The sequence below is a fragment of the Phormidium tenue FACHB-1050 genome (genome assembly GCF_014696925.1).
Classification (GTDB): Bacteria; Cyanobacteriota; Cyanobacteriia; order Pseudanabaenales; family Pseudanabaenaceae; genus Pseudanabaena.
Window position 1 is genome coordinate 1 of record NZ_JACJQY010000043.1, and the last position, 47,586, is coordinate 47,586.

Genomic DNA, 47,586 nt, shown 5'->3' on the forward strand with positions numbered 1-47,586 from the left:
TCAGATTAAGCTTACTGATCGACAAAATCTAATTTTGCAGTTTCTCGGGGCCTCTTCTCGTAAATATTATTTTTTGTCTTAAATAACCTGCTGAATGTAGGATATATCATCAGCTTATGGCTACGCGATCGCCATTTTAGTAACGTAAACCAGAAAGAACAAGGTTTTACACTGATTGAGTTATTGGTGGTAATCATTATTATTGGTTTGCTTGCCGCGATCGCGCTCCCCTCATTTTTAAGTCAAGCTGACAAGGCAAGATTTGCTGAGGCAAAAGCATATATTGGTACTATGAGCCGCTTACAGCAAGCATATTACCTAGAAAGAAGGACATTTACCAGTAATATTGGTGACTTGGGGCTAGGGGTAGATACTGCTTCCTCTTCCTATACTTACAGCGCTTTGGCGGGTAGTGTGGATGGAAACTTTACGCCACAGCAACCCAAGCAGCTAATTACAAATGTGGCTGTGCCTAACTCTCCTTACCTCAAGTCACTTGTTGGTGTGGTAGGTATTCCGGGAATAGTGCGGATCGACACTATTTTTTGCCTTGGGAATACACCAAATATTAGTCCTATCCCTCCTGGGGCTTTAAATCCCATAGCTCAGACAATGGTTTGTCCTACAGGGTTTTCTTTACAGTAATAGCGAGTTGGCTTTAACAGATGTTATGCAGCCAAAAATATTTTTAGTCAGAGTGATAGCATCCTGTTTTTTTATGGGTAAGTTACTTTCACAACAACCCAACAAGTTAACTTTCTTGACATACACGGGAATAAAGAATTATGAAATCTGAATTCAAGACCAAGCTCATCCAACACATGCTCAACAAGAAGAATGGCGAAAAGGGTTTCACCCTGATCGAACTTCTCGTTGTTATCATCATCATCGGTATTCTTGCTGCGATTGCGCTTCCTTCTTTCCTTAACCAAGCGGCAAAAGCTCGTCAGTCTGAAGCTAAGACCTACGTGGGTTCTGCAAACCGTGCTCAACAAGCCTATTACTTAGAAAAGCAACGCTTTGCTCCTACCCTTGAAACCTTGTCAATCGGCGTTGCTGCACAGACAGAAAACTACGACTACGCAACAACAGGTGCAACTAGAGGTACAACTGGCACAAATGCTTATGCTTACAGTTCTTCCGTTCCTCGTGAACCAAGTATCAAAACCTATGCAGGTGCTGTAAATCTAGCAACCCCTGCTGGTTCTGGCGAAGCAACCACCTTGGCTGCTCTTTGCGAAGCTAAGTTACCTCCTGTCAATCAGGGTATTTCATCTGATGCTAGTGCAACTGTGGCTGGTGCTATTACCAATGCATTCACATTGGCTACCAACTTGGCTCCAGTATGTTTAAACCAAACTGTCAATAGTGGCTTTGTTCCTGTTAACTAGTTTTTAGACTGGTTTACACTAAATATATTGAGATGGGTAGTTGATTTATATCTTCTACCCATCTTTATTCTATGTATATAACAATTTTCAAGTAAGCGCAGTAAGGGATCAAGTTATGAACTTTAAGTTAAATAAGCAACTGCAAGACTTAGCATACTCACACTTTGAAAAACAGGAATATGAGGATGCACAAATAATTTTTCAGGAAATTATTAATTCTGGTAATGGTAGTAGTTCCGATTATTGTTATTTAGGCTTATGTTTGTTTCTGATAGGAGAAATTGCAGAAGCAGAAATAAATTGGCTTAAAGCATTAGGTAAAAGTGTTATCGATAGTCTTGATAGTTACGATGAGCAATTTATCAACTTTTTAGATGCAGAAGCCGAAAAACAAAAAGATCTGAAAAGATACGATATTTCTCTTCCAATTCGTAATGTTTTGCGTGCTCTCAATCCCCATGATTTTTACAACTTAATTTCCATTGTCAATCTATTCATAAAAAAAGAAGCTTATGTTTCTAGTTATCTAATTGACTTGAATATTGTTAATCTTTTAGAAACTGGGGAATTTACGGCTCTTGACGAAGGCTTTTTTATAGATTTTTTTGAAAGAATATTGATTTTTACAGGCTGTGATGAAGCCACCTTAAATTTTATAGAAAAGCTTTGTAATTATCATAGTCAATATCTGAAAATAATTACAGAAAAACTCACCCTGATTAGTGTTTATCTAAACAATCAAGATAAAAAAGATCAGGCTGTGCGAATTATTGAAATGGGGTTAAGACTAGAACCAAACAACAAATCATTTTTGAGAAATCTGATCGATTTTTGTTTAACTACAGACACCCCAAGAGCTATTCAAACTGCCAAAGCACTGTATGAAATATCTAAAGATAGTCATGTGATCGATAGGGTTATTGCCTGTGAATGTATGACTAGAACTCTGATTGTTAACTGTTTATACTGGCAAGAGTCTAAAGAATTCTATCAGGAATATATAGAAAACTTAAAGGAACTTATAAATTGTGATTATGCAGATTTAATCAAATATGATGAAGTCAGCTATCTAATTACTACAGGATTTTACTATCCTTACTTCAGCGATCAGCCGCGTGCAAGGCAGCTTTTGATGAAAGAGGTTCGCCAAATAGCGAATCAGAAAATTTATCAGGATTATCAAGACAAAAGCCTAGAGTACAAAAAAAGATTGACCTTGAGAAAGACTCTCGGCAAACTTGATCGTCCTCTAAGAATCGGATATCTCTCTAGCTGCATGAGAAGACATTCAGTTGGATATCTAGCAAGATGGCTGGTGCAAAATCATAATCATGATGATTATGAAATCTATGGATATATGGGGGATGCGAAGGAAGATCCCCTAAGGAAATGGTATATAAGTCAATTTCATAAATCCTACACAGACCCAATACCTAATCACCCATCTTTTGCTACTCAAGTTCTAAAAGATGGAATTGATATTTTGATAGATTTGGATAGCGTTACTTCTGGATGTGCTGCCATTATCTCTGTACTTAAGCCTGCTCCTGTTCAGGTGACATGGTTAGGTTGGGATTCATTGAGTCAAAATGCTATCGATTATTTTATTGCCGATCCCTATGTTTTGCCTGAGGATGCAAACGAATATTATCCAGAAAAGATTTGGCGATTACCCCAGACCTATATTGCTATTGATGGGTTTGAGTCGGCTACCCCCACCGTTCGACGAGATACATTGGATATTCCCGATGATGCAGTCATCTATTTCAGCGCTCAAGCTAGTATGAAGCGCCATCCCGATACAATTCGGTTGCAAATGCAAGTGGTTAAGTCAGTTCCTAATGCTTATTTAGTGCTTAAAAGCTTTGGTGATCAGGATTCTCTTAAGGAGTTTTTTTACAAGATCGCAGAAGCAGAGGGAGTTAGTACAGATCGTTTACGCTTTCTGCCAATTACTAATAGCGAAGCCGAACATAGGGCGAATTTAATCATTGCCGATGTGATTCTCGATACCTATCCCTACAATGGTGCAACCCATACCCTTGAAACACTGTGGATGGGTATACCAATGGTGACGCGAGTTGGAGAGCAGTTTTCGGCGCGAAATAGCTATTCGATGATGATCAATGCAGGTATTACCGAAGGTATCGCATGGACAGATGCGGAATATGTGGAATGGGGAATTAGGCTTGGAATTGACCATGATTTGCGTAATCAAGTAATTCTCAAATTGCGGCAGGGTAGGCAAACAGCCCCGCTTTGGAACTCACGCCAATTTACCCGTGATATGGAAGCTGCCTATGGGCAGATGTGGCAAATTTGGCTAGATACTGAAGATCCTGAAATTGAGATTGATCCTGTTGCCGATCGTGAATTGTTCATAGCTGAAGCAGAGTTACGGAACCAAGACGCGATTCGTTTAGCGCAAAAAGGTAAAATGGAATCCGCGATCGCCTGTTGGCAAGCCGCAATTTCCTTGCATCCTGAATACATTGATGCCTATTACAACATGGGTATCGCTCAAGTGGAAGCGGGAAATCTCGAAGATGCGATCGCATCTTTCCAAAGTACGATTGAACTAGATCCTAGCCATGCCAATGCTCTTTATAATTTGGGCTTAGTGCTCTCTAGGCAAGATAAATTAGATGAGGCGATCGCTGCCTATGATAGAGCTTTTGAGCTTAATTCTGAAGACATTGATATTCCCTTAGCTTTGGGTAGTGCTTTCTTTAAGCAAGGCGAATGGGAATGGGCTATTAATGCTTATCAATCTGCTCTAGAAATTAATCCTGAATCTGCAATTGCTCTAGGGGGATTAGGTGCAACATTAACAGAATTTGGAGAAATAGAAGAAGCGATCAATTGTTTGCAATCTGCAATAGCTATTGATCCTAATGATGCTCAAGTTTATTGCAACTTAGGTCATGCCTTTGCAAGAGTAAATCAAACTGAAGATTCTACCTTCTGCTACCAAAAAGCTTTGCAGTTAAATCCTGCTTCTGGTCATGCTTATTGGAACTTCAATAATGACATTCTTACTAATGCCGATAGTAATCTGTATTTTGATTTTGTCCTCAAAAGACAAATAGCTGATCAATTTTTAGAAACTTGTTATAAAACCGACAAAATCCGTTCTCTCGTCAATTTCTGTAGTAACTATGCCCATTCAGGTTTAGGAGATATAGCCAAGCTAAAACTTACGGATCTAGAGAGTACAGTTTTGGAGAGTCCTCATCTGTCGGATATCGAGATCCAAGTTCTCTATACCAATTTTCTATTTATTCTTTCTAGCCTGAGAGATGAACGTCAACTCAACTTCAATATCTATAGACTTGTTGGTGGTTTATATCGAGATAGAATCATTCAGCCTAAAATAACCTCGGAGAATTATGATCGTTTCTCTAGCGAAGTTAAACAAACTTTAAAAATTGGTTTCATTTCTCCGCACTTTGCTCGTCATCCTGTTGGCTGGTGCAGTCTTGATGTTATTCGTGAACTATCAAAAATTACGCCGCATATTTATCTATATGCAACAAGCAATATTAAACCCGATGAGAAAACTAGAAAATTTGAAAATATTGCCGAAAAATACTATTGGTATGATAGTCCTGAATTAAAAAATAAAGTTAATAGTTTTGATAGTCGTTTACATCAATTGCTTTCTGATATAGGACAAGATCAATTAGATGTAGTTATTGATCTAGATTCGGCTACAATTCCGATCAATACTCATATTCTATGCCGTGACTTGGCATCTGTTCGCTTATCGTGGTTAGGATTTGATGCACCTTTTGTATCACAACATAACTATTGGCTAGGAGATCGCTTTACTCATCCCGAAGGTGTTGATGAATATTATTTAGAAAAGATATTGCGTTTGCCCGATGCTCATATGGCAGTATCAGGGCTTGAGTCTATAGAGCTTGATCGAGACAGTGAAAGAGAGAAACTTGGTATAGCATCCGATCAAGTTGCCTATCTCTATGCGGCTCCAGCACGTAAATTTAATCGTGATAGCGCTAGAGCCTGTATTAGCATTTTGCAGCAAGTTCCTAATTCAGTATTGTTACATAAAGGTAATGGCGATCACGAGGTGATTAGGAATATCTATAACGAAATCTGTGATGAGATTGGTATAACTGGCGAACGAGTTATCTTTTTGCCTAGCTATAAGACCGAAGAAGAACATCGAGGTATCTATACGATCTCGGATGTTTTCCTAGATTCCTACCCCTACAATGGAGGCAGTCACAATCTCGAAGTCCTGTGGTTCAATTTACCAGTAGTAACGCTAGTAGGCGAACAGTCCTTTGCTAGGATGGGTTATTCCTTCTTGCAGGCGTTAGGTATTGACGAAGGAATTGCTCATAATTGGGAAGAATATGTTACATGGGCTGTTAGGTATGGTCTAGAGCCAGACTTCAGAAATTCGATTAAGCAAAAACTGATTGATTCAAAAAATCCTACTAATCTTGCACCGTTGTGGAATCCGCAGAAGTTGGCACAGGATATGTATAATTTATTGCAAAGTTTATTTTAAGGAGTTTAAAAAATCGTGAAATTACATATAGGCGGAACAGAATCTCATCCAGAATGGAAAATCTTTAATATTGAAGAAAGTTCTGAAGTTGACTTCGTTGGTGATGCTTCAGATTTAAGTCAATTTGACGATGAATCTATTGATACTATTTATGCCAGCCATATTCTAGAACATTTTCACCACTCCCTAAATGGTGAACTTATTTTTACCCTTGCCGAGTGGCATCGGGTTCTGAAGCAAAGTGGGCAACTAATGATTAGTGTCCCAGATATCAAAACTTTAAGTTGGCTTTATACTCGCCCTAATCTAGATGTTCAAACACGCTTCCATATCATGGCAATGATGTATGGAGGACAAACTAATAAGTATGATGTCCATAAAGTTGGTTTTGATTTTGATATTCTTTGTCTTTATTTAAAAGAAGTAGGCTTTAGTGAATGCCAGAGAGTAGATTCTTTTAATCTGTTTAATGATTGCAGCACTATCCAGTTAATGGGAGCTTTAATAAGCCTTAATGCGATCGCGACCAAGTAACCACAATTTAGTAAAATGTTTGCAAAACTATTTGTCTATCATCAAATATCCCAAGCTCTCTAAATCGCGAATAGTATTTTGCACCAACGGTAACACCTCGGCTACACCTTGCGATCGCAAAGTGATCGGATTGACGGGTCTGATTTTTGCATAATATTCGCTCAAAGTGGCAATAGTTTGCGGAGAGTCGAGTAAAGGCAATAGGCAAGCCGCCATTGAGCTATCAACGGTCACAACTGGCTTGACCAAAGATAAATGTTGAGTCAAATTAACTGTACGACATTGCATCACACAACCTTGCAAATCTGCGCTAAATCGTTGAGTCTGTAACTGTGGATGTAGATACACTCTTGCTGAATACCAGTCATCTTCATTCCAATCTTCAAAGGATGTCATCTGAGGTGATTGGCTAAAATGACCACACCAAAAATCTAATAGACGATGGATTGGATTAATTAGCTCATACATCCGCAACTGATCTTCAATGCTAGTATCGGGTAAACTCATTTCCCAAACTAGGGGCAAGTTATCCGACTCTTTAAAAAGCTCTCTGAGATTCCAGTCTCGCCAGTTAACCATACTGACAAACTCTAGTTCAGCCGTTCCTAGGAATGAAAATAAATCTGCGATCGCAAATCCCTTATCTCCTTGTAATAACTGATTCGTTAAGATCTTCTCCTTGCCAGCTTCTCCTAAAAAACTAGCATCCCAAGTTTGTACTTTGAGATTAACGTTATCTTTCAGGGCTTGCATCGTTTCAATTACTGTCTCTATTTCTAGATCTCCAATGTCCCCATCCATCACCCCCATTAATGTAAACATTTGCTGCGCTCGGTAGAAGCTCAGTCTCTGTAAAGCACTATGTAAATTTGCGCGAATAATACCATCAGGTTTTAGAACAGATTTCATTGCTGCTAGAGCGATCGCAGGATCAGGCATCAGATATAAAGTCTCATCGCAGTTGATGTAGTCAAACTGATAGCCCAGATCACTCAGATCCTCAATTGATAAGCAATGGAATTCAGCATTATCAAAGCCATGATATTTCAGCCTCTGTTCGGCTAGTTTTACTGACTCTGACGATATATCCACACCAATAATTTTTGCATTAGGATTGGCTTCAGCCAAAATCAAAGACTTATATCCAGAGCCGCATCCCGCGTCTAAGATCAATCTATCTGTTGTGTCAATGACTTGGCGATCACGCCGATAGAAAGCAGTAACTAAATTATGGATATATAGCTGATAAGCGTTATCCTTGGGCGACTGTTCCAAAGGTATACGCGGATAGGGGCTACTATCAAACTGTTGCCGAATTTTTTCTAGTATTGACGACTGATCGGGATTCACTCAAATTCTGCCTAAATTGAAGTTTGTCTATTGTAGACCTAATCAAATTCTAAAAACTATCACCTGACCGACAATTTAATAAGAAATACAAAGGTTTATTTCCCCGCCGAAGGCGGGGAAATAAACCTTTGTATTTAGCTTAGTTGAAAGGTGCTGCTTTGACTTCTCATGGGTCATCTATAAAGAGAAGAGGTGCAAAGTGCCTCTTCTCTTTATAGGTTTATTGTTGCAATTGTAGTTTGTAATAAAGCGATCGCTTGGGCTCCCGAAATATGAGCAACTGGCAAACTATCGACCCCCATCGCCACACAAAGTAAGCCCAAATAGAGAATCGAATATTTGAAAACAGAACGGGCGACAGTACGATCGCTCGGTTCCTTTAATAACTGAGTTGCCTTGTAAATAAATGCACCGCCTAGTCCAACAGCTGACACTGCATAGACTAGTCCCATGACATTGCAAGGATAAACCAGTAATAACGATACAGGAATTATTAATAGGGTATAGAGCAAGATCTGATTGGCTGTTACCTCTGCACCCTTGACGACAGGTAACATCGGTACGCCCACTTTGGCATATTCATCACGAATCATTAGTGCTAAAGCCCAAAAGTGTGGAGGAGTCCACACAAAAATAATTGCAAATAAAACCCATGCTGCCCAGCTTAGTTCACCAGTGACCGCCGCCCAACCAACTAAAGGCGGGATCGCTCCTGCTGCACCACCAATGACGATATTTTGAGTGCTAGAACGCTTTAGCCAAATCGTATAAACTCCAACATAGGTGGCGATCCCCGACATGGCTAGACAGGCGGCGAGGAGATTGGCATAAACGGACAGCAAAGTGAAGGAAATTATCGCTAAGGCGATCGCAAAAATTAGTGCATGAAGAGGCTGAATTCGCCCCGATGGAATTGGTCGCCAACTAGTCCGTTCCATTTTGGCATCGATATCGCGATCGTATAAACAGTTAATTGCATTCGCCGATGCGGCGGCGATCGCCCCTCCTAAAACCGTAATGAACATCAAAAAAGCATCTACCTGTCCTTCAGAAGCTATCCACATTGCTCCTGCGGTAGTGATTAATAGCAGGACAATAATGCGTGGCTTAGTTAATTCTGTATAATCCTGAATCACATTGCGCCAGTTACGAGTTGCTTGCGTTGTCTGATTCGCTTCAACAAATATACTTTCTGGGATCGCTGTTTCTTGCATTACGCTTAACTCCTAAAATATTTCGCAGTTATTACAGTTAGCGAATCGCAGGTTGCACTTGATTCTGTTCTTGAGTTGTAGATTGCTCTTGTCTGGTGGCTTTAAATGCTAACACAGCAAAGCAAACGAGGGTTCCTAGCAGTGCTGAACCTGTAGCTTGATGAGCAATGGTGAGTGGTTCGACCTGTAGATGTAGTTTATAAGTGGCATAGCCGATCGCCACTTGAGCAATTACTAATAAACCAGCGATCGTTGCCACAAGTCTTAACACAGAGGCAATCGCTTTTGATAGCCAGACTGACACCACTAAAACGACACTAGCAAGGGTAGCGGGGATCACGCCAAGCAAGTGTGCATTCAAAACAATACACATATCTTGTGTGGCAAAGCATTGATGTAACGCCCATTGAGAAGCAACTAATGCACCGAGAATACTTTGCAAATAAACTAAAATTGCTGCCGACAAGCCAAGCCAAGCAAGTTTAGTTGGCGAACGAAACCCGTCAACTAAATTTGCTTGATTAGTTAAAGCTGTAGCGATCGCTAGCAAGCTAGAGAAAAATAATAATCCAGTGCCTAAATGGGCAGTGACAATATCAAATCGCAGTAATTGTGTTACCGTCAGCCCACCCAAAATCCCCTGAAAAACTACTAGAGATAATGATCCTGAAGTTGCCCAAGGCAACCATTTTGGCAAAGATTTACGGAAATACCAGCTTGCCCCAAATAAAACAATTGTGGCAAATCCCACAGTGGAGGCAACGAGACGATGAAACCATTCTAAAAACACTTGGAGGTTCATCTGCTCAGCAGGTAATACCGATCCATAGCATAGTGGCCAGTCGGGACAAGCCAAGCCTGCATTCATCACACGAGTAGCACTACCGATCGCCATCACCATCCAAGTGGCGATCGCTATTCCAAAGGCGATGCGACGAATTAAAACAATTGGCTCTATCCATCGGTTTGTGGCTTCAGACTTACTATTGGTAGAGTTTTCAGCCATTGGCGGTGATTGTTTTTTTGGTTTGTAAGAAGATAAAGAGTCAGTCATGCAAGTTTATGAGGTTCAGGCTTTCTTTGTGAATCTTTATAAAACTCAACAGAAGTATTAGTAACAGTTAGAGATTATCTTAAGAGCAGTTCTAGATTTGGTAAGGGGATTTAACAATTTCTTCGCGTTAGGTATTTACACTGATATTCAAAAAGCATAGCTTTGCAATACTTTTTGAATATCAGTGTTATAGGAGTTATGCCCAAACCTGTGGCACACGCTGCGCGTGCACCACAGGTTTGGGGGCTTTGTAATTTATTGCACAGGTACTATAGGGTTGTGCGATCGCCTATGTCATCGATCCGTTTCTGCAAACGGCTTTTGAACCGATCGCGCATACCTTCTTTCATACGGGCTGGGCGATTTTTTTGTAAGATGTCATGGAGTTGCGATCGCTGCTGTGGGGTCAAGATTTCACGCATAGCTAACATCCGCTCAAAATGTTGCTTTTGCAATTCTTGTTGAAGATTTAATACTTGATCATGTTTGGAACGAATCGTATCGCTGCTGGCTGAACCAGCCAGTAAATCTCGTAGCTCTTTATTAGCCTGACGTGATTGCTGTGCAAGCTCACGGATACGAACAAGATCGCGCTCACGAATGGTTTTAAGTTTTTGTAACTGCTCAGTCGATAAATTTAATTGCTTTAGCATCCTACCTGAAGGCATATTCACATTTTCATCACGATCTGGACGATTTGGAGCTTGGGCTAAGATGTCGGGTTCTAATTCTGGTTTGTTTTCAGTGCTAGGTTGAGGATTTATCTGTGACTGAGTTTGAGATTGCGCGGGAGCTTGTGACTTTAAATTAGCGTTACTAGCCCAAATAGCACCACTAGTAGCAATTACGGCTACAGCGATCGCACCATATTGAAAGACTTTTGACTTAAACATAATATTTCTCGATATTTAATGGACAAACTAAGAATTTAGGGTGAGGGTTATTCATACTCAAGGGGAGACAACTCCATCAAAAGCTGTGTGTCCGATGTGGTTGTTGCTGTATTTGCAGCTTGTAAAACGGTGATATCGGTAGCACTCCAACTATTAATCAATGACTGCTCGATCGCCACTTGATCATCTTCACTAATTAGTTTGCCTTGGCTGATATTGGGGATATTGGCAACCTGATACTGTGAACGATTAGTTGCCCAATTAAATGCTAAACCTGTGGCGATCGCTGCGGGAATTAACAAAGTCCAAGGTAACCAACGTCGTAGATGGGCTTTAGAGGATTTTGGCAATCGCTGTGGGTATTTACTGATTTCGGCAAATAGCTGCTGCTCAAAATTTGGTGCGGGTGGTGGGGCGATCGGCTTGTTTTGCTTGAGAAAAGATACCAAGGAGTCATGGGAACTTTCGCTAGAATCTTCCCCAAAATTTTCTGGAAATCCTTGAGAATATTTGTTTTTCATAACTCGACTCCTTGCGCTTCTAAAAACTTTTTGATGGCACTACGGGCATGAAACAATCGCGATTTCACTGTGCCAACAGGAATAGATAAAATTTCGGCGATATCTTTTTGGGGCAACTCCTCAAGATCATGCAGAACTAGGACAGCCCGATGATCTTCACTTAGCTTGGCTAAACCACGTTGCATCAGGTCTTGATAATGCATTTGGGTTAGGCTCGGTTGTCCATCACTTTCACGGGCGATCGCATCATCAGCGAGATTTTCCAGTTGGTCATCTTCGACAGAGATATTACGTGATCGCATTTTGGCTAATGCTTTGCGGCGATCGCTAGCCACATTGAAAGCAATACGGTAGAGCCATGTCGAAAACTGCGCGGACTGCCGAAATTTGGCTAGCCCTTTCCATGCTCGCAAAAACACATCTTGCACCAAATCATCAAGACCATCGGAACCACATAGCTGATAGAGCGTTGAGCGCACCTTGTGATGATGACGTTGATACAGTTTTTTAAAACCATGGGGATCACCCTGCAAGCAAGCTTGCACAATCGCGAGATCGGGATCATTATGAGGTGATTCTCTGATGTCTATATTTACCGCTCTGAACATCTATGGCGAACATCCATATGAGCATCTATACTTATCTAGGCAATATTGGCAGATTTACATCACTTTGCGCTCAAACCAGAACCGAGAATTTTTGTAGAAGTGTTGCTTCGCAACACTTTTACAAAAATTTCAATGGCTCGTTTGATCGGAAATTGCTGTAACTTATTTCTAAGCTATTAGTTTTGACTGCCCATACCTTAAATAGGTTCAACTCATGTCTGTGGTTAGTTCTGTATTAATTCCTATTATTAAACTATGGTTGCGATCGCAGGTCGAGCATATCGAAACCGTCGAAATTGCGATCGCTGGCAAAAGTCGTCAGATCTTAAGCGGGGATATTCCTAAAGCAAATGTAATCGGCACAGGGGCAAAGTATCAGGGCTTGGCTGTAACCAATATTGACCTATGCGCCGAAGCCATCCACCTCAATATTTCTGAAATCCTTAAAGGCGAAGCATTACGATTACTTGATCCTATTCGCGTGACGATGGATGTCGAGCTTTCAGCCGCAGATTTGCAAAGTTGTCTCAAGTCTCCAATTTTCTTAGAGGCGATCGCTTCGGATGATCCTCCTACAATCCATACAGATGAAGAGATTCGAGATCTACTAGAAACACTAGTTCATAAATTAGGCGATGAGTTTACACTCCATGAACTAGCGATCGCTGAAGGTGGCGCAAAATGTCGTGGTGAATTTGCGATCGCCGCTACCTAAGTCAAAAAGTGAGTGGCGGCGCAAAGCGCCGCCACTCACTTTTTGGGTTTTATGTCCTCAGCAAAACTTGCTTTGCTATATATCAAAATCATCAAGACGTGCTAAGCAAACCTTTATGATTGATCTAATTACTCCGTCATGCCAATAAATGTCCCTTGTCAATTTTTATAATAAATTTCAGCAGTTTGTCTTAATCGCACTTATCAACTTGGTTTATTTGGCGATCGCTACTCAACCTGCATGGGCAACAAACTTTGCAGTTAGAGTTTTTGATGGTGACAACATAACTCTTGTAGATCGCGGCATCAAAACTAAAGTACATCTCGCCTGTATTGATGCGCCTGAGTTACTCCAATCTGAAGGAGAACATGCTCGTAAAGTGCTGCAAAATATCCTTGACGATGAAGAAATTTTTGTCAAAGTTTTTAAAAAAGATAAATTTGGGCGTTACAATGGCGAAGTTTTAGCGGGCGGACAAAATGCTAACCAAGTAATGGTTTCTTTAGGACTTGCCCATTACGATCGCCTGCAAGAAAAAGATTGCCAAGGATATGAAGAGATCGAGGCAAAAGCACAAAGCGATCGGCTAGGGGTCTGGGCAAATGGCACTGATGTGATGCTACCTAGTCAATTTCGGCGCGAAAATAAGCTGCTAGGTGTTGGCTATTAATAAAAAAGGAGCGCAATGCGCTCCTTTTTTATTAACTATCGCGACGGCGAAAACGACCTCTACGCTTAGCATTTTCAGCTTTACGCTTACGTTTCTCGCCTGCGGTCTCGTGATACTGACAGCGACGAATATCTGCTAGTAAGCCAGCTTTCTGGATTTTTTTCTTAAATCGACGTAGAGCCGATTCAATCCCTTCATTTTCACCAACGATTATTTGAGTCATGCTTATTTTGGTAGCAAAGTATTGTTCTTAATTATGCTTTATTTTGGCGCATTTTAATTTAGGCGACGGATATCTAGCTTAGCAAATTTATAATCGATTTGTAAAGCTTATTTTTTAAAAGTGAGCTATAGACTTCATCTATAGCTGCCACCAGTCTGAGGAAACAAACCCAAGAAGCGAGTAGCGGCGCTACTCGCTTTTTGGATTTTGATTTGTCCTAATACAAAGAGCTACAGCTATAAAGTCTCTCGCATCAATACTTTAGACTTTAGACAAATTTTTTAACGAGGTTATACCAATTCGCAAAAGTGTGGTCACACTTTTGTGAATTGGTATAACCAAACCCAGTAAGGGTTTTAAAAACACAAAATGGCTACGCCGTTTCGTGTTTTGGCATTATTAAGCTTTTGGATGGTGATCCTTCTGAAAATTGCATAATTTTATCAGCCGTAAGCCTAGAATCTCTAAGGGGCTAGCCTCTGAATTTGCCACGATTGATCTTCTTGTGGTGTATACAGGAAGCGATCGTGTAGGCGATTAGTGCATCCCTGCCAAAATTCAAAGCTGGTGGGAACAACCCGATATCCTCCCCAAAAATCAGGTAATGGAATCTCTCCATCCAAAAACTTTTGCTTAATCTGTTCAAATTGCATCAGTAGAAGCTGACGTGAAGAAATTACGGAGCTTTGTTGAGAACTCCACGCTCCTAACTGACTCCCCCTAGGACGCGAGGTGAAATACTGTAATGATTCTGTTGTGGAAACCTTTTCGGCAGTGCCTGTAATATGGACTTGTCGCTGAAGCGGCAACCAAGTAAATAAGATCGATACATTAGGATTCACGCCAATTTGCTGCGCCTTACGACTTTCATAATTGGTGAAGAATACTAATCCATTACTATCAAAATATTTGAGCAATACTGTTCTCATAAATGGTTGACCTTGCTCGGAAACTGTCGATAAGGTCATCGCATTTGGTTCTAGTAATTCAGCATTACAAGCTTGCTGAAACCATTTCTCAAATTGTTTAAAGGGATCATCATGCAGGTCTTTGCGCCTAAGTTCTCCTTGTTTGTAATCTTCTCTTAATGCATGAATATCCATTTTTTTAACTACTCAATATTGGGATTGTAAAGAACGACATTTTCTTGCTCATTAGGATCGTTGCGGGAGACGATCGCATGGGCTGGCTCGGTATGACTTAGATTATGGGGTTGATGTGGGACACCTGCGGGAATGAAGATAAAATCACCAGCTTCATTAATTACTGATTGGCTCAGCCCTTGACCATAGCGAGTTTCTACTCGACCCTTGACCAAATAAATAGCAGTTTCATAGTCACGATGAAAATGTGGCTCTGCTGCACCACCTGCGGGAATAATCACCAAATTCATCGAGATTCCCTTTGCTCCTGCTGTAGCGCCAGAGATCCCCACAAAATAGGGCAACTTTTGCAATGTGGCAGTTTCGCGATCGGGTCGCACTGTGATGATTTGACTAGAATGGTCAGGTAATTGCTCAGAATCAGAATTAACCATAACAATTGATAAATGTTTGATGGTAATGATCTTACTTGGTTTGATAAAAGCATTCAAAGCTAGACGAGGTTTAAGGCAAATATTTTCAGCTAAACCTTAGCTAATTTGATATAATCCCCAAAATCATGAGCTAATCCCTCTTAGCAATTGGCAAAGCATCTGAGTCATATCCTTGGAGTTTAAGACGATGGAGTTATTACTAATTTGGGGTGTGACACAGGCGGCAGGTGTACTAGCTAGGGAGATTTTGGGAGATTTAGCTAAAGGTGCGGCAGAGGATTATGTCAAGGACTTTTTTAAGGATTGCTTGAAAAAGGTAATTCACTTACCTGAAAAGGATGTGCAGAAAGAAGCCTATGGGAAGGCGCTCAAAGAATTTTTGGAATTGATTGAGGAAGAACTCAAGGATGCGGGTTATCAAGAGGCAATCATTAAAAAATATATTCCCTATTTGCAAAGGTTTATCAAGCGCGAAGAGGTAAGCGCGGCGCTAGGGATGGCGTTTAATGTGGAATGTAAGGCGATCGATACGGCTTTGTTGGTGAGAGTTTGGAAAGAGTTAAATTCGCCACTTTTACCAGAGAGTATGAATTGGGACTTTTTGAGCAAGTCCTACATTAGAGCTGTGAAGAAGATTGTCCAGAATTCGGATAAGTTGCGTCCGATTTTTGAGGTGCAGACCTTAGATAAAATCGCGGATGCTGTGCAGGAAGTGGCGGGAATTGCGCCAGCGTTTGATTTGGAGAAGTATGCGGAAGGGTTGCGGGAGCAGTATGGCAACTTGAAACTGGAATCTCTGGATACGACGGGAGTTTATTACAACGAGTTGAAGCTTTGGAAGATCTTTATTCCGCAGAATTTGCGGGAATGTCAGGAGTTTATTCCGCAGGTGTATGAGTTGCCGAAGGATCGATCGCGGCTGTTGCAGGAGAGTGGACAGTTGGATGTGTTGGAACTTGCGGAAGCGGAGTTAGAGAACCATCGCAAGCGCTATGTCGAGCAGCCGATTCGGGGAGTTTTTGAGGTTTTGGGCGATCCGAAGGAGTTGGCGAAGGAGGTCGTTGCGAAATATGCGGTGATCTTGGGCGATCCAGGTTCGGGAAAATCGACGCTGTTGCAATATCTGGCGCTGATTTGGGCGGAGCGACCTGTGCGAGATTTGCCTTTGTATCCGTTGCCGCTGTTGTTGGAGTTGCGGACTTATGCCCGTGATAAGCAAGCAGGGAAATGTAAGGATATTGTTTCGTTTATTCATGGTGGGAATATTACTTGTCGGTTGAATCAGCAGGATTTGCATGAAAAGCTGAAGAATGGGGACGTTATTGCTCTGTTTGATGGTATTGATGAGGTGTTCGATCCTGCGTTGCGGGATGAGGTGGTGACGGATATCCATCGCTTTACGAATGAGTATCCTGCGGTGAGGTCAGTTGCGACTTCGCGGTGGTTGGGTTATAAGGCTCAACGTTTAAGGGATGCTGGGTTTCAGCACTTTATGCTGCAAGAGTTGAATGATGAGCAAATGCAGGATTTTGTGGTGCGTTGGCACGATTTGAATTTTGCGGAGGGTGCGGATAAGGATCGCAAGCGGGAGCGGTTGCAGAAGGCGATTAGGGAGTCGCGATCGATTAAGGAGTTGGCGGGAAATCCTTTGTTATTAACGATGATGGCGATTCTCAATCGTAATCAGGAGTTACCGAGGGATCGTCCAGAATTGTATAACCAAGCTTCTAGGGTGTTGTTGCATCAGTGGGATGTGGAACGGGCGCTAGTGGAGGATCGGCGGATTGACCCGAAAACGATTGACTATCGCGATAAGCAGGCGATGTTGCGGAAGGTTGCCTATCATATGCAGTCGAGTGCGAAGGGTTTGGCGGGGAATTTGATTAGTGCGGCGCAGTTGGAGGGCATTTTGACGGATTATCTGAGGACGATTGAGGTGGAGAAGCCAAGGGAAATCGCTCGCATCATGATCGGTCAGCTTCGCACGCGCAATTTCATCCTCTGCGATCTGGGTGGGGATTCCTATGGTTTTGTGCATCGGACTTTTTTGGAATATTTTTGTGCGTGGGAGTTTGTTTGGCAGTTTAAGGAGTCGCAGACGCTGACAAGTGAGCAGTTAATCTATGATGTGTTTGGGAACCATTGGCAGGATGAGTCTTGGCATGAGGTTTTGCGGTTAATTTCTGGGATGATCGAGCCGAGATTTGTTGCAGAAATCATTGATTTTCTTTTGGAGCAGGAAGTTGATAAAAGTGCATTTTTAGCAGGCGATAGGCTTAAAAAAGAAGGGCTATCGAACCTATTGTTAGCGGCAGATTGCTTTGTAGAAGCAAGAAATAGGAGTTTGATCGCTCCTACATCAAGTAAATTACTAAAAATATTACAACTTGAAGCTGAACAGGAAACTCCTTATAATTTCAATTACGAATTAGCAATGACACTCATAAACAGCATTACAAGCACTTGGCAAGATAGCTCTGGGATATTGGATTGGTTGAAAAGATGTCTTGAGCTTGAATCACAATCTTTTATACCTGAATCAGCAGTACATGCGTTTGCCAGAGGGTGGAAAGATGACATTGACACACTTCCTTGGCTAAAAGATTGCGCTCTTAACAATGAGAATGAATATGTACGAAGGGCTGCGGTACAAGAGATTAGCCAAGGCTGGGAAGGTGACCCTGATATTCTTCCTTTGTTAAAAGACCGTACTCTTAACGATGAGAATTGGATTGTACGAAGGGCAGCGATACAAGAGATTGCCAAAGGTTGGGAAGATGACTCTGATACCCTTCCTTGGCTAAAAGACCGCGCTCTTAATGATCATGACAATGACGTACGAATGGCTGCGGTACAAGAGATCGCCAAAGGTTGGAAAGATGACTCTGATACCCTTTCTTGGCTAAAAGACCGCGCTCTTAATGATCAGAATTATGATGTGCGAAGGGCGGCGGTACAAGCGATCGCCAAAGGCTGGAAAGATGAATCTGATACCCTTCCTTGGCTCAAAGACCGCGCTCTTAACGATCAGAATTATGATGTGCGAAGGGCGGCGGTACAAGAGATTGCCCAAGGCTGGAAAGATGAATCTGATACCCTTCCTTTGCTCAAAGACCGCGCTCTTAACGATCAGAATTATGATGTGCGAAGGGCGGCGGTACAAGAGATTGCCCAAGGCTGGAAAGATGACATACAAACATTTGATTTTTTGTGCGATCGCGCTATAAACGACCCTTTTGTTCGTGGTAGAGATCAGTTTGATATTTACCGAACTAATCCCCGTCAAACTGCACTAGAAGGAATCCTCCAATATTACCGTGATAAACCTCAAACATTGGAATTATTGAAGGCGATCTCTAACAACGATCCTGATGAAAAATTAAAGGGATTTGCGAAGGAGGAATTAGTAAAATTGAGTGAAAATCCCGTAGGGGCATAGCATTTGCGCCACAATTTTTCAAACCCGCAACAATATCGATCTGCAAATGCTATGCCCTCTATGCTTTCACAGACAAATTGTCCCTGCGTTGCGAGGTATTGGGCAAAGAAAAAGAAACCTGCAAATTCCCAGATCTCCGACTTTTTCTATGCAAGCAAAGACAATTTGTAAATGCACAAAAAAAGTCGGAGATCTAAATCTATGCCTTCAGCGATCGCTAGTCCCTGCGTTGCGAGGTATTGGGCAAAGAAAAAGAAACCTGCAAATTCCCAGATCTCCGACTTTTTCTATGCAAGCGAAGACAATTTGTAAATGCACAAAAAAAGTCGGAGATCTAAATCTGTGCCTTCAGCGATCGCTTGTCCCTACGTTGTGAGGTTTAGGGCAAAGCATTCCCAAATTAAGGCGATCTGTAAATGCATAAATTTCTGCGGGAATGCTTTGCCCCTACAATTCTATGATCAACCTCAAACATGGGAATTATTGGAGGCGATCGCTAATTTCTAAACTGGTACATGGGGCGATCGCAATACTCAGCAAAAAAAGTTAAGATGGTAGACTCTAAGTAAAATTTTTGTAACTCTTGTAAATCAATAAAGGTCACGACATCAAGTTATGGATGCAGTTGCAGTAAAGCCCAGCGAAAGCAAACCTAGTGATATTAAACCTAGCGATATCCTGCGGCAAGCCGATACCGAAAAATTAGCGCGGATTCGCCACACATGCTCCCATGTGATGGCGATGGCAGTCCAAAAGTTATACCCCGATGCTAAGGTGACTATCGGTCCTGCAACTGAAAATGGCTTTTATTACGACTTCGATCGCAAAGAGCATTTTACCCCTAGTGATTTAAAAGCGATCGCCAAGGAAATGAAGCGGATCATCAAGTGGAATCAGCCCCTTGTGCGTCAGGAATTACCTCGTCCTGAGATGCTTGCGGAAATCGAAAAGCTAAATGAACCCTACAAAATTGAGCTACTAGCCGTCATACCCGAAGGACAAAATATTAGCCGCTATTTCATCGGCGATCCTGAAAAGTTAGAAAAACAACCTTGGTGGGATTTATGTGCAGGACCTCACCTCAATAGTACTGGCGATATTCATCCCGATGCTTTTGCCCTTGAGAGCATTGCAGGAGCCTACTGGCGCGGCGACGAAAAAAATCCGATGCTGCAACGTATTTACGGTACAGCATGGGAAAGCCCTGAACAACTTCAGGCGTATCATGCCATGCTCGAAGAAGCCAAACGTCGCGATCACCGCACTATTGGTAAAGATTTACAACTATTCAGCATTCAAGAAGATGCTGGTGGTGGTTTGGTATTCTGGCATCCTAAGGGCGCGATTATCCGCAATACCATCGAAACCTTCTGGAAAGAAACGCATGTCCAAAATGGTTATGAATCAGTAACCACGCCTCATATGGCAAACTTGGATCTGTGGAAGATCTCAGGACATAATGACTTCTATCGCGAAAGCATGTTTCAGCCGATGGAAGTAGAGCATCAGGTTTATCAGCTTAAGCCGATGAACTGTCCGTTCCATGTGTTGATTTACAAAGATACGCTCCATTCCTATAAAGAATTTCCAATTCGCTATGCCGAACTGGGTACAGTCTATCGCTATGAGCGCTCTGGAACCATGCATGGCTTAATGCGTGTACGCGGCTTTACGCAAGACGATGCTCATATTTTCTGTACCGAAGAACAAATTGAGACGGAAATTATCGGTGTTCTCAATCTTGCGGAGTTAATTCTCTCCACCTTTGGTTTTGAAAATTACGAAATCAATCTTTCTACTCGTCCCGAAAAATATGTCGGATCTGATGCAATTTGGGAAAAGTCTACGGAAGCGCTCAAACAGGCGCTCAATCACAAGGGCTGGAACTACGTTGTCGATGAAGGTGGCGGCGCTTTCTATGGGCCAAAAATTGACATCAAGATCGAAGATGCGATCGGTCGTCGCTGGCAATGTTCGACGATTCAGCTAGATTTCAACTTGCCCGATCGCTTCCAAATGGAATATGTTGGCGAAGATGGAGCAAGGCATCAACCGATCATGATTCACCGAGCCTTATTTGGTTCAGTCGAGCGATTTATCGGTGTCTTGATTGAGAACTATGCAGGCGACTTTCCCCTCTGGCTTGCACCTGTTCAGGCTCGGTTAATCGCTGTATCTGACGGTCAAATTGCATATGCTGAGGAAGTCGTCACCAAGATGAAAGCAGCAGGTTTGCGCGTCCAGTTAGACCATAGCGGCGATCGCATGGCTAAGCAAATTCGCAAGGCTGAGATGGAAAAAGTCCCTGTGATGGCTGTCATTGGAGCCAAGGAAGTTGAAGCAGGAACCTTGAGTATCCGTAGCCGCAAGCACGGCGAACTCGGTGCAATCTCTGTCGATGAAGTGATTAGTAAGATGCAAGCAGCCATTAGCGATCGCACTTGGTTCTAGCTCGTTGTATCAATAAAAGAGAAAAGAGGCGCTTCGCGCCTCTTTTCTCTTTTATTACCCAAATAGTGTGAGGCGGCGCTTCGCGCCGCCTCACACTATTTGGGTTAGCTATATTATAAAAACCAGCCATAACTGTGCAAACCTTTACCCAGTAGATTTACACCTAGATAGCAAGTCCAGACTACCAACAAACCAACACTAGCCAAAATCGCTGGCTTGCGCCCCTGCCATCCTTTAGTAATACGGGTGTGCAAATACGCGGCAAAGACTAACCATGTAATCAAAGACCATGTTTCCTTCGGGTCCCAACTCCAATAAGAACCCCATGCTTCGTTTGCCCATACGCCGCCTGCAATAATACCAATCGTCAGCAGGGGAAATCCTAGCCCGATCGCTCGATAACTGAGATTGTCTAAAGTTTCACCAATGGTGAGACGGCGTAAGGATAGGGGCTTAGTATTAGGAGCGATCGCCTCAGCGGTGATAGTGCCAGTATTGGCAGTTTGGAGATTACCTGAATTTAAAATACTGCCCATACTCTCAACCGCAAACGCGGCAAATGTTTCAGGGTTAGGTGTATTCGTATTATTGCTATCGACAACACTGCGAAGATTAGTACCAAAAGAACTACCCTGTAGCACCACCTCTTGACCACGAGTGACGATCAAAAAGGCGATCGCCAAAATGCTACCCGTCATCAAGGCGGCATAACTCAACAGCATGACACTAACATGCATCATCAACCAGTTAGACTTCAGCGCAGGTACAAGGGGTTCCGACATCTGCATTCCAGAGGGCAAAGCAAGAGCAGCAAAAGCGGTGATTCCCATCGCCATCGGTGAAGTGAAGGCTCCGACTAAACGCTTAGCATTGTCATTGGCGCTTTTGTTGCCGATCCGATTAACGACAATATGCATGGTGGTAATGCCCCATGCTAAGAAAAATAGCGATTCATACAGATTGCTCAGTGGGAAATAGCCTGCATCAATCCAACGCGCTCCCAGTAATGTAGCAATACAGAGATTAGCGATCGCCATGCCTGCATTACCAAGCGATCGTAAATATGGCAAATTGGGAAATGCGACATGCACCCAGAAAACGAGCATGGTCGCAAAGAGGACGGCAAATGATGAGTTGTCCAGTAAGTTCTGAAGCGCGACGAGTTGCATTCAGGCAATTCTCCAGCAATTTTGAAAAGTTTGTATGATTTGATTTTTAAAAGTGCATATACTATGCGTTTTTATTGTAAGCGATGTTGATAAGCCTTACCGTTTGTCACTTAAAGTCCATAAAAATCTAGAACGTAAAAGTCCGCGTAAGATTCCAAACTTTTTGACATGAAAGCATATTTACAAGTAAGTGAAGTGATCGACTGGCAGCATCCCGAAATCATTAAATGCTCCCAACAAATAGCCTTGGGACACGAGACTCCAGAGGCGATCGCCAAAGCTTGCTTTGAATGGGTGCGAGATAAAATCTGTCATAGCTTTGACTATCAAATGAATCCTGTGACCTGTCGAGCCTCTGATGTTCTGCACCACAAAACAGGCTATTGCTTCGCCAAAAGTCATCTATTGGCAGCTTTGCTAAGGGCTAACCAGATTCCTACAGGATTTTGTTATCAGCGATTGAGCATTGACGATCAAGGTGCGCCCTATAGTTTGCATGGTTTCAATGCCATCTATTTGCCTAAAATTGGTTGGTATCGTGTTGATGCCAGAGGCAACAAAGCAGGAGTCAACGCTCAGTTCAGCCCACCATATGAACAATTGGCATATAAAATTCAGCTACCAGAAGAGGCAGATTTCCCAACAATTTTTGCCGAGCCATTACAGATAGTTGTAAACACTCTGCAAGCACAAACTACATGGGATGATATGCTGCGTAACCTTCCAGATATTTCGTTGAATTTTGCTAAGAACTATGGTTTGCTGCCGTAAATATGGCGATCGCTAATATAAATATATAATTTTATTTATGACCTTAAATTACCGATCGATTCCCTCACAATTACCTAATCCCAATGCACTTGGTGTGATCGTTGCACTGCATGGCTGGGGCGCAAACTGTGATGATCTGATCTCGCTAGCGCCCATGGTTGGACTCCGTAATTATCAATGGATTTGTCCTGAGGCTCCCTTTAACCATCCAATGCCCAATGGCAAAATGTGGTACGACCTCCAAAGTCTTGATGCTGAAGGTTTAGCCAAAAGCTGCGAACTGCTTAGCCAGTTTCTCGAAGATTTACCAGCGATGACAGGGATACCTCTAGAGAAAACATTTTTACTAGGTTTTTCTCAGGGTGGAGCCATGACCTTAGACGTGGGTTTAGTCTTTCCCTTAGCAGGATTAATTGCTCTAAGTGGTTACCTACATATCACAGAAGAAGAATTGCAAGAACTTGCGGGATCATTTCCACCTATCTTGATTGCTCATGGTACGCAAGATACAGTCGTTCCCATTAGTGTGGCTCGTAATACAAAAGAGGTCTTTGAACGTCTGGGCGTGAATGTGGAGTATGAAGAATACGAGATGTCCCATGAAATTCGTCCTGAAACCTGCGATCGCATTCAGCAATTTATTCTAGAGAGACAAGCCAAATAGCAACAAAGTAAATATAGAACATGTCCTTTTTTGTTGCTATTTGTTTTTATTTGTTTTAACGTCTAGTCAATTTTTGATATGACAGTGTATTGTTAAGATCGAAATAAGAACTATATATGGAGATATTGTATGAATCTTTCAGATGCTCAAGTTTTTACAGCATTGGTAGTTGCACTGTTCCCCGCAGTATTGGCAGCTCTATTGGGTTCTGCGCTTTCTAACTCGTAGTCCAATTCCCAGTCCTCATAATATCTCTCATAATATCTATCTTTACAGCCTAGAGGTTGCGAATGGTTGCCAAACGAGACTTATCTCCACATTTTTCAGCACCTAAACAAACCCAGCGATCGCAGGGTCAGTATGGGCGAAATGATGTTGTGAGTATGCATTCACGCAGCAACCATTCTGCCTCTAGCAATCTTGCATCTTTTAATGGTGCTAATAGCTACAGTGAAGCAGTTGCTCAGAATGTCCAACGCAAAAGAGAGAAATATTGCCGAACTAAAGCAACTGAGTCAATCATTGTCATTGCCGTGAACTTAGCTTTGTCTCTTGCGGCGATCGCGGCGATCGCTAAATTACTCCCCTATCAGTCCTCACAAAAAGATCGTCTTGACGAGATTACAACAGAGGTAAACTCCACCGAGCAACGAGTAAATGGTTTGCGGGAAAAATTACCCCAAACTCTAAATTCTGGTAAGAATCAGGAAATGCTACTGAGAAAACAGGGTTGGATCAAAAATAATCAAGTGACGATTAAGCTCCTCGATCCGTCTGAAGTAGCTTCCCCTAACACTGATGGCGTAGTGCCAAATACAACTACTGCTCAAAAGTATAACAATAGCCAAAATCCATAAATAAAAGGCGGCACGAAGCGCCGCCTTTTATTTATGGCGTTCTAACTCAATTAAGCGAATTGCCAATAAAATTTCAGCTAACGTTCTTTGCCAAGCGTAATACCAACCTGCCCAACCATCCAAAATTCCACCCTTGAGAATTAAGCAGTAAAACAAAATTACAATTGGCGCAATCACCTTTTGCTTGCGAAGGCGATCGCCAAAACTTAATTCGCTACTTGTTGTTGTTAATAATTTCTGAGCTTCAATTAGTAAATAACGATCTTGAGACTGTAACCAACGACTTAATGGCTTGCGATCGTCATGACTTATATATCCTGCTAAACACCCAGATTCTCCAGCAACTTGAACTCGATGAGCATGTCCATCTTCTATATAAATAGCTCTATCTTTGCGATATAAAACTTTGCGGGGAGGCAGTAAAGTGCCCCTTAAAGGCTGACCAAACACACAATATTTAAATTTTGCAAGGTACGCATCTTTAGTGAGTTGATCAGTTAATAAACATAACTCTTCAATCAATTCATTACTAAGAAGATAATCTGCATCTAAGGAAAGTACCCATTCAGTTCTAACTTGTGATAGCCCATGATTACATTGCCCTGCAAAATGATCGAATTGACGCTGAAAAACTTCTACTTGTGGATAACTATTCAAAATCTCCAGAGTTTCATCATCACTAAAACTATCGATTACAACTATTCTTTTTGCCCATATTAAACGCTCTAATGTTCTACCAATATTTAGAGATTCATTATAGGTAAGAATTAATGGCGTAATTTGTTCTAGCATTTCAGGACGATGCAATTTAATGTTTTTTAAGGTGAGGCAAAGCCTCGTCACAAAAATCTAAATCTCCATTTTTAACCAGCTAAATATAGTTTCAACTGCTATTTCTAAAGGGATTATTTCTAAACTGGGTAAGCGATCGCTATTTGTCATTAGTATAGGCTGTTGATTTGGCTGAAACACAAGAATACTGCGATCGATAGGATCAAGAAACCATCCTAATTTACTGCCATGCTGAAGACTATGTAACATCTTACCGATCACTTTATTAGCATTCTGATCAGGTGAGAGAATTTCAATGATCCAGTCTGGTGCAAGATTAAAGTTATCAGGAATTTCACCATCTGCGAGAAATGGAATATTTCGCCATTCAAAAACGGCAATGTCTGGCACGATTGAACTACCATCAAAAGTACATCTTAGCTCTGGGAAAGCATAGGCAAGCTTTGGAAATTCAGCAACTTGATTAATTTCTTGGCAAAGTTTACCTTGTAATCTACTGTGCCGACCTTTTGGCATAATTTTTTGAGTGACTTTATTATTAATATATTCGCTAGCAGGTTTAGTCTCTGGCAATTGCAGAAACACATCTAGAGTAAGAGTCTTAACAGGTGTTGCAATCATAATTTACTCATAGCAATAAGATTTTAAAAGGATGCCAAAACTAACATGGATTTCCATAAATAGGGGAATCTACCAGCAAACTCAAATTGACAATTGTTAAATCCTTCTGTAATCAGCAACTTTGTTAAAGTATTTACAGAAAAGAACTTGATATGTCCACCATCCCATAGCACAGTGAAATGATTATCCATCTTACCAGTTATAGCAAGAGCTAGATTTTTAACATATCCATGATATGGCGTTGTTAAAATCAATACTCCATTAGACTTTAAACATTTCCTAGCAGATTTAATTAACTCTCTTGGATATACTAAATGTTCAATGACTTCAGCAGAGACAACAATATCAAAATCTCCACCTAAATCAGAGTATGGAATATCATATAAGTTAGCATGAATGAATTTACATTCTAAGAAGCTATTAGTAGCAGTAGTAAATCCTGATAGGGATTCTTCAATTCCCACAACTTCATAGCCTTCTTTAGCAATTAAGTTACTTAAGCTTCCATTCCCACAACCTATATCTAATACACGTAGCTGTCTATGCTCATTTGTCTTGATTTTACTCAATAGCTTTTTTAAAGCAGGAAAAATATAATGATGATGGTGACCAGATTCAGCAGTTTTATAGAAGTATTCGCAAGTTGAATTTGTATTCATCATTTGGCATACTCGACATACATGGTTATTAGCTTTTGAGCTATTTTAGTCCAAGCATAATGCTCCGCAATATATTGCTGGGCTCGCTCGCCTTTTTGTGTAGCGATGTAGGGATGCTCAAAAAAGTCTTGGATTGTAGAAGCGATCGCATTAATCTCTAATTGAGTAACATAGCCGATCGCCTGTTCTTGTACCATGGGTGCGATCGCGACTCCATCGGTAATCAACACAGGTGTACCAGACGCAAGCGCCTCGATTGCTGCAATGCCAAAATTTTCAGAATGGGAAGTGAGGGCAAACAAATCTGCACCTTGGAGATATAAATTTTTAGTTTCACCTTCAACAAAACCTACTAAATGCGTGCGATCGCTGATGCCATGAGTTATTAACAAATCTTGGATTTGACTTATATAATCAGGCTCGCCACTTCCTGCGATCACTAAGGCAAAATCGTATTCTTTTAATTTACTAAGTGCAGCAATCAAGTATTCCAATCCTTTTTTAGGATGGATACGTGACATAAAGAGAAGAATAGGAAAGCGATCGGGAATTTGTAGAAGTTTACGGACTCTTTCTTGAGCATTGGGAATTGGGAATGGAATCTGAACTCCATGGGGCAAAATAAAACTAGGAATATTGAGCTTTAATAGATTGAATTCTTCTAGTTCCTGTTGAGCCGTAAAATGAAGTGCTTGACTATGCAATAAATTGGAACATTCAATCAACTTCAGGTATATTTGTTTGCGTAACTTACTTTGTTGTAGCGACCATGTACAAAGTTGTCCTAAAGGACGATTGATGTAAGGAACTTTTTTAATACGGGCGATCGCCATGGCAATTGTCGAAGCATAGGAAAAAATTGCATGTACATGGACTAGATCATATTCAGTGATGTGTTGCCATAGCCAAGTTGTCAGCGATCGCGAAAAGGCAAACTCTCGCACCGTATATATATTTGGCGAAAATCGAGGAAAGAAACGAATTGGTACATGCCCATATTCAGATAACTGATCGGTAAGTTCGTATAGCGGTACGTCTAGTAAATTTTTGCCATTGTCATTCGTGGTCGCTATTTCCGCATCTACTCCTTGCGATCGCAAAGCGCTCACCATTTCAATCACCGCTTGGCTAGGACCACCGCGTACTGTTGCCACAGATGGAATGATATGGAGAACTTTCAATTTATGCACTCGGTTGAATTGTAATGAGCCCGCGCATCCCCGCTTCCGAATGACCAGCGATCGCGCAATGTAACTCATAAGTCCCAGATTTGATGGGTATAAAAGTCCATGCAGCAGTGGTATTCGGGCGTAATTCGAGTTCACGAATATTGCCTTTAACTTCCACGTTACCCGCAACGACATTTTGTGTCCAGATCGCATCAGCAAAATCTTTGCTCGTGAAGTAATGTTTCAAGCCGCTAGGATTGTTCAGTAACAACTTGTAGCGCTTGCCCGACTCAAATGTGAAGCGATCGGGAATAAATTTGAGTTCATTAGCAGTGTTACTCAGACTGACTTTCACCTCGATCACCGTTTGTTTAGTGAAGTCAACGGATGCAATTTTGACTGGTGCTGCGATCGGAGACGAGATCGCCAAATTGGGACTCATCACCAAAAGAAAAATCGCAAATAGCCCAATCAGCAAACCTTGACTGAAAATTTTGAAGGGGTGGCGCATATAGCTCTCTCTCAAAAAACTAACAGAATTTAGGACTCAGCAATTTAATTTTTGTGGCGCGGCGAAGCCGCGCCACAAAAATTAAGCCATGACCATGCCACCATCGACATTAAAGACTTGTCCAGTAATATAAGCCGCCGCAGGATCGGCCGCTAAGAATCTCACCATTCCTGCAATCTCTTCAGGCTGACCATAGCGACCAAGGGGAATAAATTTGAGAATATCGTCAGTATTCTTGAGATCTGCGGTCATATCTGTAGCAATAAATCCAGGGGCTACTGCATTCACGGTAATGCCACGGCTTGCCATTTCCTTGGCAACGGTTTTTGTAAAACCAATGACTCCAGCCTTTGCGGCACTGTAGTTTCCTTGTCCAGGATTGCCCATTTGTCCAGCGACGGAGGCGATATTAATAATGCGACCTGATTTTTGCTTGAGCATCACTTTGGACACAGCACGGGTAGCCAGAAATACGCCTGTCAGGTTGAGGTTGATTACCGCTTGCCAGTCTTCTAGCTTCATTCTTAACAGCAACGTGTCGCGCGTAATGCCAGCATTATTTACCAAAACATCTATACGTCCCCATGCATCGATCGCGGATTTGAGTAAGCTATCCACCTGTGCTTCGTGGGACACATCGGCATGGAAGGCGATCGCCTCACCACCTTTGCTCTTAATTTCGGCAACAACTTCTTCGGCGGCGCTAGCAGAACTGGCATAGTTAACCACGACTTTTGCACCTTCCGCCGCAAGTGCAACGGCGATCGCGCGTCCAATGCCCCTAGATGCACCAGTAACGATCGCCACCTGACCTTCTAAAAATCCCATGCTTATATTAAAAACTCCATAATCTATTTCATAATTCTGGTCGCGATGTGCGCGACCAGAATCACAGTTTAACGATTTGAGTGTCACTTAACACATAAAAACAGGCTGTGCTTGGCACAGCCTGTTTTTATGTGATTCCTTGCAATGCTTGGATTGCTTGCTGCGTTCGCTTGATCCATTCCGCATCACGATTTTCTTCGTATAGCTTTAAAGCCTCTTGGTAAGAGCGAATCGCATTACTGACCTCACCCTTAAGCGTATACAACGCGCCTAGCCCGAAATGAGCCTTCGCAAAGGTAGGATTTAAAGATAGAGCCTTGAAATAGGCAGCTTGAGCTTCGCCAAGTCTGCCCCGATCAGCATAGGCAAGTCCCAAACTGGTGTAGTCCACCCATAAATCTTCTTTACCAATCGCAATGGTTTTCTGAAAAGCATCAATCGCTTCATCACTATTGCCCTGAGAACGCAATAAATTACCAAGATTGCTATAAGCCACAGCATTCTTAGTATCAATGGCGATCGCTTGACGAAAGGCAGTAATTGCCTCAGAAGTACGATTTTGATCAGATAGAACCCGACCAAGATTATTGTAAGCAGCCGCATATCGCGGATTAATCGTGATCGATTTCCCATAGGCTTCGATCGCCCCTTCGAGATCACCTTGACGACGCAGAGCCAGCCCTAGCCCGTTGAAGGTACTAGCAACCCTCGGATTTAGCTCGGTACTGCGTCTAAAGGCTTCGGCTGCCTCAGGGATATTTTCTTCACGCAATAGAGCGCTACCCAGAGCCGCATAGATATCGGCATTACGGGGATCTTGTTGGGATGCTTTGCGGAATGTGGCGATCGCATTTGGGCGATCATTTAACTGGTTATAGGCCAAACCAAGGTTGTAATAAACATTCGGGAAATTCGGATCAATCGTAGTTACCCGTTTGTAAGCATCAATTGCGCCTTTATAGTCACGGTCTTCATATAGCGAGATTCCCAGCGCAAAATGGGCAACCGCATACTGGGGCGCAAGCTCGATTGCCTTACGATAAGCAGCGATCGCCTCTTGGCGATTACCTTGCCGACGTAGCACTGTACCTAGACCATTATGGGCAAGGGCATATTTCGGATCAAACTCAATTGCTTTGCGAAAAGAGGTAACTGCACCCTGAAGATTATTTTTACGCTCGTGGGCTAGCCCTAAATTGTAGTAAACAGGAGCAAGATTTGTATCCGCTTTACTAAGCTGAATAAACTGGTCATAAGCATCGATCGCCCCATTGGCATCACCCTTTTGATACAGGGCTATCCCCAGACCATAATAGGCAGGCGTATAACTTTTATCGATTAGAATCGCTTGGCGGTGAGCTTCGATTGCACCTTGAATATCCCCCTTTTGGCGCAACGTCACACCCAAACCATAGTAAGCAGGCACTAACTCTGGACTCGCAGCGATCGCTTGACGATAGAGCGTCAAGGCGCTATCAAGTTGATTTTGTTCCCTTAACGAGTTAGCTCTTTCTACCAACTTAAGTGGGGTATTAGCTAGTGGATCGCTCTGGGAAATCTGAGTCGTTGCAGTAGGTGATGTTTGAGCTAAGGCGACCGGGTCAAGAGCAGGAGCGAAACTACACATTAGCGGGAAAAAGCCCACTAATGCGATCTTCGTAATTGCGGTTTTGATCATAGTTAATATTGCTTATAGCTTGTTTCTGCCATGAGAAGTTATGAGTTAGTAAAAGCAGAAATGATCATGAGCAGTAGGTTGAAAAAGTAGAAATGCAAATAGAAATGCAAATTAGAAGAGCTGAGTCTTGATCCATCACACCACATCAATGACTTTAGCAAGGAAACCTATCAAATTGTAGATTTCAATTATTTATCGTATTTGCAATGTTGTCTTAAGCTGATGCGTCGAACGGCTTAAATTTCTATAGGTAGCGCAAAGCGCTACCTATAGAAATTATTGATTAAACAAACCCCAAAAGTTTGTGAAAGGTTTGCTTTGCAAATCTTTCACAAACTTTTAGGGTTTTTAAATTGCAGCGCTTCGCGCTGCAATTATTTATCGACCCACACGATGGTTCTTGCTTCTACACCATTACTTTTAAGAACACTAGTGATCGCCCCACTCACATCGCGATCTAAGCCCAAATTCCATCTTGCCTGAAAATCTTGATAGGACAAAGAGTAAGTTTGACTATTGGTATCTGTGTAATAAATTTGTTGACGGGCTGGATCAGCCCCCGTCACCGCTATCCAATGCAAATAAGGGATTGAGCCAATATAAGGTATGGACAGACTGCCAACTCGCACCAAAGCGATCGCAGGTTTACCTGAACGCACTAAATTAATGAGCCGATTAAAACTCGTTTGTGGGGATTTCTTAACGCGATCGCCTTCCCATCGTTGCATGACCTGCTGTAAAGTCTGCGGCGGCGTACCTGTTCGCACCTCAATCCATTGGTTATTCAGAGGGTTACGAAATTTTTGCGGCAAAAACAGTTTTTTATCCGTCGCGGCTCGAACTGTTGCATAGTTAACATCATGCCCGTAATAGCGCAATATCCGTGCCGCCGAATTTGGTCCACAACTCCAGCTGTCATTTTGTGCACCTGTATCGGGTAGTTCAATTGGTTGAGATGAGATATTCGTAGCAATCAAATCTTGAGATTTGTCCTGAGATTTATCCTGAGGTTTGTTGGTTGCTCCATGAGGACGTTTGAGGGTAGTGATCGCGGATATTGAGGGTGTGACTGTTACGGCGATCGCGATAGTGGCGATCGCAAGTGTAGAATTTTTTAAAAAACCCATAAAACCTCGCATGGACTTTTCGGTATTTTTACAGCAGTTTTTAAATGGCTTATCGATTGGCAGTGTTTATGCCATCTTTGCCCTTGGCTACACATTAGTATTCTCGATTTTAGGAATCATTAACTTTGCTCACGGAGCAGTGTTTACGCTCGGAGCATATTTTACCTATGTACTCTGCGGTGGTGCGTTCGGATTTAATGGCATCCTTGCTAACTTATCTTTACCAAAAGAACTACATTTACCTTTTTTTGTTGCCATTTTCATTAGCAGCATTCTCGCAGGAGGAGTAAGTGTTCTGATCGAGCGCATCGCCTTTCGCCCTTTACGCGATCGCCACGCTGATCCATTGCTCACCTTAGTTTCTAGTTTGGGCGTAGCTGTAGTCATAGTTAATACGATCCAATATCTGGTGGGAGCAGAAAGCTATAACTTCCCTGCCAACATTTATGGCAGTCTGCCACCTGCGATAAATTTCGGTACAATCGACAAACCAATCAACATTCGCACCGTCCAAATTGTCATTTTTGGTGTGTCTTGCATCATTTTAGCGATTCTCACCTATGGGATTAACTTCACTAAGCTGGGCAAAGCGATGAAAGCCGTAGCTGAAGATGCAATTACCGCGAGTCTTTTAGGTATAAACACTGACTTTTTTATTCTGCTTACCTTTTTCGTGTCAGGTTTTTTAGGTGGACTCGCAGGCACTCTAGTTGGTTCCAGTGTCAGTATTTCTGGTCCCTATTTTGGGATTGGATTTGGTTTGAAAGGACTAGCCGTAATTGTCTTAGGTGGGTTAGGAAATATTCCAGGTGCCGTCGTTGGTGGCATTATCTTAGGGCTAGCGGAGTCCTTTGTCCCCTCCAACCAGTCAGCCTATAAAGATGCTGTAGCCTTTGCTTTACTTTTCATTGTTTTACTTGTGCGCCCCCAAGGGCTACTTGGCAAAACTTTTGTCCAGAAGGTTTAACCAAAGAGAAAAGGCGGCGCTTCGCGCCGCCTTTTCTCTTTGGGGTTAAAAAATATTTTTTTCCTTTGAGTTTCATTTACTTTTATGTAGTAGCAAGAACTCCATGCGAAGATAATTAAAGACTGTATTCTGCATTACATACTTGAATTATCTTTAGATAAGCTCAAGTTTAAATAAGTTCAAGTCATTGGGCGAATTACTGAATTTATTAAACAAATTACTTAGCAAAAACCTACACAGAGAGTTTGGTTATGTTGCAATCACTTTACTATTCCATCGGCGCTATCCAAGATGAAGCAAGACATCTACTCGAAAGCGGAAGGCTCACACGTAGTCAACCAATCCATAATCTTTGTCGCTTCTTTCGCGATCGCGAATGGTGTCAGATCGAACGAGAATTAGAAGATCATCAATACCTATTACGCGATCGCATTTGTGATTTAGTGAGCCGTGAGTGTTGGCAAAATGATTAACTAACCACAAAAACAAGGTGGGCGCTTTGCCTACCTTATTTTGTAGTTACTTGATGAAATACTAGTCTTTAACAGCACAAAAGTTATACAATCGGTCTAGGTTTAGCCATATTGCTAGCCATGTAAGCATCAATGGAGGTAATTCAAACCATTGGCGAGTCAGCAAGAGCAAAAACTGAGTCGAGGCGTAAACCTAATCAACCGCCTGAAAAAATTTGTTGACCAATCTGCTAATATGCTGAACTTAGATGAAGATGTGGCAATAGATAGGGGCATGACTCAAATTATTAAGTCGGCGGTAATGGTAATTGGTGGTGGAGAGGATAAAGTCCAAGACCGCAAAATTCTCAAAGCCTTTGTAGAAAATTCTGGTGGCTCCCAAGCTCGCATTGCTATAATTCCATGCGCCTCAAGAGAACCTGACATTATTGGACGAATTTATCACGATATTTTTACTGAGCTCGGCGCAAGTGCAGTAGAAGTATTAGATATTCGTGAGCGTCCTCGTGATGATTATCCTGAAGCAGAGGCTTTAGTGGATCGGTTTACTGGCATATTCATGACTGGTGGCGACCAACTGCGTCTTTGTGGGTTAATTGCCGATACTCCCTTTGCGATCACCATTGCCAAGCGCATTGATGAAAAGCGCATAGTTTTAGCTGGTACAAGTGCAGGCGCAGCCGCAATGGGCTATCACATGATTTCTGGAGGCAGTAGCGGCGAGTCTCCGCATAAGGAACTGGTCAATATGAGTACTGGCTTAAGTATCCTCCCTGAAATCATTGTCGATCAACACTTTCATAATCGTAATCGGATGGCTCGTCTGATGACAGCGATCGCTGCACATCCTGACAAAATTGGCATTGGTATTGATGAAGATACAGTGGCTATTTTTGAGCCAAACAATACCATGCGTGTTTTAGGGCGTGGTACTGTCACCGTAGTCGATCCTGGTGAAGTTTCTTACAGCAATCAACTATGGGTTAGTGGTACGGCTCCATTAACAATCCATAACTTGCGTGTGCATATTCTTGCCGCAGGATGCAAATATCACATGCTCAAGCGCATTCCCATTAGTCCATCGGTATAAGTAAACAAAAAGCTCGCTTTGCGAGCCTTTTTGTTTACTTAGTCCAATCACCTGACTCTGGGTTATCCACAATTGATTTCAGCCCTTCTAGGGTCGAAGGCAGCGATCGCGGGTCCATAAACATAACTTTGCTACTGCCACTGGAGCCAATAGTCGTTCCCATCGCAATATAGTTCTGAGCTAACAAAAATTGCAGCGCCTCGTTTGCTTGGGGATTGCCCTTCATTGACTGCAATAGTACTTGCATCGCTTGAGATGTACCTTGAGCTTTAAGTACCTGCTCTTGACGTTCCGCCTCAGCACGCAAAATCCTTGATTGCTTCTGTCCCTCTGCCTCTAAAATGGCAGATTTTTGTGAAGCCTCAGCATTTAGTAACTGCGACTCAGCCAAGCCCTTCGCCTGATTAACGGCAGCTTCGCGCTCACCCTCAGAATTGAGAATAGCCGCCCTTTTTCTACGCTCGGCTGTCATTTGCATTTCCATAGCTTCCTGCACAGCTTTAGCAGGTAAGATGTCGCGCAATTCCACCCTTGTTACTTTCACGCCCCAAGGATCGGTGGCATCATCTAAATCACGTAACAGAACTTCATTAATTTTGTTTCTTGCCGTGAAAGTTTCGTCAAGCTCTAAACTACCTAGTTCGGCGCGAATCTGAGTCAAGACGATATTTGCCATCGCTTGACGTAAATTTTCCACGCGATAGAAAGCCTTCTCCATATCAACTACACGCCAGTAAACCACTGCATCGGCGGTAATCGATACGTTATCGCGAGTAATACATTGTTGCGGTGGAATATCTAGTACCTGTTCTTTGATTGATCCTTTGTAGCTGACGGTATCAATAAAGGGCAAGATAAAGTGGGGGCCAGCAGGCAGTTTACGTTTGTATTTCCCAAAGGAGGCAACTAGTGCTTCTTCACCTTGGTTAACTATTTTAAATGACGAACTACCGAGACCAAAGAAGACACCCGCACCGATCACAAAACTAAAAAATAAGTCCATAATGTTTTTCCATCGTTGCTTGAACTCACGTTAATAATAGCGCGATCGATCTACGCGAGGCGATTTGCTATGCACCGAAAACTTTGCTAACGATTTCAACGATTTTGGCGATCGTAGGAATGTTATCGATGATGCGTTTTAAGGCACGGATTGCTTTGCTGGCAAGGGTTGATTTTTCTTCGGGTTTGTCGTGAAGGGCAATTTTGGCAAGGTTTTCGACTTGTTCGAGAGCATCTGCTTTATCTTCATCAGCGAGATCTTTATCAGCGCTAATTGCTTCTTGCAGTTGGGTTAAGAGGTTTTTGATGTCGCCACTGTTTTCTTTATTTGGGATTTGGTTAATTGCATTGGTAACATTGCCTTTGATTTCACCGAGGTTGATCACGTTACCAGAAATATCTCGACCTGCTTTGATTGTTACGGGATTTTGCTCTGCCACTGCTTTAGCCTCATTTTGAATGTTAACATTAGGTGATTTTGCAATCTGAAGAATTTCTTTGATATCGGTTATGTTTTGCTTCTGGAGCAGAATCATCGCTTCCTTAGATTCTAATTGAGCTTGGTATTTTGCTTCAATTTCCTTGAGTTTGGTTTCGTAACCAATATCGAAATTATGCTCGAATTTACCTTTATCTGTATCCTCTGGAACGGCAACCGTTAATTCGACATCTTGACCTTTTTTCTTGATTTCTTGAATGTCATCAGGATTTATATCTGGATATTCTTCTGTAAGTTTTTCCCATGCAGCGATGAAGGCTTCGCGGTTGATGCCGTTGCGGATGAGTAACTGTACGACGTTGAGGGTTTCGCTGTAGCGTTTAGTAAAGTCACCTACTGCAAATTCTTTGTCAGGATCGTGGGGACGGCGTTCTCGACTGCCTTTGGCATTGGGATGCTCTAGCTCAAAGACAAAGCGACAATCGACATCATCGAGTTTGGTGGTGTGGTCATAGCTCCAACCTTCTAGACATACGCCTGTCATTTGTGCGCCTGTGAAGTCTGTGCCAATGGCTTGGGCTTCGGTGAGGTTTACCCATTCGAGATTGGCATTACGGAAACTTGCTTCGCTGAGGATGGCACATTTGAAGTTGACTTTTTCTAAATAAACACCGTTAAGGTTTGCGCCGCGTAGGTTTAATCCTTTGTAGGATTTGCTTGGATTGGGTTTGCCTGTGACTAATAGTTCTCGTACTTCGGGGTTAGCTAAGATTGATGTTCCTAAACGCGATCGCTCTAGTTTTTTTGCTTGCTTCCAGAGAGTTTGCTTTAGATTTGTATTCTTATCGCGGTAATCACGGAAATCACTACACTTTAAATTTGCTTCCGTAAAATCAGCATTCTTTAAATCTGCACCACGAAAACTCGTACCGCCAATACTTGCAAACGCCACACTAAATTTCAGCAATATATCAAATTTGGGATCACCTTTTAGAGTCCGCCAAGTAACATAAATACTTAGCAATAGCGTAGCCACCGCAATTACCACTACCGCTGCCACTGCCACTGCCACTGCCACTGCCCCTGCTACTGCCTCTACTTTCCCTACCACTATTGTCGCTACCACTGCCACTACCACTGCCACTGCCACTGCCACTGCCACTGCCACTGCCACTGTCACTGCCCCTGCCACTGCCACTGCCCCTGCCCCTGCCACTGCCATTGCACCTTCCCCTGCCACTGCTCCTGCCCCTACCACTGCCGCTACCACTGCCCCTGCCCTTTCTGCTGCCGATGCCCCTGCCATTGCCATTGCCCCTACCCCTGCCATTGCCCCTGCCATTGCCACTACTATCGTGCCAAAAGCAGCAGAGGTAAAACCTTGTCGAATAATGGCAAAAAAGGAAGCGGCGAGAATGATTATCATTGCCATGCTAGGGGCGATCGTATAGCTATTGATGTAGTTGGTGGTGAAAAGTAAGGCTATCCATATACCCGCAATCCCAGCAAGAAATCCTGACAATGCCGACATGATGAAGGAAAGAAGTAGCTGAAAAGCTAGCCACCGCTTCTGCCCACCAGTCTTAGCCTTCGAGAAATTTGCCCCGAACAAAGTCGCCCCCCTAAAATCCGCACCCCGCAGATCTGCGCCGCTAAAATCTGCTCCTGAAAGGTCTTGCCCCTTAAACGATCGCCCCCGCAAGTTTTGCCCAGCAAAGTTTTTCGCCGTAGAGGTCATAGCCGTAATTCCCAGAAATTTGGATTAATTTTACGATGATTCTCCAAAATTGTCTGTCAAATTTACAACCTGTAGCTCACTAGATAAATGACCTATACTCAAAAAATATAGTTACATCAGATTTAACGATGACAACCCTAACCGTCACCCTTCCTGAATCCTTGACTCTATACCTACAAGAGCAAATAGCATCAGGATATTACACCAACGCCAATGACTACATTCAAACCTTAATTCAGCAAGATCGATCGCGCAAACAATACCTCGAACCCCTCATTCTCGAAGGCATCACTTCAGGGGAGCCAACCCCTATGACAAACGATGATTGGAATGCAATCCGTCAATCAGTCCGCAACAACCATAGCGATCGCCCTCAAAATAGCTAAGAACCAATGGCTAACATCAACAAACGTCCGATCATAATTCAGGACTTAATTGCCCATGCAACCAATATTAGTTTAGAAAATCTTGATGCAAGCGATCGCTTTCTCTACTCTGCTGAAGCCACGTTTAATGTTATTGCCCAGTTCCCAGCGATCGGCAAACTTAGTAACTTCAGCCATCCACAGCTAACCCAAGTTCGTCAGTACCAAATTAAAGGGTTTACGAAATACATTATTTTTTATCAGATTCAATCCCCTGAAGCTGTTGAAATCCTGCGGGTTTTACATGGCGCTCAAGATCTCGAATTTATACTTACCCCTGATGAATAAAAAGACTTGTCTACCCTCATGTATCAAAACAACGCAGGGACAATTTATCAGTGCAAGCAAAGAGGGTTTAGCATTTACAGATCAAGATTTTCGCGATGAGTTTGAAAATAGTGACGCAAATGCTAAACCCTTAAAAATGTATATCGTGAGACATTTATTTTAGATCTCGACACCTAATGCAGCTAAGCGATCGCGCAATTTTTGCGCCTCTAGTTCAGCAAGTCTCGCTCGTTCTTCCGCAGATTCGGCACGTTGAGTTTGTGCTTGCAAAGCTGCCAATAACTCACTGGGGATTAACAACTTTTCGCCATTGTCTTGTCGATAGAAATTAATCATAGAACCTTCAACTTCAAGGCGCAAACCTAACACTTGACTTAATCCATCAGCGATCGCCTCATAAACCAGTGAATCTTCTTCCTTTTCTGGCAGATTAGCTTGACGACGATAGCCATGTAATTTTTCGGGAATCCATTCACCTTTAGGATCGAAAAGCCAATATTCTAAAACCCCAATACTTTCATAAAGCTCCCGCTTTTTCAATTGGTCGTGAGCTTGGGTGCTTTCTGAAGTCATCTCAAAAATTATGCTGGGTATTTTGCCTGTTTCCCAAATTTTGTAGTTGTCATAGGGCTGTTGCGGAATATCAAAAATCACCATCACGTCGGGTGCAACTCGCAATCTGGAAAAACCCTGCGCGTAGTATAAAAATTGATCGGCAAGGACAACAGGCGATCGCTCTGCAAATTTTTCGGCTAAGTAATTGCGTAACACCGCCACCGTCGCAATAATCGCATCAGCATGAACAGAAGTCTCTGCCAAGGGTTCACCATCCTCAGAAGGATAAAATATTTCTTTCTGGATTTTTTGAGTTTCTTGAACTTGTTGAACAGACTCAAGATCGGGGGCAATAATTGGTGTCATAGCTCAAACAATGCGATCACACTGATAGCAAGGGACTTTTAAAGATATTTTTTTAATTATAGCGATCGCCGCAAATATAGCTAGGAGGCGGCGCAGAGCGCCGTCTCCTACTTGTTGGTTTTTAATTATCGTGATCGCGATCAACGCCGCAAATATACTTAGTCACGAAGCGATCGCTGAAAATGCTAACGTATTAATATAAATTTACAATTCTTCAAGCCTTGTCTTTAGTGGCTTATTCCTGATGGCTAAATGTGTAATTAATCGCCGAGCCGAATTTTCTGCTAGTCATCGTTACTGGCTACCCGAAATTCCAGACGAGGAAAATCAAGCCAAATTTGGCTTATGTACAAACTTTCCACCCCACGGTCATAACTACGTTTTGTATGTTGGGATGCAAGGCGAAATTGACAACACTGGCATGGTACTTAACCTCTCAGATGTCAAACATACGATCGCCCGTGAAGTTACGACTCAATTAAATTTTTCCTATCTCAACCAAGCATGGGAAGAGTTTCAGCAAACTCTCCCTACCACTGAAAATATTGCCCGTGTGATCTGGCAGCGTTTAGCGCCGCACCTACCACTGGTAAATATCCGCTTATACGAACATCCTGAACTCTGGGCTGATTATCAAGGTAATGACATGCAAGCAAATTTAACGGTTAGCACTCACTTTTCTGCGGCTCATCGCCTCGCTTTAGATACACTCTCTCTCGAAGAAAATACAGCAATTTATGGAAAATGCGCTCGTGTGCATGGGCATGGGCATAATTACCATTTAGAAGTCTCCATCACTGGCGAAATCGATCCACGTACTGGCATGATTGCCGATCTAGGTGATTTTCAAAAAGCTTTAGATCAATATGTACTTGATCCAATGGATCACACATTCCTAAACAAAGATATTCCTTACTTTGCGGAAGTTGTGCCAACTGCTGAAAATATTGCAGTCTATATTCAAAAAGTACTGACACAACCAATTCGCGAAATTGGCGCAAAGTTGCACAGTATTAAATTGATTGAAAGCCCGAATAACTCCTGTGAAGTTTACGGTGAATATCAACTCTCTGAGATTGAACATTCTTTAGAAGAAGCTTTAGCAAAATCAGCCTAGTCACCAGATGAGCGATGCTTGGCATCGCTCATCCCCAAATAACCCGTTAAAAAATATTTCATCATGTCTGACGTAAATGTTTCGGCAATTGAAAGTGAGCCAGAAGAAGAAATCGTTATCGATCGCCTTGAGTTAGATAAGGTAATCACAAGGCTAACTAATACCCTCGAAGATGGTATCAAAAATGGAATTAAGCGCGGATTGCTCCATTTACCAGCTAGCGATCGCCATTTGTTACTCGTCGCCTCTGACATGGTGCAGAAATCAAAAAAATTTCCTAATTACAAATTGACCTTTTATCACAAAGGCATGGGCGAAGGCACAAACACCTGTGCTGTCACCTTTACAGAATTATAAGTAGGCAAGGCGCTTACTTAACCATGAGCAGATGATTGCCAAGCTGAAGCCAACCGCACAGGATGCAGTTCTCGGAGGTCAAGTACCACCGCCGCTTGGTGCTGTAGTGCTAGGTGGGATTGAGGGGGTGAAAAGAAGATTAAGTAGCCCTGCGATCGCGCCAAGAATTGCCGCTTTGAGAGAAGCTCTCAACTATGGCGCAACAGGTTTGGAATTAGTTGTACAGGGTCTAGAAGATGAATCGCTCAAAGTACAGCGCACGGCTCTGTTATTGCTGTGGCGCAGATCTGAATCGCACATTCGTCAAGCTTTAGCTAACTATAGTCAATATCATCTATTCGATATTGTTGATACTTTGCAAGGTCATGCTGAGGCGATCGCTACACTTGCTTTGTCGGCTAATGGCAGGATTTTATATAGTGCTGGTGCAGACTTCACGATCAAGGTTTGGGATTTAGGAAAAGATCGAACTCAACATCGACAGATTGGCACAATTCGCGGTCACAGTCATATTGTTACGTCCATTGCCCTCAGTGCGAATGGTCGCATACTAGTCAGCGGTAGTCGTGATAAAACGATCAAGCTCTGGGATGCGCGATCGGGAAAGGAACTGCTGACATTGACAGGACATATCGGCTATGTCAACTCGGTGGCAATTACGCCCGATGGCAAGACGTTAGTTACAGGCAGTCAAGACACCACGATCAAACTTTGGGATATTAGAACGGGGACAGAAATTCGTACCCTAAGAGGTCACACTAGTTTGGTAGATTCGGTTGCTCTGAGTCCTGACGGTAAAGCGATCGCCAGTTGCAGTTGGGATACGACGATTCGGGTATGGGATTTAATTTCGGGCAAACAACGCTGGGAATTTATCGGACATTCAGCGCGAGTTCTCTCCTTTGCGATTAGTCCCGATGGATGCACTCTTGTTAGTGGCAGTCTCGACACTCGCATCAAGGTCTGGGATTTGCAAACAGGTAAGGCGATTCGTACATTAGAAGGGCATTGGGGCTGGGTGAAGTCGCTGGTGATTAGTCGTGATGGTAAAACTTTAATCAGTGCTAGTTATAAAGAAATCCGTGTGTGGAATTTAGAAACAGGCGAACAAATTCAAGTCCTTAATGGACATATCAATCTGATTAATGCGATCGCCCTCAGTCAAGATGGTCAAACTTTAGTTAGCGGCGGCGAAGACTGCAATATTCATGTATGGGGCATTCCCTAACAAAAAAGGTCGGACAAAGCCCAACTTTTTTTTGCTTCTTAACTACTGCGTAATCTCTGAATCTGGCGATCGCTTTGTTGAGCCCATGTAATGTTTTTTTGCTGATTAAAAAATGCTTGCGCTTGAATAAAAGATTGAATCGCCTCTTGCTTCTGTCCAGCCCTTACCTGCGCCACCCCAAGCGTATAAAAAGCCTCCGCATAGTCTTTACGGAATTGCAAAGCATTACGCAATTGCCCGATCGCCTTTTCAGTCTGACCTTGAATTAATAAAGCCGCCCCCAAATTGTAATAAGCCTCTGCATATTCAGGATTTAGTTGTAGCGCCTTGGCATAGTAGGAGATCGCCTTTTGGAGATCACCCTGAGCTTGAATTAATAGCCCTAGGTTATAAATAGTTTCAGGTGCTTGAGGATTTAGCTTCAGAGCTTGATTGAGATTGGCGATCGCCTTATTAATGTCTTTCTTTTCTTTAAAGGCTAGACCAAGGTTGTAATAGGCTACAGAGAGCTTTGGATCAAGACGGACGGCTTTTTGTAAATTGGAAATAGCTTGAGTAGGATCGCCCGACTGCAATTGAGCCGCACCTAAATTACTGAAAGCCATCGCAAACTTAGGATCGAGCCTCGTAGCACGCTGAAAAGAATGAATTGCATCCTTGAGCTTACCTACCTGTGCATAAGCTAGCCCCAGATTGTAATGTGCGGCTGTAAGTTCAGGATTTTTCTTGATTGCCGCCCGAAAAATTACCACCGCCCCTTCTAAATTACCCAAACGCACATAGGCATTACCACGCTCCAAAAGCTGTTCGGCATTTTCATTAGGCGGGACAACAACCTGTTGCTGGAACTGCACTTTTTGAGGTGGCTTTTCACGTAGTTGGGCGATCGCCACATCTGCATAACCCACACCAAACACTAAGTAGATAGGCACAATTAAAAAACCAAAACCTGTTCTGCCCGCTACGAGGGCAGAACAGGTTTTGGTTCTGTTTTTTAATTGTGCCGAAGTAGTTAAGACCGACGCGACAACTCCCAAAACTGGTTTCATAATCTTTTCTGGTCTGAATTCTTGATAAAGAATGTTAAATTGAGAAAGCTAAATTTGAGTAATAAATTAGCGATCGCTACTCAGCCCTAAGCTTTATACAGCGATTTGTGTTCAAACCCAAAACAAGAAATTTTTTTGAAATAATTGCTTTGCAACCCTTTTAAAAAATTTCTTGGGGATTGTTCGATCAGTAATTGCTGTAAGTAAGCTTCACAAATACAAGTCCTGTAAACATGATTCTCGTTATCGACAATTACGACAGCTTTACCTATAACCTTGTACAGTACCTTGGGGAATTATTGCCTGAATTCCCTACATTAGGCGAAATTATAGTTAAGCGAAATGACGAAATAAGCATCGAAGAAGTCAAGCAACTTCGCCCCGCAGGAGTCGTAATTTCACCAGGACCCGGTCGTCCCGAAGAAGCGGGCGTATCCCTAGATATCATTCGGGAAATGGACGCAAACACTCCGATATTAGGCGTATGTCTCGGACATCAGAGTATGGGTTTGATGTATGGCGGCAAAGTTGTCTCCGCGCCTTACTTAATGCATGGCAAGACCTCACAAATTTATCATACGGGAGTCGGTATTTTGGCGGGACTAGCCAATCCATTTACCGCAACTCGATATCATAGTCTGGTGATTGACCGCCACAATTGCCCTGATGTACTTGAAGTTACAGCATGGACTGAAGATGACATAATCATGGGAGTCCGACACAAGCAATATCCTCACGTTCAAGGTGTACAATTCCATCCTGAAAGCATCTTGACTGAAGCAGGCAAAGACTTGCTGAGAAACTTCCTCAAAGGATTAAGCGTCACAGTCTAATACTTAAAGTATCGTTGTAAAAACTTTCTCCACATAACCCAAAATACTCAATTAACTAAACAACATGCGCCGCAGACAAATTCTTCGACTCGCCCAAGGTGGACTAATCTCAGCATTTACCGCAGGAATCATCGCTGACGCAGCCAACTCGCAGACTAACTCAACCCTAAGACTTCAATGGTTAGGACATCTTTCATTTTTTATCTCAGGGGATAATGTCAGTTTTCTAACACATCCTTTCCGTCCTGCGGGCTGCACGGCTAAATTAACCTCTCCTACGGCAAAATCTGACTATATTTTAATTAGCTCACGATTATTAGATGAAGGATATTTAGAAAATCTCCCCAAAGATACGCGAGTTTTGTCTGAGCCAGGTTCTTACAATCTTAAAGGGATTAATCTTCAAGGCATTACCATGGATCACGATCGCATTGGTGGTCGCAGATTTGGACGCAATGTGGCATGGCGCTGGAAACAATCAGGTATTTTTATCTTGCATTTAGGTGGAGCCGCCGCTCCTATCACTGCCTCTCAAAGAATTTTAATGGGTCGTCCTGATGTTTTGATCTTGCCCATTGGCGGCAATCCTCAAGGTACAGATCCGATGCAACTAAAAGCTTATTCTCCAGTCGAAGCTAGGGCGATCGTCCAAGAACTTAATCCACGCATTGTCATTCCCACCTATTACCGCACTGACAAATCCAGTACTTCTTGTCAACTAGCATCAGTAGATGAGTTTCTCGCACTTATGCCCCCCGACACGGTGCGTAAACTTGATGGCTCAACTCTAGAACTTAATGCTAGTAGTCTCCCGCAAACTACGGTAGTCCGAGTTCTCAAATCATAAAAAAGGAGACTTGCTAAGCAAGTCTCCTTTTTTATGGCGATACTCTCACGATAGTTCCTACGGTTACTTGGCTAAATAATTCGCGGACATCTTCGTTATACATACGGATACAGCCATGAGAAGCTGCTTGCCCCACCGAAGCTCGGTTAGGAGTGCCATGAAAACCAGACCACTCTTTACCATTTGTCCAAAAGCCAATCCAGCGATCGCCTAGAGGATTGTCAGGATCTTTGCTAGGGATTACGTCACCCGTAAAAGGATTTTGCCAAGCAGGATACTCGATAGTCTCTAAAACTCGATGATTACCCATTGGTGTACTCCAACCCGCCTTACCTACAGCGATCGGATATGTTTTTAAAGGGATTTCCCCATGAAAGGCGGTAACCTTGCGCTTGCTGATGCTAACTTCGAGACGAGTAATTTGCATCAGTTCGCGATCCCAGAGTTGTCGATTAGGGTTAATCGTATAGAGCGAGCCTAGTGCTGGTAATTTCTTTTGATAGGCAAGAGCTTGATAGAGCAAGACAGCTAGTTCACTTTTAGTAATCGGTGTAGTAGGCGCAAGAATCCTTGGGTCGGGATAGTTAGTGACTAAACCTTGTTGGGTAAGTGTAGCGATCGCAGGGATAGCATAGTCAGGAACTTTCAAAGCATCACGATACATTGACAGCAAATATGTTTGCGGTGTTTTGTGAGCTTTGCTATTCAGACCAAGCTGACTTGAGATGGCTACTAATACTTCAGCTTTGGTTGCAAGATCATTGAGTCTTGATGTAATTCTTGGCGCATTCCGATTGGCAAAGGCGATCTCTAGCAAGTTCGCAAGTTCAGCGCGGGTAATGGGGCGATCGGGCTGAAATTGGCTAATCGTATCAGAATTCACTAAGGCATCTTTCAAAGCTGTCTGTGACAATAACCCTTCAACAAACAACCGCGACCAATGATTTTGTAAATCTATGAATAAAAAACGCTTGGGATTCGATGAATTACTTTTAGTATCTAGATTTTTTGCCCAAGTAATATCATTTTGAGGATTTCCACCGAGTGAAATAACAGCAAATATATTGGCAGCGATAACAACGCGCACAAAAGAAGATAAAAGATTTTGAGATTGTATCCCCATAATTCTCAATTGATGTTGCGTTTAAGGTTGACTTAATTGTCTAAAGTAGCTATGCAGTCTAACATATTTCATCAAAAAGCCAATCACACCAAATTGACGCTTTAAGCAAATTTCTGATGAATCAACTCAATTACTTGTGCTTCTTCAGGAGTCATGATGCCGTCTAACATCGCAAATTTTTGACACTGGGCAAACAACGATAAAGCATACTCTGGCTTGAGATCCTTTAGTAAAGGCTCAAGGGGAAGTGGTGTATCCGTATACTCAGCGATCTCTTCAATCGATTCTGGTCTGAGATTTGCCGCCTTCAGATCAGCCAAAACACTTTCCTTACTTTTGCCTTGATTACCTGCCAAGATCACATGAACGAGAATTTGATCGATAATCTGTTCTTGTGGAATCGCACTTTTTAAACGCTCTTCACTATCTACTTGAATATCTACTAATTTTTCTTCAAAGTTGACAGGGTTTAACTTTGCCTCATAAAAAGAACAACTCGCCTGCCCAAGTGTGTAAAGCATCACTGCATCAGAGCTTGCAGCAATCACGGCTCCTGCAAGTGGAATATTTCGTAACAGTCCTAATCCTGCTTTGATTGCCATTTTGCCGCCAAAAGCTAACCCGAATACGGCGACAACTTCTCCTTTTCTAGCTGGGTCTTTAAGATCCATTCCATAGGCACAAGCAATTTGATAAACCATCTCAGCTTGGAGCGAAGTTGTTGCAGCCAGATCAACTGCAAACAATGCTGCGGCAGAACCAGGGACAATCGTGGTAGCAAATCCAGACGCACCCGCAAACACAGCTTTTTGTCCAATAATTCTTTTAGCAATTTGATAGGCTGACTCTTTGGGATATTGTTGTTTTAAGCGCTGTACCTCGGCTTCTGATGCGACAGCATCTACCTGATCTATTATTTTCAGAAACCAATCAGCATTAAACACCTCGGCAGCTTTCCGAATTAGAGGACTATTACCAACAGTCTCGATCGCAGATCCTGCGCTACTAGTTGCCGATGAAATACCTCCAACGACAGCACCACCGACTGTTTGCGTAAATGCACCAGCCGCGCCTCCAATTGCTCCTGCGGTTGCCACTGCCGCACCACCGACTGCATTACCAACAGATCCTGCTATACCTCCAACTGTACTTCCCGCACTAGCGATCGCCCCGCCAACATTTCCCGCCGCACCCGCAACTGTGCTACCAACGACACCAGCCGCACCACCTACAGCATTTCCAACAGATCCAGCCGCTCCTGCAACTGTGCCTCCAACTGCACTAGCTGCATTTCCAACTGCTCCTGCGGCTCCTGCAACTGCACCGAATGCGCCATCCCACCAATTACCTTTTTGTGCCTTCTCAGTAGTTACCGTAATTGCAGAAGAGTCCGTTGCAGAAACTTCGTCTTGTGGCTGAGAATTGTCAAGGGACTCAGGGAGATTAGTCATATTCTTATTTTCGATTAAGTTAATTGCTTGTGTTTCAGGTTGGATAATAGGTTTAGGCTTAGTAAAAATCAATTGAGGTATGGCTTTATTCAGCTTTAAGCCTCACAAACAATAACTAAGGAATAAAAATACGACCCGCCCCTAAATAGTTATACCAAAACACAAAGAAGAGGCAACAGATGATATAAGAGAAAAAGGAGAAAGAGGATAAAAAAATGGCAGGGGTATATAGATTAGAAATAAGTGAAAGCG

General features: G+C 42.6%; 47 protein-coding genes. 23 read left to right on the forward strand and 24 right to left on the reverse strand.

All coding sequences use genetic code 11. The features are described 5' to 3' along the window. Positions 1-108 precede the first annotated feature (108 nt). From H6G05_RS20100 to H6G05_RS20115, 4 genes are all read left to right on the forward strand, one after another. Positions 109-645, forward strand: coding sequence for a type IV pilin-like G/H family protein (locus tag H6G05_RS20100; RefSeq protein WP_190580879.1), 537 nt, complete (start codon positions 109-111; stop codon positions 643-645). 140 nt (positions 646-785) lie between these two features. After that, positions 786-1,391 carry a type IV pilin-like G/H family protein gene (locus tag H6G05_RS20105; protein ID WP_190580796.1) on the forward strand — a complete coding sequence of 202 codons (606 nt, stop codon included), beginning with the start codon at positions 786-788 and terminating at the stop codon, positions 1,389-1,391. A 115-nt stretch (positions 1,392-1,506) separates the two neighbouring features. Beyond that, positions 1,507-5,931 (forward strand): O-linked N-acetylglucosamine transferase, SPINDLY family protein, encoded by a 4,425-nt coding sequence (locus H6G05_RS20110; protein ID WP_190580798.1) that lies wholly within the window; start codon positions 1,507-1,509, stop codon positions 5,929-5,931. 15 nt (positions 5,932-5,946) lie between these two features. Next, complete coding sequence (locus tag H6G05_RS20115; protein WP_190580800.1) at positions 5,947-6,465, forward strand: class I SAM-dependent methyltransferase; 519 nt, start codon at positions 5,947-5,949, stop codon at positions 6,463-6,465. A gap of 27 nt (positions 6,466-6,492) precedes the next feature. On the opposite strand, the gene H6G05_RS20120 is transcribed toward H6G05_RS20115, so the two are convergent. The 6 genes from H6G05_RS20120 to H6G05_RS20145 all read right to left on the reverse strand — a co-directional run bounded on the left by H6G05_RS20120 (position 6,493) and on the right by H6G05_RS20145 (position 12,105). Next, positions 6,493-7,815 carry a methyltransferase domain-containing protein gene (locus tag H6G05_RS20120; protein WP_190580802.1) on the reverse strand — a complete coding sequence of 441 codons (1,323 nt, stop codon included), beginning with the start codon at positions 7,813-7,815 and terminating at the stop codon, positions 6,493-6,495. Between the two features lie 212 nt (positions 7,816-8,027). Continuing rightward, on the reverse strand, positions 8,028-9,029 hold the full coding sequence (locus H6G05_RS20125; protein WP_190580804.1) for a heme o synthase: 1,002 nt from the start codon (positions 9,027-9,029) through the stop codon (positions 8,028-8,030). A 37-nt stretch (positions 9,030-9,066) separates the two neighbouring features. Further along, entirely contained in the window at positions 9,067-10,035 is a 969-nt protein-coding gene (locus tag H6G05_RS20130; RefSeq protein WP_408962488.1) for a COX15/CtaA family protein, read from the reverse strand. Between the two features lie 317 nt (positions 10,036-10,352). Beyond that, entirely contained in the window at positions 10,353-10,976 is a 624-nt protein-coding gene (locus H6G05_RS20135; RefSeq protein ID WP_190580809.1) for a Spy/CpxP family protein refolding chaperone, read from the reverse strand. A 47-nt stretch (positions 10,977-11,023) separates the two neighbouring features. Next, a complete protein-coding gene (locus H6G05_RS20140) occupies positions 11,024-11,497 on the reverse strand; it encodes a hypothetical protein (protein WP_190580811.1) in 474 nt (157 codons plus the stop codon). After that, complete coding sequence (locus tag H6G05_RS20145; protein ID WP_190580813.1) at positions 11,494-12,105, reverse strand: sigma-70 family RNA polymerase sigma factor; 612 nt, start codon at positions 12,103-12,105, stop codon at positions 11,494-11,496. Before H6G05_RS20145 ends, H6G05_RS20140 begins: the two co-directional genes overlap by 4 nt. A 214-nt stretch (positions 12,106-12,319) precedes the next feature. Here H6G05_RS20145 and H6G05_RS20150 point away from each other — a divergent pair, with 214 nt between their 5' ends. Together H6G05_RS20150 and H6G05_RS20155 are read left to right on the forward strand one after the other, a co-directional pair. Continuing rightward, entirely contained in the window at positions 12,320-12,820 is a 501-nt protein-coding gene (locus tag H6G05_RS20150; protein ID WP_190580815.1) for an LmeA family phospholipid-binding protein, read from the forward strand. Positions 12,821-12,968: 148 nt separating this feature from the next. Continuing rightward, on the forward strand, positions 12,969-13,490 hold the full coding sequence (locus H6G05_RS20155; RefSeq protein ID WP_190580817.1) for a thermonuclease family protein: 522 nt from the start codon (positions 12,969-12,971) through the stop codon (positions 13,488-13,490). A gap of 31 nt (positions 13,491-13,521) precedes the next feature. Here the strand turns inward: H6G05_RS20155 and rpsU are convergent, their stop codons facing one another. From rpsU to H6G05_RS20170, 3 genes are all read right to left on the reverse strand, one after another. After that, the gene (gene rpsU / locus H6G05_RS20160; RefSeq protein ID WP_094532977.1) at positions 13,522-13,713 is read right to left on the reverse strand and encodes a 30S ribosomal protein S21; all 192 of its coding nucleotides are present in this window, start codon (positions 13,711-13,713) and stop codon (positions 13,522-13,524) included. 464 nt (positions 13,714-14,177) lie between these two features. Beyond that, the gene (gene pdxH / locus H6G05_RS20165; RefSeq protein ID WP_190580819.1) at positions 14,178-14,816 is read right to left on the reverse strand and encodes a pyridoxamine 5'-phosphate oxidase; all 639 of its coding nucleotides are present in this window, start codon (positions 14,814-14,816) and stop codon (positions 14,178-14,180) included. Between the two features lie 8 nt (positions 14,817-14,824). Next, positions 14,825-15,250, reverse strand: coding sequence for a cupin domain-containing protein (locus H6G05_RS20170; RefSeq protein WP_190580821.1), 426 nt, complete (start codon positions 15,248-15,250; stop codon positions 14,825-14,827). Between the two features lie 187 nt (positions 15,251-15,437). Here H6G05_RS20170 and H6G05_RS20175 point away from each other — a divergent pair, with 187 nt between their 5' ends. The 3 genes from H6G05_RS20175 to thrS all read left to right on the forward strand — a co-directional run bounded on the left by H6G05_RS20175 (position 15,438) and on the right by thrS (position 21,140). After that, positions 15,438-18,689, forward strand: a complete 3,252-nt coding sequence (locus tag H6G05_RS20175) for an NACHT domain-containing protein (protein ID WP_190580823.1) — start codon at positions 15,438-15,440, stop codon at positions 18,687-18,689. 312 nt (positions 18,690-19,001) lie between these two features. Then, on the forward strand, positions 19,002-19,196 hold the full coding sequence (locus H6G05_RS20180; RefSeq protein WP_190580824.1) for a hypothetical protein: 195 nt from the start codon (positions 19,002-19,004) through the stop codon (positions 19,194-19,196). Positions 19,197-19,304: 108 nt separating this feature from the next. Next, complete coding sequence (gene thrS, locus H6G05_RS20185) at positions 19,305-21,140, forward strand: threonine--tRNA ligase (protein WP_190580826.1); 1,836 nt, start codon at positions 19,305-19,307, stop codon at positions 21,138-21,140. Positions 21,141-21,253: 113 nt separating this feature from the next. Here the strand turns inward: thrS and ccsB are convergent, their stop codons facing one another. After that, a complete protein-coding gene (gene ccsB / locus H6G05_RS20190) occupies positions 21,254-22,309 on the reverse strand; it encodes a c-type cytochrome biogenesis protein CcsB (protein WP_190580829.1) in 1,056 nt (351 codons plus the stop codon). 168 nt (positions 22,310-22,477) lie between these two features. Here ccsB and H6G05_RS20195 point away from each other — a divergent pair, with 168 nt between their 5' ends. The 4 genes from H6G05_RS20195 to H6G05_RS20210 all read left to right on the forward strand — a co-directional run bounded on the left by H6G05_RS20195 (position 22,478) and on the right by H6G05_RS20210 (position 24,601). Next, entirely contained in the window at positions 22,478-23,080 is a 603-nt protein-coding gene (locus H6G05_RS20195; RefSeq protein ID WP_190580831.1) for a transglutaminase-like domain-containing protein, read from the forward strand. 37 nt (positions 23,081-23,117) lie between these two features. After that, positions 23,118-23,744, forward strand: a complete 627-nt coding sequence (locus H6G05_RS20200) for an alpha/beta hydrolase (RefSeq protein WP_190580833.1) — start codon at positions 23,118-23,120, stop codon at positions 23,742-23,744. A 129-nt stretch (positions 23,745-23,873) separates the two neighbouring features. After that, on the forward strand, positions 23,874-23,972 hold the full coding sequence (gene psaM / locus H6G05_RS20205) for a photosystem I reaction center subunit XII (RefSeq protein ID WP_009628308.1): 99 nt from the start codon (positions 23,874-23,876) through the stop codon (positions 23,970-23,972). A 62-nt stretch (positions 23,973-24,034) separates the two neighbouring features. Next, the gene (locus H6G05_RS20210; protein WP_190580835.1) at positions 24,035-24,601 is read left to right on the forward strand and encodes a slr1601 family putative cell division protein; all 567 of its coding nucleotides are present in this window, start codon (positions 24,035-24,037) and stop codon (positions 24,599-24,601) included. Positions 24,602-24,628: 27 nt separating this feature from the next. Here the strand turns inward: H6G05_RS20210 and H6G05_RS20215 are convergent, their stop codons facing one another. The 8 genes from H6G05_RS20215 to H6G05_RS20250 form a co-directional block, all read right to left on the reverse strand. Then, positions 24,629-25,444, reverse strand: coding sequence for a glycosyltransferase family 2 protein (locus tag H6G05_RS20215; protein ID WP_322096408.1), 816 nt, complete (start codon positions 25,442-25,444; stop codon positions 24,629-24,631). Between the two features lie 6 nt (positions 25,445-25,450). Then, a complete protein-coding gene (locus H6G05_RS20220) occupies positions 25,451-26,014 on the reverse strand; it encodes a Uma2 family endonuclease (protein WP_190580837.1) in 564 nt (187 codons plus the stop codon). Between the two features lie 23 nt (positions 26,015-26,037). Beyond that, positions 26,038-26,676, reverse strand: a complete 639-nt coding sequence (locus H6G05_RS20225; protein ID WP_190580839.1) for a class I SAM-dependent methyltransferase — start codon at positions 26,674-26,676, stop codon at positions 26,038-26,040. Next, a complete protein-coding gene (locus H6G05_RS20230) occupies positions 26,673-27,863 on the reverse strand; it encodes a glycosyltransferase (protein WP_322096409.1) in 1,191 nt (396 codons plus the stop codon). Before H6G05_RS20230 ends, H6G05_RS20225 begins: the two co-directional genes overlap by 4 nt. Then, complete coding sequence (locus H6G05_RS20235; protein WP_190580841.1) at positions 27,856-28,353, reverse strand: cupredoxin domain-containing protein; 498 nt, start codon at positions 28,351-28,353, stop codon at positions 27,856-27,858. The genes H6G05_RS20230 and H6G05_RS20235 overlap by 8 nt, the downstream gene beginning before the upstream one ends. 81 nt (positions 28,354-28,434) lie before the next feature. After that, entirely contained in the window at positions 28,435-29,181 is a 747-nt protein-coding gene (fabG, locus tag H6G05_RS20240) for a 3-oxoacyl-[acyl-carrier-protein] reductase (protein ID WP_190580843.1), read from the reverse strand. A 127-nt stretch (positions 29,182-29,308) separates the two neighbouring features. Next, a complete protein-coding gene (locus tag H6G05_RS20245) occupies positions 29,309-30,859 on the reverse strand; it encodes a tetratricopeptide repeat protein (protein ID WP_190580845.1) in 1,551 nt (516 codons plus the stop codon). Positions 30,860-31,233: 374 nt separating this feature from the next. Beyond that, entirely contained in the window at positions 31,234-31,986 is a 753-nt protein-coding gene (locus H6G05_RS20250; protein ID WP_190580847.1) for a C39 family peptidase, read from the reverse strand. A 10-nt stretch (positions 31,987-31,996) separates the two neighbouring features. Between H6G05_RS20250 and H6G05_RS20255 the strand changes: the two genes are divergently transcribed. From H6G05_RS20255 to H6G05_RS20265, 3 genes are all read left to right on the forward strand, one after another. Continuing rightward, on the forward strand, positions 31,997-32,953 hold the full coding sequence (locus H6G05_RS20255) for a branched-chain amino acid ABC transporter permease (RefSeq protein WP_190580848.1): 957 nt from the start codon (positions 31,997-31,999) through the stop codon (positions 32,951-32,953). A 251-nt stretch (positions 32,954-33,204) separates the two neighbouring features. Then, entirely contained in the window at positions 33,205-33,426 is a 222-nt protein-coding gene (locus tag H6G05_RS20260; protein ID WP_190580850.1) for a DUF4327 family protein, read from the forward strand. Positions 33,427-33,577: 151 nt separating this feature from the next. After that, positions 33,578-34,516 carry a cyanophycinase gene (locus H6G05_RS20265; protein WP_190580853.1) on the forward strand — a complete coding sequence of 313 codons (939 nt, stop codon included), beginning with the start codon at positions 33,578-33,580 and terminating at the stop codon, positions 34,514-34,516. Positions 34,517-34,550: 34 nt separating this feature from the next. Here H6G05_RS20265 and H6G05_RS20270 read toward each other — a convergent pair whose 3' ends face one another. Beyond that, positions 34,551-35,519 (reverse strand): SPFH domain-containing protein, encoded by a 969-nt coding sequence (locus tag H6G05_RS20270; protein WP_094530515.1) that lies wholly within the window; start codon positions 35,517-35,519, stop codon positions 34,551-34,553. 67 nt (positions 35,520-35,586) lie between these two features. Further along, the gene (locus H6G05_RS20275; protein WP_190580855.1) at positions 35,587-37,695 is read right to left on the reverse strand and encodes a pentapeptide repeat-containing protein; all 2,109 of its coding nucleotides are present in this window, start codon (positions 37,693-37,695) and stop codon (positions 35,587-35,589) included. Positions 37,696-37,823: 128 nt separating this feature from the next. Between H6G05_RS20275 and H6G05_RS20280 the strand changes: the two genes are divergently transcribed. Both H6G05_RS20280 and H6G05_RS20285 read left to right on the forward strand, forming a co-directional pair. Then, positions 37,824-38,081, forward strand: coding sequence for a ribbon-helix-helix domain-containing protein (locus tag H6G05_RS20280; protein ID WP_190580857.1), 258 nt, complete (start codon positions 37,824-37,826; stop codon positions 38,079-38,081). Positions 38,082-38,087: 6 nt separating this feature from the next. Continuing rightward, complete coding sequence (locus H6G05_RS20285) at positions 38,088-38,408, forward strand: type II toxin-antitoxin system RelE/ParE family toxin (RefSeq protein ID WP_190580859.1); 321 nt, start codon at positions 38,088-38,090, stop codon at positions 38,406-38,408. Between the two features lie 159 nt (positions 38,409-38,567). Here H6G05_RS20285 and H6G05_RS20290 read toward each other — a convergent pair whose 3' ends face one another. After that, positions 38,568-39,329 (reverse strand): Uma2 family endonuclease, encoded by a 762-nt coding sequence (locus H6G05_RS20290; RefSeq protein WP_190580861.1) that lies wholly within the window; start codon positions 39,327-39,329, stop codon positions 38,568-38,570. Between the two features lie 244 nt (positions 39,330-39,573). On the opposite strand from H6G05_RS20290, the gene H6G05_RS20295 reads away from it, so the two are divergent. The 3 genes from H6G05_RS20295 (at position 39,574) to H6G05_RS20305 (ending at position 42,031) form a co-directional block, all read left to right on the forward strand. Next, positions 39,574-40,446 carry a 6-carboxytetrahydropterin synthase gene (locus H6G05_RS20295; protein ID WP_190580863.1) on the forward strand — a complete coding sequence of 291 codons (873 nt, stop codon included), beginning with the start codon at positions 39,574-39,576 and terminating at the stop codon, positions 40,444-40,446. Positions 40,447-40,509: 63 nt separating this feature from the next. After that, positions 40,510-40,803, forward strand: coding sequence for a hypothetical protein (locus H6G05_RS20300; RefSeq protein WP_190580865.1), 294 nt, complete (start codon positions 40,510-40,512; stop codon positions 40,801-40,803). Between the two features lie 31 nt (positions 40,804-40,834). Further along, positions 40,835-42,031 (forward strand): WD40 repeat domain-containing protein, encoded by a 1,197-nt coding sequence (locus H6G05_RS20305; protein WP_190580867.1) that lies wholly within the window; start codon positions 40,835-40,837, stop codon positions 42,029-42,031. 38 nt (positions 42,032-42,069) lie between these two features. On the opposite strand, the gene H6G05_RS20310 is transcribed toward H6G05_RS20305, so the two are convergent. Further along, complete coding sequence (locus H6G05_RS20310; RefSeq protein ID WP_190580869.1) at positions 42,070-43,080, reverse strand: tetratricopeptide repeat protein; 1,011 nt, start codon at positions 43,078-43,080, stop codon at positions 42,070-42,072. 233 nt (positions 43,081-43,313) lie between these two features. Here H6G05_RS20310 and H6G05_RS20315 point away from each other — a divergent pair, with 233 nt between their 5' ends. Together H6G05_RS20315 and H6G05_RS20320 are read left to right on the forward strand one after the other, a co-directional pair. Then, positions 43,314-43,913 (forward strand): anthranilate synthase component II, encoded by a 600-nt coding sequence (locus tag H6G05_RS20315; protein ID WP_190580871.1) that lies wholly within the window; start codon positions 43,314-43,316, stop codon positions 43,911-43,913. A gap of 64 nt (positions 43,914-43,977) precedes the next feature. Further along, a complete protein-coding gene (locus tag H6G05_RS20320; protein WP_190580873.1) occupies positions 43,978-44,760 on the forward strand; it encodes an MBL fold metallo-hydrolase in 783 nt (260 codons plus the stop codon). Positions 44,761-44,791: 31 nt separating this feature from the next. Here the strand turns inward: H6G05_RS20320 and H6G05_RS20325 are convergent, their stop codons facing one another. Next, on the reverse strand, positions 44,792-45,883 hold the full coding sequence (locus H6G05_RS20325; RefSeq protein WP_190580875.1) for a L,D-transpeptidase: 1,092 nt from the start codon (positions 45,881-45,883) through the stop codon (positions 44,792-44,794). A 101-nt stretch (positions 45,884-45,984) separates the two neighbouring features. Further along, positions 45,985-47,334, reverse strand: a complete 1,350-nt coding sequence (locus H6G05_RS20330; RefSeq protein ID WP_190580877.1) for an EcsC family protein — start codon at positions 47,332-47,334, stop codon at positions 45,985-45,987. Positions 47,335-47,586: the final 252 nt, after the last annotated feature.

Coding starts and splice junctions, on each gene's coding strand:
- H6G05_RS20105 (WP_190580796.1), top strand. CDS start 786: ATGAAATCTGAATTCAAGACCAAGCTCATCCAACACATGCTCAACAAG.
- H6G05_RS20195 (WP_190580831.1), top strand. CDS start 22,478: ATGAAAGCATATTTACAAGTAAGTGAAGTGATCGACTGGCAGCATCCC.
- H6G05_RS20130 (WP_408962488.1), bottom strand. CDS start 10,035: ATGGCTGAAAACTCTACCAATAGTAAGTCTGAAGCCACAAACCGATGG.
- H6G05_RS20330 (WP_190580877.1), bottom strand. CDS start 47,334: ATGACTAATCTCCCTGAGTCCCTTGACAATTCTCAGCCACAAGACGAA.
- H6G05_RS20135 (WP_190580809.1), bottom strand. CDS start 10,976: ATGTTTAAGTCAAAAGTCTTTCAATATGGTGCGATCGCTGTAGCCGTA.
- H6G05_RS20155 (WP_190580817.1), top strand. CDS start 12,969: ATGTCCCTTGTCAATTTTTATAATAAATTTCAGCAGTTTGTCTTAATC.
- thrS (WP_190580826.1), top strand. CDS start 19,305: ATGGATGCAGTTGCAGTAAAGCCCAGCGAAAGCAAACCTAGTGATATT.
- H6G05_RS20225 (WP_190580839.1), bottom strand. CDS start 26,676: ATGATGAATACAAATTCAACTTGCGAATACTTCTATAAAACTGCTGAA.
- H6G05_RS20110 (WP_190580798.1), top strand. CDS start 1,507: ATGAACTTTAAGTTAAATAAGCAACTGCAAGACTTAGCATACTCACAC.
- H6G05_RS20290 (WP_190580861.1), bottom strand. CDS start 39,329: ATGACACCAATTATTGCCCCCGATCTTGAGTCTGTTCAACAAGTTCAA.
- H6G05_RS20270 (WP_094530515.1), bottom strand. CDS start 35,519: ATGGACTTATTTTTTAGTTTTGTGATCGGTGCGGGTGTCTTCTTTGGT.
- H6G05_RS20245 (WP_190580845.1), bottom strand. CDS start 30,859: ATGATCAAAACCGCAATTACGAAGATCGCATTAGTGGGCTTTTTCCCG.
- H6G05_RS20255 (WP_190580848.1), top strand. CDS start 31,997: ATGGACTTTTCGGTATTTTTACAGCAGTTTTTAAATGGCTTATCGATT.
- H6G05_RS20295 (WP_190580863.1), top strand. CDS start 39,574: ATGGCTAAATGTGTAATTAATCGCCGAGCCGAATTTTCTGCTAGTCAT.
- H6G05_RS20300 (WP_190580865.1), top strand. CDS start 40,510: ATGTCTGACGTAAATGTTTCGGCAATTGAAAGTGAGCCAGAAGAAGAA.
- H6G05_RS20325 (WP_190580875.1), bottom strand. CDS start 45,883: ATGGGGATACAATCTCAAAATCTTTTATCTTCTTTTGTGCGCGTTGTT.
- H6G05_RS20285 (WP_190580859.1), top strand. CDS start 38,088: ATGGCTAACATCAACAAACGTCCGATCATAATTCAGGACTTAATTGCC.
- H6G05_RS20280 (WP_190580857.1), top strand. CDS start 37,824: ATGACAACCCTAACCGTCACCCTTCCTGAATCCTTGACTCTATACCTA.
- H6G05_RS20150 (WP_190580815.1), top strand. CDS start 12,320: ATGTCTGTGGTTAGTTCTGTATTAATTCCTATTATTAAACTATGGTTG.
- H6G05_RS20315 (WP_190580871.1), top strand. CDS start 43,314: ATGATTCTCGTTATCGACAATTACGACAGCTTTACCTATAACCTTGTA.
- H6G05_RS20200 (WP_190580833.1), top strand. CDS start 23,118: ATGACCTTAAATTACCGATCGATTCCCTCACAATTACCTAATCCCAAT.
- H6G05_RS20260 (WP_190580850.1), top strand. CDS start 33,205: ATGTTGCAATCACTTTACTATTCCATCGGCGCTATCCAAGATGAAGCA.
- pdxH (WP_190580819.1), bottom strand. CDS start 14,816: ATGGATATTCATGCATTAAGAGAAGATTACAAACAAGGAGAACTTAGG.
- fabG (WP_190580843.1), bottom strand. CDS start 29,181: ATGGGATTTTTAGAAGGTCAGGTGGCGATCGTTACTGGTGCATCTAGG.
- H6G05_RS20180 (WP_190580824.1), top strand. CDS start 19,002: ATGCACAAAAAAAGTCGGAGATCTAAATCTGTGCCTTCAGCGATCGCT.
- H6G05_RS20235 (WP_190580841.1), bottom strand. CDS start 28,353: ATGCGCCACCCCTTCAAAATTTTCAGTCAAGGTTTGCTGATTGGGCTA.
- psaM (WP_009628308.1), top strand. CDS start 23,874: ATGAATCTTTCAGATGCTCAAGTTTTTACAGCATTGGTAGTTGCACTG.
- ccsB (WP_190580829.1), bottom strand. CDS start 22,309: ATGCAACTCGTCGCGCTTCAGAACTTACTGGACAACTCATCATTTGCC.
- H6G05_RS20210 (WP_190580835.1), top strand. CDS start 24,035: ATGGTTGCCAAACGAGACTTATCTCCACATTTTTCAGCACCTAAACAA.
- H6G05_RS20250 (WP_190580847.1), bottom strand. CDS start 31,986: ATGGGTTTTTTAAAAAATTCTACACTTGCGATCGCCACTATCGCGATC.
- H6G05_RS20145 (WP_190580813.1), bottom strand. CDS start 12,105: ATGTTCAGAGCGGTAAATATAGACATCAGAGAATCACCTCATAATGAT.
- H6G05_RS20125 (WP_190580804.1), bottom strand. CDS start 9,029: ATGCAAGAAACAGCGATCCCAGAAAGTATATTTGTTGAAGCGAATCAG.
- H6G05_RS20175 (WP_190580823.1), top strand. CDS start 15,438: ATGGAGTTATTACTAATTTGGGGTGTGACACAGGCGGCAGGTGTACTA.
- H6G05_RS20140 (WP_190580811.1), bottom strand. CDS start 11,497: ATGAAAAACAAATATTCTCAAGGATTTCCAGAAAATTTTGGGGAAGAT.
- H6G05_RS20220 (WP_190580837.1), bottom strand. CDS start 26,014: ATGATTGCAACACCTGTTAAGACTCTTACTCTAGATGTGTTTCTGCAA.
- H6G05_RS20305 (WP_190580867.1), top strand. CDS start 40,835: ATGATTGCCAAGCTGAAGCCAACCGCACAGGATGCAGTTCTCGGAGGT.
- H6G05_RS20310 (WP_190580869.1), bottom strand. CDS start 43,080: ATGAAACCAGTTTTGGGAGTTGTCGCGTCGGTCTTAACTACTTCGGCA.
- H6G05_RS20275 (WP_190580855.1), bottom strand. CDS start 37,695: ATGACCTCTACGGCGAAAAACTTTGCTGGGCAAAACTTGCGGGGGCGA.
- H6G05_RS20320 (WP_190580873.1), top strand. CDS start 43,978: ATGCGCCGCAGACAAATTCTTCGACTCGCCCAAGGTGGACTAATCTCA.
- H6G05_RS20170 (WP_190580821.1), bottom strand. CDS start 15,250: ATGGTTAATTCTGATTCTGAGCAATTACCTGACCATTCTAGTCAAATC.
- rpsU (WP_094532977.1), bottom strand. CDS start 13,713: ATGACTCAAATAATCGTTGGTGAAAATGAAGGGATTGAATCGGCTCTA.